General features: G+C 66.4%; 39 protein-coding genes and 1 tRNA gene (2 of these 40 running past the window's edge). 22 read left to right on the forward strand and 18 right to left on the reverse strand.

Annotation, left to right across the window (positions count from 1 at the left end; genetic code table 11):
* On the reverse strand, positions 1 to 808 hold the 5' portion of the coding sequence (gnd, locus tag F3J43_RS15740) for a phosphogluconate dehydrogenase (NAD(+)-dependent, decarboxylating) (RefSeq protein ID WP_166888234.1). 176 nt of this gene lie to the left of the window's left edge; the window shows 808 of its 984 coding nt (coding positions 1–808); it begins with the start codon at positions 806 to 808; the stop codon falls past the left edge of the window.
* A 202-nt stretch (positions 809 to 1010) separates the two neighbouring features.
* On the opposite strand from gnd, the gene F3J43_RS15745 reads away from it, so the two are divergent.
* The 7 genes from F3J43_RS15745 to glgX all read left to right on the forward strand — a co-directional run bounded on the left by F3J43_RS15745 (position 1011) and on the right by glgX (position 13068).
* The gene (locus F3J43_RS15745) at positions 1011 to 1172 is read left to right on the forward strand and encodes a DUF6026 family protein (protein ID WP_166888237.1); all 162 of its coding nucleotides are present in this window, start codon (positions 1011 to 1013) and stop codon (positions 1170 to 1172) included.
* Between the two features lie 1166 nt (positions 1173 to 2338).
* On the forward strand, positions 2339 to 3898 hold the full coding sequence (glgA, locus tag F3J43_RS15750; RefSeq protein WP_166888239.1) for a glycogen synthase GlgA: 1560 nt from the start codon (positions 2339 to 2341) through the stop codon (positions 3896 to 3898).
* A 14-nt stretch (positions 3899 to 3912) separates the two neighbouring features.
* On the forward strand, positions 3913 to 5655 hold the full coding sequence (treZ, locus tag F3J43_RS15755; protein WP_166888242.1) for a malto-oligosyltrehalose trehalohydrolase: 1743 nt from the start codon (positions 3913 to 3915) through the stop codon (positions 5653 to 5655).
* Complete coding sequence (malQ, locus tag F3J43_RS15760; RefSeq protein ID WP_166888245.1) at positions 5652 to 7721, forward strand: 4-alpha-glucanotransferase; 2070 nt, start codon at positions 5652 to 5654, stop codon at positions 7719 to 7721. Before treZ ends, malQ begins: the two co-directional genes overlap by 4 nt.
* Positions 7718 to 10492 carry a malto-oligosyltrehalose synthase gene (locus tag F3J43_RS15765; RefSeq protein WP_166888248.1) on the forward strand — a complete coding sequence of 925 codons (2775 nt, stop codon included), beginning with the start codon at positions 7718 to 7720 and terminating at the stop codon, positions 10490 to 10492. The genes malQ and F3J43_RS15765 overlap by 4 nt, the downstream gene beginning before the upstream one ends.
* Before the next feature lie 20 nt (positions 10493 to 10512).
* Positions 10513 to 10758, forward strand: coding sequence for a DUF2934 domain-containing protein (locus F3J43_RS15770; protein ID WP_205297899.1), 246 nt, complete (start codon positions 10513 to 10515; stop codon positions 10756 to 10758).
* A 156-nt stretch (positions 10759 to 10914) separates the two neighbouring features.
* Entirely contained in the window at positions 10915 to 13068 is a 2154-nt protein-coding gene (gene glgX, locus F3J43_RS15775) for a glycogen debranching protein GlgX (RefSeq protein WP_166888254.1), read from the forward strand.
* 31 nt (positions 13069 to 13099) lie between these two features.
* Here glgX and F3J43_RS15780 read toward each other — a convergent pair whose 3' ends face one another.
* The 5 genes from F3J43_RS15780 to F3J43_RS15800 form a co-directional block, all read right to left on the reverse strand.
* Positions 13100 to 13954, reverse strand: coding sequence for a class I SAM-dependent methyltransferase (locus F3J43_RS15780; protein WP_166888256.1), 855 nt, complete (start codon positions 13952 to 13954; stop codon positions 13100 to 13102).
* Positions 13955 to 14023: 69 nt separating this feature from the next.
* Complete coding sequence (locus tag F3J43_RS15785; RefSeq protein ID WP_166888258.1) at positions 14024 to 19309, reverse strand: type I polyketide synthase; 5286 nt, start codon at positions 19307 to 19309, stop codon at positions 14024 to 14026.
* A gap of 262 nt (positions 19310 to 19571) precedes the next feature.
* Positions 19572 to 21782: a 1,4-alpha-glucan branching protein GlgB gene (gene glgB, locus F3J43_RS15790; protein ID WP_166888261.1), complete on the reverse strand. Its 2211-nt coding sequence runs from the start codon at positions 21780 to 21782 to the stop codon at positions 19572 to 19574.
* Between the two features lie 57 nt (positions 21783 to 21839).
* Positions 21840 to 25151, reverse strand: coding sequence for a maltose alpha-D-glucosyltransferase (treS, locus tag F3J43_RS15795; protein WP_166888263.1), 3312 nt, complete (start codon positions 25149 to 25151; stop codon positions 21840 to 21842).
* 174 nt (positions 25152 to 25325) lie between these two features.
* A complete protein-coding gene (locus tag F3J43_RS15800) occupies positions 25326 to 27344 on the reverse strand; it encodes an alpha-1,4-glucan--maltose-1-phosphate maltosyltransferase (protein ID WP_166888266.1) in 2019 nt (672 codons plus the stop codon).
* A gap of 138 nt (positions 27345 to 27482) precedes the next feature.
* Between F3J43_RS15800 and F3J43_RS15805 the strand changes: the two genes are divergently transcribed.
* Entirely contained in the window at positions 27483 to 27635 is a 153-nt protein-coding gene (locus F3J43_RS15805) for a hypothetical protein (protein WP_166888268.1), read from the forward strand.
* A 259-nt stretch (positions 27636 to 27894) separates the two neighbouring features.
* On the forward strand, positions 27895 to 28311 hold the full coding sequence (locus F3J43_RS15810) for an acyl carrier protein (RefSeq protein ID WP_166888270.1): 417 nt from the start codon (positions 27895 to 27897) through the stop codon (positions 28309 to 28311).
* Here the strand turns inward: F3J43_RS15810 and F3J43_RS15815 are convergent.
* Positions 28283 to 29956: an AMP-binding protein gene (locus tag F3J43_RS15815; protein ID WP_166888272.1), complete on the reverse strand. Its 1674-nt coding sequence runs from the start codon at positions 29954 to 29956 to the stop codon at positions 28283 to 28285. The two genes, F3J43_RS15810 and F3J43_RS15815, sit on opposite strands and share 29 nt — an antisense overlap.
* Positions 29957 to 30262: 306 nt before the next feature.
* Between F3J43_RS15815 and F3J43_RS15820 the strand changes: the two genes are divergently transcribed.
* From F3J43_RS15820 to F3J43_RS15835, 4 genes are read left to right on the forward strand one after another with little or no spacing between them, the layout of a single operon-like run.
* Complete coding sequence (locus F3J43_RS15820; RefSeq protein WP_166888274.1) at positions 30263 to 31426, forward strand: isovaleryl-CoA dehydrogenase; 1164 nt, start codon at positions 30263 to 30265, stop codon at positions 31424 to 31426.
* Positions 31427 to 31445: 19 nt separating this feature from the next.
* The gene (locus F3J43_RS15825; protein WP_166888276.1) at positions 31446 to 33053 is read left to right on the forward strand and encodes a carboxyl transferase domain-containing protein; all 1608 of its coding nucleotides are present in this window, start codon (positions 31446 to 31448) and stop codon (positions 33051 to 33053) included.
* 3 nt (positions 33054 to 33056) lie between these two features.
* Positions 33057 to 33866, forward strand: coding sequence for a gamma-carboxygeranoyl-CoA hydratase (locus F3J43_RS15830; protein WP_166888278.1), 810 nt, complete (start codon positions 33057 to 33059; stop codon positions 33864 to 33866).
* Positions 33863 to 35818, forward strand: a complete 1956-nt coding sequence (locus F3J43_RS15835) for an acetyl/propionyl/methylcrotonyl-CoA carboxylase subunit alpha (RefSeq protein ID WP_166888281.1) — start codon at positions 33863 to 33865, stop codon at positions 35816 to 35818. Before F3J43_RS15830 ends, F3J43_RS15835 begins: the two co-directional genes overlap by 4 nt.
* Before the next feature lie 1513 nt (positions 35819 to 37331).
* Here F3J43_RS15835 and F3J43_RS15840 read toward each other — a convergent pair.
* Positions 37332 to 37985, reverse strand: coding sequence for a LexA family protein (locus F3J43_RS15840; protein ID WP_166888284.1), 654 nt, complete (start codon positions 37983 to 37985; stop codon positions 37332 to 37334).
* A 129-nt stretch (positions 37986 to 38114) separates the two neighbouring features.
* Here F3J43_RS15840 and F3J43_RS15845 point away from each other — a divergent pair, with 129 nt between their 5' ends.
* From F3J43_RS15845 to F3J43_RS15855, 3 genes are all read left to right on the forward strand, one after another.
* A complete protein-coding gene (locus tag F3J43_RS15845; RefSeq protein ID WP_166888286.1) occupies positions 38115 to 38432 on the forward strand; it encodes a DUF6124 family protein in 318 nt (105 codons plus the stop codon).
* Between the two features lie 430 nt (positions 38433 to 38862).
* Positions 38863 to 39375 (forward strand): DUF4880 domain-containing protein, encoded by a 513-nt coding sequence (locus tag F3J43_RS15850; RefSeq protein ID WP_166888288.1) that lies wholly within the window; start codon positions 38863 to 38865, stop codon positions 39373 to 39375.
* 140 nt (positions 39376 to 39515) lie between these two features.
* Positions 39516 to 40664 carry a M14 family metallopeptidase gene (locus F3J43_RS15855; RefSeq protein ID WP_166888292.1) on the forward strand — a complete coding sequence of 383 codons (1149 nt, stop codon included), beginning with the start codon at positions 39516 to 39518 and terminating at the stop codon, positions 40662 to 40664.
* A gap of 155 nt (positions 40665 to 40819) precedes the next feature.
* On the opposite strand, the gene F3J43_RS15860 is transcribed toward F3J43_RS15855, so the two are convergent.
* From F3J43_RS15860 to F3J43_RS15890, 7 genes are read right to left on the reverse strand one after another with little or no spacing between them, the layout of a single operon-like run.
* On the reverse strand, positions 40820 to 41788 hold the full coding sequence (locus tag F3J43_RS15860; protein WP_166888294.1) for a Csu type fimbrial protein: 969 nt from the start codon (positions 41786 to 41788) through the stop codon (positions 40820 to 40822).
* A complete protein-coding gene (locus F3J43_RS15865; protein WP_353618238.1) occupies positions 41785 to 44127 on the reverse strand; it encodes a fimbria/pilus outer membrane usher protein in 2343 nt (780 codons plus the stop codon). The genes F3J43_RS15860 and F3J43_RS15865 overlap by 4 nt, the downstream gene beginning before the upstream one ends.
* Before the next feature lie 59 nt (positions 44128 to 44186).
* Entirely contained in the window at positions 44187 to 44963 is a 777-nt protein-coding gene (locus tag F3J43_RS15870) for a fimbrial biogenesis chaperone (RefSeq protein WP_166888297.1), read from the reverse strand.
* Between the two features lie 58 nt (positions 44964 to 45021).
* Positions 45022 to 45504: a Csu type fimbrial protein gene (locus F3J43_RS15875; protein WP_205297901.1), complete on the reverse strand. Its 483-nt coding sequence runs from the start codon at positions 45502 to 45504 to the stop codon at positions 45022 to 45024.
* 24 nt (positions 45505 to 45528) lie between these two features.
* Positions 45529 to 46062: a Csu type fimbrial protein gene (locus F3J43_RS15880; RefSeq protein WP_166888303.1), complete on the reverse strand. Its 534-nt coding sequence runs from the start codon at positions 46060 to 46062 to the stop codon at positions 45529 to 45531.
* 17 nt (positions 46063 to 46079) lie between these two features.
* Positions 46080 to 46628, reverse strand: a complete 549-nt coding sequence (locus F3J43_RS15885) for a Csu type fimbrial protein (RefSeq protein ID WP_205297902.1) — start codon at positions 46626 to 46628, stop codon at positions 46080 to 46082.
* A 9-nt stretch (positions 46629 to 46637) separates the two neighbouring features.
* Positions 46638 to 47165 (reverse strand): Csu type fimbrial protein, encoded by a 528-nt coding sequence (locus F3J43_RS15890; protein ID WP_166888305.1) that lies wholly within the window; start codon positions 47163 to 47165, stop codon positions 46638 to 46640.
* 272 nt (positions 47166 to 47437) lie between these two features.
* Here F3J43_RS15890 and F3J43_RS15895 point away from each other — a divergent pair, with 272 nt between their 5' ends.
* Genes F3J43_RS15895 through F3J43_RS15905 form a run of 3 tightly spaced genes read left to right on the forward strand, consistent with a single transcriptional unit; the run spans position 47438 to position 52545 of the window.
* Positions 47438 to 49681 (forward strand): ATP-binding protein, encoded by a 2244-nt coding sequence (locus F3J43_RS15895; RefSeq protein WP_166888308.1) that lies wholly within the window; start codon positions 47438 to 47440, stop codon positions 49679 to 49681.
* 7 nt (positions 49682 to 49688) lie between these two features.
* Complete coding sequence (locus F3J43_RS15900) at positions 49689 to 50150, forward strand: response regulator (RefSeq protein WP_166888311.1); 462 nt, start codon at positions 49689 to 49691, stop codon at positions 50148 to 50150.
* 10 nt (positions 50151 to 50160) lie between these two features.
* The gene (locus tag F3J43_RS15905) at positions 50161 to 52545 is read left to right on the forward strand and encodes a PAS domain-containing hybrid sensor histidine kinase/response regulator (protein WP_166888314.1); all 2385 of its coding nucleotides are present in this window, start codon (positions 50161 to 50163) and stop codon (positions 52543 to 52545) included.
* Between the two features lie 60 nt (positions 52546 to 52605).
* Here the strand turns inward: F3J43_RS15905 and F3J43_RS15910 are convergent.
* Positions 52606 to 52680 (reverse strand) — tRNA-Gln (locus tag F3J43_RS15910).
* A 291-nt stretch (positions 52681 to 52971) separates the two neighbouring features.
* Between F3J43_RS15910 and F3J43_RS15915 the strand changes: the two genes are divergently transcribed.
* On the forward strand, positions 52972 to 53214 hold the full coding sequence (locus F3J43_RS15915) for a hypothetical protein (protein WP_166888317.1): 243 nt from the start codon (positions 52972 to 52974) through the stop codon (positions 53212 to 53214).
* A gap of 27 nt (positions 53215 to 53241) precedes the next feature.
* Here F3J43_RS15915 and F3J43_RS15920 read toward each other — a convergent pair whose 3' ends face one another.
* Positions 53242 to 55131 (reverse strand): propionyl-CoA synthetase, encoded by a 1890-nt coding sequence (locus F3J43_RS15920; RefSeq protein WP_166888321.1) that lies wholly within the window; start codon positions 55129 to 55131, stop codon positions 53242 to 53244.
* Positions 55132 to 55284: 153 nt separating this feature from the next.
* Between F3J43_RS15920 and F3J43_RS15925 the strand changes: the two genes are divergently transcribed.
* Positions 55285 to 56598, forward strand: a complete 1314-nt coding sequence (locus tag F3J43_RS15925; protein WP_166888324.1) for a leucine-rich repeat-containing protein kinase family protein — start codon at positions 55285 to 55287, stop codon at positions 56596 to 56598.
* A 45-nt stretch (positions 56599 to 56643) separates the two neighbouring features.
* On the forward strand, positions 56644 to 57510 hold the full coding sequence (locus F3J43_RS15930; RefSeq protein WP_166888326.1) for a LysR family transcriptional regulator: 867 nt from the start codon (positions 56644 to 56646) through the stop codon (positions 57508 to 57510).
* Here F3J43_RS15930 and F3J43_RS15935 read toward each other — a convergent pair.
* Positions 57484 to 57671, reverse strand: partial view of an HPP family protein gene (locus tag F3J43_RS15935; RefSeq protein ID WP_166888329.1) — the 3' portion only. The gene runs 970 nt beyond the window's last position; 188 of the gene's 1158 nt are visible here — the last part of the coding sequence; the start codon falls outside the window, past its right edge; the stop codon is at positions 57484 to 57486. The genes F3J43_RS15930 and F3J43_RS15935 overlap by 27 nt on opposite strands.

Consider the following 57671-nt stretch of genomic DNA (forward strand, 5'->3'; position numbering starts at 1 on the left):
CGCTGTCGGACACCGAGCCGCTGAAGTCGTTGAGTTGCGGGTCGGCGACCAAGGCGTCGGCGGTCAGGTCCAGCAACCACGAGGTGACCACGCTGCCACGGCGCCAGACCTCGGCGATCTCGGCGACATCGAGATCGAAGCGCTGGTCTTCCGGCAGTTCATCGCCGCCCTTGCTGCGCAACAGGTCGAAGCCTTCGGCATAGGCCTGCATCAGGCCGTACTCGATGCCGTTGTGGATCATCTTCACGTAGTGGCCGGCGCCGGGGGGACCGGCATGGATGTAGCCGTGCTCGGCACGCTGATGCTCGCCGCTGCGACCCTGGGTCCGCGGAATGTCGCCGACGCCGGGGGCCAAGGCCTTGAACAGCGGCTCCAGGCGCTCGAACACGGGCTTTTCGCCGCCGATCATCATGCAGTAGCCGCGCTCCAGGCCCCACACGCCACCGGAGGTACCGACGTCGAGGTAGTGCAGGCCACGCTTGCCCAGCTCGGCAGCGCGGCGCATGTCGTCCTTGTAGAAGGTATTGCCGCCATCGATGATCGCATCGCCCGGCTCGAGCATCTCGGCCAGTTGGGCGATGGTCTGCTCGGTGGGCTCGCCCGCCGGCAGCATTACCCAGACCGCGCGTGGCGCCTTGAGCTTCTGCACCAGCGCACCGAGGTCGTGGGCCCCCTGGGCGCCCTCGCCTTCGAGGGTCATGATCGCCTCGCGGCTGCGATCGTGGACCACGGTGCGATGGCCTGCGCGCATCAGGCGCCGTGCGATATTGCCGCCCATGCGGCCCAGCCCGATGATTCCCAGTTGCATGTGCCGACGCTCCCCTTGGATTTGGATGACAACAATTGAAGATTTCAGATTAGTCCAGCGTTGCGCCGGAGGGTTCACCGACGAACGGGGTGACAACGATAAACAAAAAAGTTCCCAAGGGCCTGCAAAGAATTCAGAATGCGCGCCGCGCGAAGCGACTACGCTTTTTTCTTGTCACCAGCCAGAACCGCGAGGTGTGCACATGGGTACCCTGATGCCTGCCACTCCCACCCAGACCCTCTATGTCACCGTGCGTCGTGACGAGTTGCGCCAACTGAAAGAAGAGCGTGACCAGTTGCGTCAGCAGGTGGCCCAGCTGAATAGCCTGTTGCAACAGGCTGGCACAGGTGCTGAACGCCGATAGTCTTGCAGGGGCTGTCAGATCGAGCGCCGCCCGCGCGGCGCATCGCAGGCTGACGCCTGCTCCCACAAGCGCCTAAGACCTGCACCAGAGCAAACGACGCATCGCAGGCTAGCGCCTGCTCCCACAAGCGTCTAAGACCTGCACCAGAGCAAACGACGCATCGCAGGCTGGCGCCTGCTCCCACAAGCGTCTAAGACCTGCACCAGGGCAAACGACGCATCGCAGGCTAGCGCCTGCTCCCACAAGCGTCTAAGACCTGCACCAGGGCAAACGACGCATCGCAGGCTGGCGCCTGCTCCCACAAGCGTCTAAGACCTGCACCAGAGCAAACGACGCATCGCAGGCTAGCGCCTGCTCCCACAAGCGTCTAAGACCTGCACCAGGGCAAACGACGCATCGCAGGCTGGCGCCTGCTCCCACAAGCGTCTAAGACCTGCACCAGGGCAAACGACGCATCGCAGGCTAGCGCCTGCTCCCACAAGCGTCTAAGAACCTGCACCAGGGCAAACGACGCATCGTAGGCTGGCGCCTGCTCCCACAAGCGTCTAAGACCTGCACCAGAGCAAACGACGCATCGCAGGCTGGCGCCTGCTCCCACAAGCGTCTAAGACCTGCACCAGGGCAAACGACGCATCGCAGGCTGGCGCCTGCTCCCACAAGCGTCTAAGACCTGCACCAGGGCAGGCGCCGATAATCCCAAAGGAGTAATTGGCCCGAAACAGATGTGGGAGCAGGCGCCAGCCTGCGATGCGCCGCGCGGGCGGCGCTCGATCTCATAAGCGCCACCCCTCTCCCGGCGAACACCCACAGCCCCCCCAGGACGAACGGCCAGCAAAAAGTGACCACCAGGTCACTAAATGCCGCGACGTCTCCTACACTCCAGATTCGGCCCGCAATTTGCTCGGAAAAAGCGGCGTAAAAAAGTCGAACTTTCCGAAACACGGGCGGGTCATGAACTAAGTAGGCCATTGCCAAGAGACACCCTCTCGCTCGGCCCGCCCACCCCAACCAGTCCAAACGCCTATAGGCCGGAGAGCCAGGCGTACAGTGCCTGCGCGCACACAAATGGGGCAAGGAACGCACTACGAAGATGCACAACCGGACACAGAGAGAACCAGAACGAGCCAACGCAAAGCACCCCGCCAACACAAGGGACGGAGAGACGTATGATCAGTGCCGCTGTCGAACCTCACGCAGAGTCATTCAACCCGGATAACCGCAAGCCGCTGCAGACGCCGCTCCCCCCGACAGCCAAGGCACCCGGTACCCAGCACCAGCACAATCCGAACAGGCGCAAGATCCTGTTCGTCACTGCGGAAATCGCCGACCTGGTCAAGACCGGCGGCCTGGGCGACGTCTCCGCGGCCCTGCCCCGTGCCCTGGGCCACCTGCATGACGTGCGGGTGCTGATCCCCGGCTACCGCCAGGTGATCGAAAGCGACAACCCGATCCATATCGTCGGCGAGCTTGGCGGCCATGCCGCGCTGCCACCCTGCCGGATCGGTCGCATGGACCTGGCCGACGGCCTGGTGATCTACGTGCTGATCTGCCCCGAGCTGTACCAGCGCGACGGTACCCCCTACGGCGCCAACAACGGCCGCGACTGGCCGGACAACCACATCCGCTTCGCCCGCCTGGGCCTGGCCGCGGCAGAAATCGCCGCCGGCGAAGGCATGGCCCACTGGCGCCCGGACCTGGTCCACGCCCATGACTGGCCGGCCGGCCTGGCCCCGGCCTACATGCACTGGCGCGGCCTGCGCACACCGACCCTGTTCACCATCCACAACCTCGCCTACCAGGGCGTCTGCAGCCGCGGCTGCAGTCCGGAACTGGCGATCCCCGACCATGCCATGCAACAGGAAGGCATGGAGTTCTACGGCAAGCTGTCGTTCCTCAAGGCCGGCCTGGCCTATGCCAGCCACATCACCACGGTCAGCGCCACCTACGCCCGCGAGATCACCACCCCCGAATTCGGCTGCGGCCTCGACGGTTTCCTCGCCAGCAAGGCCCAGCAAGGACTGCTCGGCGGCATCCCCAACGGCATCGACGAAAGCTGGGACGCGGCCACCGACCGCCACCTCATGCACAACTTCAGCCTCAACGACTGGGCAGGCAAGGCGCGCAACACCCAACAGGTGCGCGAGCTGTTCGGCCTGGACGCCAGCACAGGCCCGCTGTTCGCCGTGGTCTCGCGCCTGGTCTACCAGAAAGGCCTCGACCTCACCCTGGGCGTGGCGGACGACATCGTCGCGCAAGGTGGCCAGATCGCCATCATCGGCCGTGGCGAGCCTGAGGAGGAGCAGGCCATGCGCGAGCTGGCCCTGCGTCATCCGGGCCGCATCGGCGTGCGCATCGGCTTCGATGAAACCGACGCGCGGCGCATGTTCGCAGGCTCCGACTTCCTGCTCATGCCCTCGCGCTACGAGCCCTGCGGCCTGAGCCAGATGTACGCCCAGCGCTTCGGTTCGCTGCCGGTGGCGCGCAACACCGGAGGCCTGGCCGACACCATCGAGAATGGCGTCACCGGTTTCCTGTTCGACCACTCGACACTGCAGAGCTACCGCGAGGCGCTGCGCCGGGCCTTCTATGTCTATGGCAAGAAAGACCTGCTCAATGCCATGCGTTGCCTGTCGATGACCCAGCCCTTCAACTGGTGCCAGGCGGTGGAGCCTTACGCCCGGCTGTACGAGGACCTGGTCCATCAGGCGCGACTGACCCACTGCTGAGCGGGGAACCGAAGATGCACAGGCATGGCGCACAACCGCTGGACGCCACGTCGGCGCGCTTCGCCCTCTGGGCCCCGGATGCGCGCAGCGTGAGCGTGGAAGTCGAACAGCAACCGGCAGTCCGGCTACAGCCTCAGGAAGGCGGCTGGCATAGCGGTGTCGCCCCCTGCCAGACGGGTGAGCGCTACCACTTCTGCATCGATGACGCACTGCGCGTGGCCGATCCTGCTTCGCGCTACCAACCCGAAGGCGTGCAGGGCCCCAGTGAACTGGTGGATACCAGCGCCTACCCGTGGCGGCATGCCTGGCAGGGGCGGCCATGGCACGAAGCGGTGATCCAGGAGTTGCACGTGGGCCTGCTCGACGGTTACAGCGGCGTGTGCAAGGTGCTGCCGCGCCTGGCCGGGCTGGGCATCAGCGCCATCGAACTGATGCCATTGGGGCAGTTCTCCGGCGAGCGCAACTGGGGCTACGACGGTGTGCTGCCATTCGCCCCGCAGCACAGCTACGGCACGCCGCAGGCCTTGTGCGAACTGGTCGACGAGGCCCATGGGCAGGGCCTGATGGTGCTGGTGGACGTGGTCTACAACCACTTCGGTCCGGACGGCAACTCCCTGCCGCGTTATGCCAGCCCGTTCTTTCGCAACGATCGCCAGACCCCCTGGGGCGCCGCCATCGACTTTCGCCGCGCCGAGGTGCGCGAGTACTTCATCCAGAACGCCCTTATGTGGCTGTGCGACTACCGTTGCGACGGCCTGCGCCTGGACGCGGTGCACGCCATCGACCAGCCGGACTTTCTCGTCGAACTGGCCCGCCGGGTACGCGCTGCGGTCGAGCCGGGGCGGCAGGTCTGGCTGGTATTGGAGAACGAGCACAACCAGGCCACGCTGCTGGAGCAAGGCTTCGACGCACAGTGGAACGACGACGGCCACAATGCGCTGCACGTGCTGCTGACCGGTGAGACCGAAGGCTATTACACGGACTACCGCGAGCGCCCCATCGACAAGCTGGCACGCTGCCTGGCGCAAGGCTTCGTGTTCCAGGGCCAGGCCGACCGCCACGGCACGCCACGCGGCCAGCCCAGCGGCCACCTGCCACCCAGCGCCTTCGTGCTGTTCCTGCAGAACCACGACCAGATCGGCAACCGCGCCCTGGGCGAGCGCCTCTCCCGCCTGTGCCCGCCAGCGGCGCTGAAGGCCGCCACCGGCCTGTTGCTGCTGGCACCGATGATCCCGCTGTTGTTCATGGGTGACGATGATGGCTGCCGCAAGCCATTCCTGTTCTTCACCGACTTCCACGACAACCTGGCCGATGCGGTGCGCGAAGGACGCCGCGGCGAGTTCGCCCACTTCGACGCCTTCGCCGCCCCCGACAAGCGCGAGCAGATCCCCGACCCCAACGCCGCGGCCACCTTCGAGACCTCGAGGCCCCAACACAAGGACGTGCTGGCCGGCTGGCACGGCTTGTACCAGCACCTGCTCGACCTGCGCCAGCGCCAGGTGATCCCGCAACTGCCCGGCACCCGCGCCCTGGGCGCCGAGGCCATCGGCGACAAGGCCCTGACCGCGCGCTGGCGCCTGGGCGACGGCAGTGAGCTGCGCATCGACCTCAATCTCGGCGAGCACCCCCAGTCCGTCGCCCTGCCCGCTCTCACGCGCCGCCTGTACGACAGCAGCGACAGCGCCCACCCCGACTCGGTCCTGGCCGCCCACAGCTGCGTGGTCAGCCGGCTGCCCCCCGAACAGGAGCCGTCATGAGCGAACAGCCCTTGCACCGCTTGGCCGCCCGGATTGGCCTGGCCCGCGACTGGATCGACGCCAGCAACCGTCCCCAGCAGGTCAGCGACAGCGTGCTGCGCCAGGTGCTCGCCGGCCTTGGCCATCCCGCCGAGAACGACACCGCCATCGCCAGCAGCCTGCAGGCCGTCGAGCAGGCCGAGGACAGCGAGCACTTGCCTGCGCTGCTGACCGTCGACCTCGGCCAGCCACTGGACCTGCGTCGCTATTTCAACGCTGGCGCCCAAGCCCGCTGCATGCTGGAAGACGGCGCCGAGTGCCTGTTGACCCTGGATGAACACGCCAACCTGCCGGGCGAGCTGCCCCTGGGCTATCACCGCCTGGACATCGACGGGCGCCGGCTCAGCGTGGCCGTGGCTCCACCCCGCTGCCACGCGCTGCAGGACCTGGTCGAACAGCCGCCACCACGTTGCTGGGGCCTCTCGGTACAGCTGTACAGCCTGCGCCGCCCCGGCGACGGCGGCTACGGTGACTGCCTGGCCCTGGAGCAACTGGCGCGCAGCGCCGCCGAGCGCGGCGCCGATGCCCTGGCGATCAGCCCGATCCATGCCCTGTCGGCCTTCGGTCAGCAGCACTACAGCCCCTACTCGCCGTCCAGCCGACTGCGACTCAACGTGCTCTATGCCAGCCCTGAGGCCGTGCTTGGTGAGCGCGCGGTGCGCATGGCCATCGAGACCTGCGACCTGGCGCTGCCCCTGGAGCAACTGGAGCAGCAAGCGCTGGTGGACTGGCCAGGCGCCGCCGCCGCCCACCGGCGCCTGCTCGAAGCGCTGTACCACGACTTCCGCCACAGCCCACATCCCCTACGCGATGACTTCGACAGCTTTCGCGCGGCGGGTGGCGAGCCACTGGAGCACCACTGCCGCTTCGAGATGCTGCAAGCCGAAGCGCTGGGCAACGGCCTGGGTGCCGACTGGCGCCACTGGCCGCCCGCCTGGCGCGACCCGTGCCACCCCGAGGTGCAAGCCTTGGCCAACGCCTATCCAGACCGCGTGGAATTCCACGCCTTCTGCCAGTGGCTGTGCGAACGCAGCCTGCAGCGGGCCCAAGATGCCGCGCGCGGCAGCGGCATGGCGATCGGCCTGATCGCCGACCTGGCGGTCGGTGCCGACGGCGCCGGCAGCCAGGCCTGGAGCCGCCAGGACGAGTTGCTGGCCGGGCTCAAGGTCGGCGCGCCGCCCGACATCCTCAACCGCGCCGGGCAGGACTGGGGAATCTGCGCCTTCTCGCCAGAGGGCCTGCGGCGCAATGGCTACCGCGCCTTCATCGAGATGCTGCGGGCCAACCTGGCCCATGCCGGCGGCCTGCGCATCGACCATGTGATGGGCCTGCGCCGCCTGTGGCTGATCCCGCAGGGCTGCAAGCCCAGCGAAGGCGCCTACCTGGACTACCCGCTGGACGACCTGCTGCGCCTGCTGGCCCTGGAGTCAGCCCGGCACCAGGCGATCATTCTCGGCGAGGATCTCGGCACCGTGCCCGAGGGCCTGCGTGAACGCCTGGCCGCCAAGGCGGTGCTGGGCATGCGCGTGTTGCCGTTCGAGCAGCCATCACCCGGCCACTTCACGCCGATCCTGGACTGGCCGGACAACGCCCTGGCCACCACCGGCACCCACGACCTGGCACCGCTGGCCGGCTGGCTGATCGGCCGCGATATCGACTGGAGCCATCGCCTGCAACTGGTCGACACCGCCGCCGAGCTGCACTGGCGCCACACCCGGGCACTGGAGCGCGCGGGCCTGCGCCGCACCCTGGAGCTGAACTACGGCCCGCAGGCCGACGACCGCGCGCTGCTCGATGCGGCGATCCGCTATGTCGGGCATACCCGCGCGCCGCTGGTGCTGGTACCGCTGGAGGATCTGCTGGGCTGCGACGAACAAGCCAACCTGCCCGGCACCACCAGCGGCCATCCCAACTGGCGGCGGCGCTTCAAGGCCCAGGTCGGCGAGCTGCTCGACGACGAGGACGCGGCGCGGCGCCTGGAACTGCTGGCCCAGGCCCGCGAGCAGGCCTGGGAGCGTGACCGATGAAGCCGTTGACCGCGACCTTGCGCCTGCAACTGCACAGTGATTTCACCCTCGACCACGCGGCAGCGCTGGTACCTTACTTCGCCCGCCTGGGCATCAGCCATGTCTATGCCTCGCCGATCCTCACTGCCCGCGCCGGCTCGCGCCATGGCTACGACGTGGTCGACCCGACCCGGGTCAACCCCGAACTTGGCGGCGAAGCGGCCTTGGAACGGCTGGTGGCCGCTTTGCGCCAGCACGGCATGGGGCTGATCCTCGACACCGTGTCCAACCACATGGCCGTGGGCGGTGCCGACAACCCCTGGTGGCAGAGCCTGCTGGCCTGGGGACGACGCAGCCCCTACGCCGAGTTCTTCGATATCCAGTGGCACTCCAGCGACCCGCTGCTGGCCGGCCAGTTGCTGCTGCCATTCCTGGGCTGCGACTATGGCGTGGCCTTGCAGAACGGCGAGATCCCACTGACCTTCGACGCGGCGCAAGGCGTATTCGAAGTCGCCCACCACGAACACCGCTTCCCGATCTGCCCACTGGACTACGGGCGCATCCTCGGCCAGGCCGAGGACCCGCGCCTGCACACCCTGGCCCAGCAGTTCGGCGCACTGCACGAGGCTAGCGCGCCACTGGCCGAGGCCCTGGCGCTGCACCACGCGCTGGCGCGCCTGGTGGCGGCCGGAGCCAGCGTGGCGAGTGCCCTGGCCGCCTTCGACAGCCGTGCACCAGCGGGTTTCAAGAGCCTGCACCTGCTGCTCGAACGCCAGACCTATCGCCTGGCCAGCTGGCGCACCGCCGCCGATGACATCAATTGGCGGCGGTTCTTCGACATCAACGAGCTCGGCGGCCTGCGGGTGGAGCGCGCGGCGGTGTTCGAAGCGACCCACGCCAAGCTGTTCGAGCTCATCGAGCGCGGCCTGGTGGACGGCTTGCGCATCGACCATATCGACGGTCTGGCCGACCCGCGCCGCTACTGCCGCAACCTGCGCCGGCGGGTCGAGGGACTGCTGGCCAGGCGCCCCCTGTCCGCGGCGCTGGAGCATTTCCCCCTCTACGTCGAGAAGATCCTCGGCGCCGACGAACAGCTGCACCGCGACTGGCTCACCGACGGCACCACCGGCTACGAGTTCATGAACCAGGTGTCGCTGCTGCAGCATGACCCGGCGGGCGAAGCGCCCCTGACCGAGCTGTGGGGCAGCCTCAGCGAACGCCCGGACTTTGCCGAGGAAGTGCGCAGCGCCCGCCACCTGGTCCTCAACGCCAGCCTCGCCGGCGACTGCGAGTCGGTGGCCCAGGCCCTGCTGCAAGTGGCCCGCGACGACCTGATGACGCGCGACCTGACCCTGGGCGCGATTCGCCGGGCGTTGCAGGCGCTGGTCGAGCACTATCCGGTGTACCGCACCTATATCAATGCCTGTGGCCGCCCCGCCGAGGACGAAGCGTGGTTCCAGCAGGCGCTGGCCGGCGCCCGGCAATCGCTGGCCGAAGCCGACTGGCCACTGCTCGGGCAGCTCGAGCGCTGGCTCGGCGGCCAGCCCTGGCGCCGAATGCCACCGGGCCGGCCGCGCAAGCACCTGCGCCATGCCTGCGTGCGTTTCCAGCAACTGACCGCGCCCACGGCGGCCAAGGCAGTCGAGGACACCGCGTTCTACCGCTCTGGGCGCCTGCTGTCGCGCAACGACGTCGGCTTCGCGGCAGAGCGTTTCAGTGCCGATCCGGCGTGGTTCCACAATCAAGCGCAGCGCCGCCTGTGTGACTTCCCCGACAACCTGCTGGCCACCGCCACCCATGACCACAAGCGCGGTGAGGACTGCCGTGCGCGGCTGGCCGTGCTGAGCGAACGTGGCCCCTGGCTGGCCAGTCGCGTCGAGCACTGGCGCGAACTGGCAGCGCCACTGCGCGAAGGGCTGCATGACGGCGAGGCCCCAAGCCCCGGCGACGAGTTGCTGCTGTGGCAGACCTTGCTCGGCAGCTGGCCGCTGGACCTCGACCCGCATCAGCGCAACGCCCTGGCGGCCTTTGCCGGGCGTGTCCGCCAATGGCTACAGAAAGCCCTGCGCGAGGCCAAGCTGCGCAGCAGCTGGGCCGCACCGAACGAAGCCTACGAGGGCGCCTGCGCGCGCTATGTCGACGGGCTCTTGCTGGATGAGCAGAACCAGCAGTTGCGCCTGTCGCTGCACCAGGCGGCAAGTCAGCTGGCCTGCCCCGGTGCGCTCAACGGCCTGGTCCAGTGTCTGCTGCGCATGACCACGCCGGGGGTGCCGGACCTGTACCAGGGCACCGACTACTGGGACTTTTCCCTGGTCGACCCGGACAACCGCCGCCCGGTGGACTACCCGGCGCGACGGGCCAGCCTGGACGCGCGCGCGCCAGTGGCCGAGCTGCTCGGCCACTGGCGCGACGGGCGCGTCAAGCAGGCGCTGATAGCCCAGGTGCTGGACTGCCGCCAGGCCCACCCGGAGCTGTTCCGTCGAGGGGCCTACCTGCCGCTGGAGGTGCGCGGGCGCCATGCCGACAAGGTGCTGGCGTTCGCCCGCCTGGGCGACGGCGAGCGCGCGGTGGTCGTCGTGCCGCGCCTGGCCAGCGCCCTGCTGGGCAATGCCGTCACCCCCATGATCCCGGCCCAGAACTGGGACGATACCCGGCTGCTACTGCCATTTGCCTTGTCGCCTGCCAACTGCTCGGGACTTTTCGGTGGCGGTGCGGTCAGCCCTTCAAGGGAGCTGACGCTACGCACCGTGCTGACGGAGTTTCCGCTCAATGTGTTGATCGATCATGCCTAACCGCATTCAGGAGCGTCGTGATGAGTGTCGATGAAAAACGTATCCGCGAGTTCGCCTACCAGATCTGGGAATCGGAGGGTAAGCCTGCCGGCCAGGAGGAGCGCCATTGGGACATGGCGCGCAAGCTGGCCGAGGCCGAGTCCCTGGCGCCCAAGGCCACGCCGCGCAAGAAGCCGGCGGCCAGGTCGAAGGAGCCGGCGGCAGTGGTCGAGAAGCCGGCAGCGGTGAAAAAGCCCCGGGCGGTGAAGAAGCCAGCAGGAGGCTGAAGACTTCACCAGTCCGTCCCACCCCATCACGGGACAAGCTCGCTCCCACACCAGCGCCCCCGATACCCGATGCTCGATGTTCTCTGGGCGCTGCGTGGGAGCGGGCTTGCCCCGCGAGGGTTTGTTTCATGCTGGCAACGCCCCAGGAGAACAGCCATGAGCTCCCATGCCCCGAAGAAAACCCGCTCCGTCGCCCCTTCGCGCATCCGCGAAGGCCTGCCCTTCCCTCTCGGCGCCACCTGGGACGGTCTGGGGGTCAACTTCGCCCTGTTCTCGGCCAACGCCAGCAAGGTCGAGCTGTGCCTGTTCGACGCCAGCGGCGAGCACGAACTCGAGCGCATCGAACTGCCCGAGTACACCGACGAGATCTACCACGGCTACCTGCCCGACGCCCACCCGGGCCTGGTCTACGGCTATCGCGTCCACGGCCCCTACGAGCCAGCGAACGGCCACCGTTTCAACCCCAACAAGCTGCTGATCGACCCTTATGCCAAGCAACTGGTGGGCACCCTGAAATGGTCCGAGGCGCTGTTCGGCTACACCATCGGCCACCCCGACGCTGACCTGTCCTACGACGAACGCGACAGCGCGCCCTTCGTGCCCAAGTGCAAGGTCATCGACCCGGCCTTCACCTGGGGCCGCGACCAGCGCGTGCAGATCCCCTGGGAGCGCACCATCCTCTACGAGGCCCACGCCCGCGGCATCAGCATGCGTCACCCGGCGGTGCCCGAGCACCTGCGCGGCACCTTCGCCGGCCTGGCCAACGACGAGCTGCTCGGACACATCAAGGAGCTTGGCGTCTCCAGCATCGAGCTGCTGCCGGTCCACGCCTTCGTCAACGACCAGCACCTGCTGGACAAGGGCCTGAACAACTACTGGGGCTACAACAGCATCGCCTTCTTCGCCCCCCATCCGCGCTACCTTGCAAGCGGCAAGATCGCCGAGTTCAAGGAGATGGTCGCGCACCTGCACGACGCCGGGCTCGAGCTGATCCTCGATGTGGTCTACAACCACACCGCCGAGGGCAACGAGCGCGGCCCGACCCTGTCGATGCGCGGTATCGACAACGCCTCCTACTACCGCCTGATGCCCGACGACAAGCGTTTCTACATCAACGATTCCGGCACCGGCAACACCCTCGACCTGAGCCACCCGCGGGTGCTGCAACTGGTCACCGACTCCTTGCGCTACTGGGCCGGCGAGATGCACGTGGATGGTTTTCGCTTCGACCTGGCGACCATCCTCGGTCGTTACCACGACGGCTACAGCGAGCGCCACGGCTTTCTCGTCGCCTGTCGCCAGGACCCGATGCTCAGCCAGGTCAAGCTGATCGCCGAACCCTGGGACTGCGGCCCGGGCGGCTACCAGGTGGGCAACTTCGCCCCCGGCTGGGCCGAGTGGAACGACCGCTTCCGCGACACCGTGCGCAGCTTCTGGAAGGGCGACGAAGGCATGCTCGCCGACTTCGCCTCGCGCATGACCGCCTCGGGCGACCTGTTCAACAACCGTGGGCGGCGTCCTTATGCCTCGGTCAACTTCGTCACCGCCCACGACGGTTTCACCCTGCGCGACCTGGTGTCGTACAACGACAAGCACAACGAGGACAACGACGAGAACAACCAGGACGGCACCGACAACAACCTGTCGTGGAACTGCGGTGTCGAGGGTCCCACCGACGACCCGGACATCAACGCCCTGCGCATGCGCCAGATGCGCAACTACTTCGCCACCCTGCTGCTGGCCCAGGGTACGCCGATGATCGTCGCCGGCGACGAGTTCAGCCGTACCCAGCACGGCAACAACAACGCCTACTGCCAGGACAGCGAGATCGGCTGGGTGAACTGGGATCTGGACCAGGACGGCAAGGACCTGCTGGCCTTCGTCAAGCGCCTGACCCGCCTGCGCCTGGCCTACCCGATCCTGCGCCGCTCGCGGTTCCTGGTCGGCGACTACAACGAGGCGATCGGGGTCAAGGACGTCACCTGGCTGGCCCCCGACGGCACCGAGATGAGCGTCGAGCAGTGGCAGGACCCGCACGGACGCTGCCTGGGCATGCTCATGGACGGCCGCGCCCAGGTCAGCGGCATCGCCCGGCCCGGCGCCGAGGCGACGATGCTGCTGGTCGTCAACGCCTACCACGACGTGGTGCCGTTCAAGCTGCCGGCAGTGCCGCAAGGCGACTACTGGAGCTGCCTGGTGGACACCGACCGGCCGCAGTTGCGCAAGGCGCAGCACCTGGCGTTCGACACGCTGTTCGAGGTCAAGGGGCGGTCGCTGCTGCTGATGGTGCTGCAGCGCGAGGAGGAATGACCAGCCGCTTGCAGAGGCAACTGCCGTGCCCCTATAGCCAAGCGTCCATCAATTGCTCGAACACCGGCACCGTCAAGCCGTCAGTGCGCCTGCCATAGTAGTGCCGTTGCAACGCCTCAGGTCGCGCATGCTGTACCCGAGCGAATCCAGCTGCATGCAACCAGGTCCGCAACTGCTCCGGCGACAGACGACTGAGCCAGGGCTCGCCTCGGCCTTGAGCCAATGCCGCAAAATGATTGCCCGTCTGTGCATCCAGGCCCGAGAGCAAGCCGTCGGCAAGCACGAACGACAAGGCGATAGCGCTCCCCGGAGCGCAGCTCGACACTTCGCCGAGCACATCCTTGATGGCCGTGCCCGTCAGGTACTGGGTAACACCCAGCCATGAAAAGAACGCCGGCTGCGCACTATCGAAGTCACTGCTGCGCAGCCCCTGCATCAGCCTTTCCCGCTCGAAGTCTAGCGGGCAGAAACTCACATTCCCCGCAACGGCCACGCCGGCACGGCTCAGGTAGTCGCGTTTACGCGCCTGGGAAGCCGGGTGATCCACTTCGATAATGCTCAGTTGCGCCGCCCAGGGCGGCTGCCGATAAGCAAAAGTGTCCAGCCCGGCCCCCAGGACGATGTACTGCTTGACGCCCGACTCGACAGCGGCGCGCAGCCGGTCCTCCACGAAACGGCTGCGCAGGACAAAAAGAGAACGCACCAGACGCTGCATCGGGGTGTCGAACTGTGCCGCCTGTGCACGAATTTCGCTCACGCTGGTGCCTTCCACGAGCCCGACCACCACGGGGTCGTCGAGCAACTTGGGATGACCGTCCAGCACTTGGTGAGCGGCACGGGCGATCGATGCGAACAACGCGGTCCAACTGGCGGCCTGCCCTTGCATGACCCATTCCCTCTCTTCGCGGCCCCAGCCCCCGAAGGAAGACCTGGGGCGATTGTGCAACCCGGCTCATCAGGTCGGCTGCACGGGCTCGTCGACAGACAGCAACTGCCCTCGGACGTATTTTGCAATTGCCTCTATCGTCGGGTGGTTCCAGATGAGTGTCGGCGGAATATCGATCCGATAACGCTTCTTCAGGCGTATGCGCAACGCCACGCTGATCAGGGAGTCCAGCCCTTTCTCGACCAGTGAGCGCCTGGGGCCGATGTCTGCCTGGGCGCAACGTAGCTCGGCGGCAACCTGGGCCTGGATATCATCGATCAGCCAGGGCAGCAGTTGCGCCTGCGGGACCATGGCCCAGGGCGTTTGAGCCGCTGCCTCGCAGGCTCCAGGCTGCTCTGCGGCGAATACATGGCGCAGTACAGGCAACGGGGTGTCGACCGCCTCCTTGCGCGCAGCGCTGAAAACCGCCGCGTAGGGTACTTCTGCCTGCTGGGCCAGTTGCCAGGACATCAGTGCCGCTGGAACGCTGATCCCCTCGAGCCCATGCGCTCGCGCCTCCAGCAAAGTGGTATCGATACCGCGTGACATGCCCAGCCGATCCCAGGCCATCCAGCCAAGGCTGAGGGTGTTGTGGCCAAGGCTGCGACGATGGCGGGCGAAGGCGTCCATGAAGGCATTCGCCGACGCGTATCCGGCCTGGCCGGACAAGCGTGCGAATTGCCCACTGGAGGAATACAGGACGAAGAAGTCCAGCGGCGCATGGTCCAGCGCCCGGGCCAAGGCCAATGTGCCATCGACCTTGGCCTGCAGCACTGTGCGCAAGGTCTGGCGCTGCAGCGACTCGACCAGGCCACCGGCGAACTGGCCTGCGGCATGCACGACACCACGAATGGCGGGCAGAGACTGGAGGGCCTGCTCAAGGGCCCGGCGCATGCCCGGCTCGTCCACCACATCCAGCGCCAGAGGTACCACAGTGACGCCTTGCCGCTCGAGCGCGCGCACACGCTCGATCACCGAGCGCAGCTGCGGACAGGTCTGCGAGGCCCATTCACTGCGTGCCGGCAAGCCATTGCGACTGGCCAGCAACAGGCGCCGCGCCCCCTGGCTGACCAGGTACCGAGCGGTCTCCAGGCCCAGCGCGCCCAGGCCGCCGGTCACCAGGTAGGTGGCATCTGCCCTGCAGATCTGGCGGCTTTCGGTGCTGCTCGGAGCCGTCTCGAGGGCCTGCAGGCGCAAGGCGTGGATGCCCTCGGCAGCGACCGAGAGCACATCCTCCCGGCCCTGCCCAAGCGCCTTGGCGAGATGCCCGTAGGTGGCGGGCTCGTCCAACGCCTGCGGGTCCATGTCGATCAGCCCGGCCCATAGGTCTGGTTGTTCGCCAGCGATGATCCGCGCCATCCCCCACAGGCCGGACTGCCCCAGCGCCGACGAAGTACGCAGCTGCCTCACGCCAAACGTGATGCAGCCAAGACGTATCGCCGGCTCGCGCGTGCGCCGTGCCGCGACCTGCTGCGTGGCCGTCAGCAACCGCCAGGCATTGCGTTCCACATTCTGCTCGACAGTCTCTCCATCCCCTGGGGCTTCGCCAAGCATCAGCACGACACCGGGCCGGCCGTTGCTCTCCAGCTCGGCGAGGTCATCGAGGATGCGGCAACGCATTCCCGCCCCCACGAAACCGGCCATCAACCGCCCGGCCTGCGCCTCACCCGCCCCGAGCAGGAACACCTCAGTTGCCTGCGCCTGCGCATCCTCGCCTTGCGTCCAAGGCTCCCAGGCCTCGACGAAAACCGTCCGGCCCGGTACCGGGGCCAGCCCGTCCTTGCGGTCTATGGTCGCGAACACCAGGCCTTCAAGACGGCCAACGAGCAGCCCTGTTTCATTCAGGATCAATACATCCATCACCGGCACCTGCTCGGGCACAGCCACAGATGCCAGCACGGTGAAGCTGTCTGGCGCCGGCCCACTGACCCTCAGTTCGCCAAGTCTTGCGGGCATGCGCAATTCATCGTCATCCGGCAACAGCAGGGGCATCATCGTCAGCACTGCATCCAGCACCACGGCCCAACTGTTGCGTTGCTCCGCGCAGGTGTCGACACACCCGCTGGCAACGAGCGTACCCTGGCCACGGCGCAGGGCCTGGATGCGCCAGCGGAAACCGTAATCGGCAATACCACGCCGGCGATACACCGGCTCGACCATCGACCACTCCAGCGTCTGCTCACAGTTGGCGATCCATCGCGCCGGGTCGGGATACATCGCCTCCTCCGGCGCACGCCACTCCAGCGTCGCCGTGGTATGCGTGACCCAGGCCAGATCCGCTTCGTTGCTTTCATCGGGCAGCGCCTCCAGCAATCGACTGGCAAGCCGGATGTCCTTGCCCTGGCAAACGATCTGCAGCTCCCGCTCGCCCTCCACCGCGATAGGCGTACGCAAGATCACATCCCTCAACCCGGGCATGCCAGCAGCGCTCGCCCGCGCCTGCAGGAACGAGTGCAGCAACACCGCTGCCGGCATGATCTCGACCCCGGCGATCGGGTGTTGTCGCGGATACGGCCGAGACTCGAAATCAAGGTGCGTCTGCCACACTTCGCAGGGCGGTGAACTGCGAATCGTGCGGCACGAGCCCAGCAAGGTATGACGGGAGGCATCATGCCCCCTGCCGCTGGCGGTGCTACTCGGTTTTGCCGAGGTCCAGTAGCGCTGGTGGTGCCAACTGGTCGTCGGCAGGTCGAGCAATCCAGCTGCGCCATACCACGACTGCCAGTTCAGCCCGGCACCTTCGCTGTAGAGCCTGGCCAGGCTGTCGAGCAGCGACTGGCGCTGTGCCTGGCCTTCTCTCAAGGTCGGGCATACCACGACATCGTCACACTCGCAGGCCTCGGCCGTTTCCCGAATGGCGTGGGAAACGATCGGCTTGCTCGAGACCTCGACAAACAACCTGAAGCCCTCCTCCAGCGCCGCACTCACCGCCTGGTCGAACAGCACCGGACAACGCGAGTTGGCCGCCCAGAACGCATCGTCCCGCAGGGCCGGCGAGCGTGGGTCCGGCAGCACCGAGTTGAACATCGGGATACGCGGCGCACACGGCTGCAGCTCGCCAGCGGCGCGTCGAATGTCATCGAGCACCTCGTCGATCTGGGGGCTGTGGAACGCCACATCGGTCGCGACACGACGGACGACGACCTCATCACTGCCCCACGCGCCCGCGATACGCTCCAGCGCCGCACCCTCCCCGGACAACACGGTAGAACGGGGGCTGGCAGCAATGGCGGCTACCACCTCCTTCGCGCTACCAAGGCGCTGCGTCGCCTGTGCGAATGGAAGGTTGACCATCAACATGCCACCGCTGCCGGCCAGTCGCTGGTACAAGCCAGCCCGCCGGCAGGCAAACCGCGCGGCAGCGTTTTTCTCGAGCGCCCCCGCAACCACCGAGGCGGCGATTTCGCCAATGGAGTAGCCAATCACAGCCGCAGGCTCCAGGCCTTTGCTCTGCCACAGCGCGGCCAGGGCCACCTGAACCGCAAAGGTCGCAGCCTGGGCGTGCCGCACAGGTTCGAAGTCACCCTGCTCAAGCAGGTCGCGCGCCGTGCACCCCAGTTCGTCGCGAAACACATCGGCCAGCGCGTCCACCTGCGCGGCAAAGACCGGCTCGGTCTGCAGCAACTCCCGCCCCATGCCTGGCCATTGGGCGCCGTGCCCGGAAAATACAAACACGACGCCCTTGCCTGCCCCCCGGTTGCATGCGCCGCTGTGCAAGGACTCTGACGGACTCGCCGTCGCCGCACTGTGCAAGGCCTCGAGCAGCGCCTCGCGCGTCGAGGCCTGCACCACGCTGCGCACCTCCAGGTGATCACGGCGCAACGCCAACGTATGACCGATATCCGCCAGCGATACCTGTGGGTTGGCTTCCAGCCAGGCCGCCAGACGCGCGGCCGCGCCCTGGACGTTTTCACGGGACTGACCCGACAAGGGAAACAGCAGGCCCGCCCCTGCCGCGACCGGTTCGAGGGTTTCACGCTCGGCCGCAGGAGCCGCTTCGAGGATGGCATGGGCGATGGTCCCGCCCACACCAAAGCATGAGACCCCAGCACGCCGAGGCGTCGCGGTCATCGGCCAGGGCTGGGCAGCGCCCACGACCCGGATTCCCGCTGTCTGCCAGTCGATTTCAGCGGTCAGCGATGAGTACAGGCTTCTGGGAATCTGCCCATGCCGGATGGCCAGCACGGTCTTGATCAGGCCGACCATGCCTGCCCCGGCCTCCAGGTGGCCAACATTCGGCTTCACCGAGCCGACCAGGCACTCGCCCCCGGCTTGGCGCCCGGTCCCGAACACCTGCGAAATCGCCGTGAGCTCAGCCTTGTCCCCCAACCGTGTGCCCGTGCCATGGGCTTCCACATAGTGCACCGACAATGGATCGACGCCAGCCTGTCGGTAGACCTGCCTGAGCATGTGTGCCTGGGCCTCTCCATTCGGCGCCATCATGCCGGCGGTCCTGCCGTCCTGATGGACCCCGCAGCCTCGGATCAAGGCCTGGACCGGATCACCGTCGCGCAGTGCGTCGGCATACCGCTTGAGGATCAGCACGCCAGCACCCTCACCGCGACCATAGCCGTCCGCCGCCGCATCGAAGGACTTGCACCGACCATCCGCGGCGGTTGCGCCGGCGGCATCCAACGCCACCTGCATGCCCGGGAACGACATCACATTGACAGCGCCGATGATCGCAAGCCCGGTAGAGCCATCCCACAGGCTCTGGCAGCCCAGGTGCAGTGCGGTGAGGGCCCCCGCGCACGCGGTATCGACAACCAGGCTTGGGCCATGCAAGTCGAGTACGTAGGAAACACGGTTGGCTATGCCGAAGAGCATGCCGCCATTCAGGGCCCAGGGCTCGATATGAGCGATATCGGAAAACAGCCGATGGCCATAGTCAAACGAGTTTGCCGCCGCGAAAACACCTGTATCGCCCCCTTTCAGGCCAGAGGGCGGTATACCGGCACGCTCCAGCGCCTCCCACACCAGTTCCAGGACTATCCGCTGCTGAGGATCGAGGGATTCGGCCTCCCGCGCGGAAACGCCGAAGAAACCTGCATCGAACTTGTCGACATCGGCCATGTAGCAACCCAGCCGGGTGGCCTTGCGAAGTGCATTCGCCAGCGCCGGGCTGGCCTCCTCGTAAACCTGCCAGCGGTCGGCCGGCACTGCGCCGACCGCCGTTCGCCCCTCCTGCAGGAAGTCCCAGAACTGCGCGGGGGACGTCAGATCCGGCGCCAGCCGGCAGCTCATGCCGACAATCGCTATGGGGTCGTTGCCTGATGACCTGGGCAGGCGCTCGCTGTCTACGCTGGAATAGCTCATCCGCTTCACTCCCTTGAAGTAAACCCGCCAGCCCGCGACAGGCTGGCTTCGCGCGCCATCCCGATCCGGAGGCGCTTTCCAGTGAATGAGAACGGTAGACATAAAGTCGTGCAGGCGACCGGCAGAAACGACGGTTACCTATATTGATTTGAAGTAATCCTGTCCCTGGTGAAAGCGTTGCCATCTATCGCTGGGCGGTCCCGGGCAGACGCGCAGGGCACATTCATGCCCAGCGCACGCCACCCTGCGCACAAGCACCTGCTCAACCCGGCTGCATCACCAGCACCCCCAACGGCGGCAGGTTCAGCACCAGCGACAGCGGCTGCCCGTGGCTGGCGATCTCCTCGGCCTGCACCGCTCCGAGATTGCCCACGTTCGACCCGGCATACAGCTGCGCATCGCTGTTGAGCAACTCCCGCCACTGGCCGGCGAAAGGCACGCCGATCCGGTAGTCCTGGCGTGGCACCGGAGTGAAATTGGCCACCACCAGCAGCGGCTCGCCCTGGCTGCTCCAACGCAGCCAGGCATACACGCTGTTGTGCGCGTCGTCGCCGATCAGCCACTGGAAACCCTGGGGCTGGCAATCCTGCTCATGCAGCGCCGGCAGCGTGCGGTACAGGCGGTTAAGGTCGGCCACCAGCTTCTGCACCCCCTGGTGCTCGGGATATTGCAGCAGGTACCAGTCCAGTTGCTGGTCGTGGTTCCACTCGCGCCACTGGCCGAACTCGCAGCCCATGAACAGCAGCTTCTTGCCCGGGTGGGTCCACATGAAGGCCAGGTAGGCCCGCAGGTTGGCGAACTTCTGCCAGCGGTCGCCAGGCATCTTGTCGATCAGCGAATGCTTGCCGTGCACTACCTCGTCATGGGAGATCGGCAGGATGAAGTGCTCGGAATACGCATAGATCAGCCCGAAGCTCATCTCGTTGTGGTGATAGGTGCGGTGGATCGGGTCGTTCTGGATGTAGTGCAGGGTGTCGTGCATCCAGCCCATGTTCCATTTGTAGGCAAAGCCCAGCCCACCTTGCTGTACCGGCTGGCTGACCCCGGGCCAGGCCGTGGACTCCTCGGCGATGATCAGTGTGCCCGGCGCTTCCTGGGCGGCGACGCTGTTGAGCTGGCGGATGAAGTCGATGGCCTCGAGGTTCTCACGCCCTCCATGGCGGTTGGGCACCCACTCGCCGGCCTTGCGCGAGTAGTCGCGGTAGAGCATCGAGGCCACCGCATCGACACGCAGGCCGTCGATGTGGAAGTGCTTGAGCCAGTGCAGCGCCGAAGCCAGCATGAAGCCGCGCACCTCGTTGCGCCCGAGGTTGTAGATCAGCGTGTTCCAGTCCTGGTGGAAGCCTTCCAGCGGATTGTCGTACTCGTACAACGCCGTGCCGTCGAAACGCGCCAGGCCATGCTCGTCGGTGGGGAAATGCGCCGGTACCCAGTCGAGGATCACGCCAATGCCACCCTGGTGGCAGGCATCGACGAAGTGGGCGAAGTCCTCGGCGCTGCCATAGCGCGAGGTCGGCGCGAACAGCGACAGCGGCTGGTAGCCCCAGGAGCCGCCGAACGGGTGTTCCATGACCGGCATCAGCTCGATATGGCTGAAGCCCAGCTCCTGCACGTAGGGCACCAGGCGCTCGGCCAGTTCGCGCCAGTTGTAGAACCGCGCCACCTCGCCGGCATCGTCCAGCTCGCAGCGCCAGGAGCCGGCGTGCAGCTCGTAGACCGACAGCGGCGCGCTGTAGGCATGGCGCTGGGCGCGCTGGGCCATCCAGTCGTGGTCATGCCAGCTGTGAGCCAATGGCCCGGCCACTTTCGACGCGGTGCTCGGCGGCAGTTCGGTGGCGCGGGCCAGCGGGTCGGCCTTGAGCGGCAATACGCCGTCGTGGCCCAGCACTTCGAACTTGTAGGCCTCGCCCACGCCGAGCCGCGGCACGAACAGCTCCCAGACCCCGGCGCCATGGCGCAGGCGCATCGGGTGGCGTCGACCGTCCCAGTTGTTGAAGTCACCGACCACCGATACGCGCCGGGCATTGGGTGCCCACACCGAGAAGCACACGCCGCCGACCCCGTCGACCTCGATCGGTTGCGCACCGAAGCGCCCGGACAGGTCACGGTGGTTGCCCTCGGCGAACAGGTACATGTCCATCTCGCCCAACTGCGGGCCGAAGCTGTATGGGTCCTCGGTGACCTGCTGGCCGCCGGCCCAGTCGATCTGTAGCTGGTATGGCTGGGCCTCGGCCAGCTGCGCGGTGAACAGCCCGGGCAGGCTGGCCTGCTGCATCTGGGCGAGGATGCGTCCGTCGTGACGCGCCAGCACCCGCGCGTTCAGGGCGTTGGGCAGGAAGGCGCGGATAGTCTGGCCGCCCACACCATCAGGATGCGGGCCGAGCACGGCGAACGGATCAGCGTGCTCGGCGCGGGCCAGGGCATCCAGGTCCCGTTGCCGAAGGCCACCGGTGTCACGCGTGGTTGCATTCATCGCTCAGTTCCTTTGCAAGTGTTCAAGTGATTGCGTGGGCTGGCCCCGCGAGATGCATCATGACTCTCCCCAGGCACTGACCAGCCCATGCAATCCATGCAAGGGCACGGCCAGCCAGTCCGGGCGGTTCTCGGCTTCGTAGGTGATCTCGTAGACAGCCTTCTCCAGGCAGAACAGCTCAAGCGCCGCGCGCTCGCCCTCGGCGCACTGCCAGGCATGGGGCATGGCGGCGGTGGCCAGCCCGTAGGCTTCGACGAAGGCATGGCGCGACTGGTGCAGGTACCGCCGGGCGACCCGCTGGCGAGCCTGGCGCGCCGCGTCGGAGAGGTCCACCGACGAGGCGCTGCGCAGGATCATCGCAGCAGCATAGTCGAAGGAGCGCAGCACGCCGCTGACATCCTTGTACGGGCTGTGCCTGGCCCGGCGCTGGACCAGTGGCCGCGCCGGCTCGCCCTCGAAGTCGATCAGGTAGGCATCGCCCTGCACCACCAGCACCTGGCCCAGGTGCAGGTCGCCGTGCACTCGCATCAGCAGGCCGCCCTGGGCCTGGCGGGCCAGGTGGTCGATGTGTTGCTGCAGGCCTTCGCGTTGCTGGCGCAGATCGTCCACCAGGGCCTGGCTGTCGCTGTCCAGCGTGTCGCAGTGCTGGGCCAGCAGGTCAAGGGCATGAACCAGTTCGGCGCTGATCTGTACCCGCCAGCGCTCGCTGTCGGCGGCGTCGCTCGGCCGTGGCACGAAGGCTTCATTGTTGGTCGGCGCGGCCAGCAGCAGGTGCATCTCGCCCAGGCGCCGGCCCAGCAAGGCAGCGAAACCATTGAGCTCGGCCAGGGCGTCGGGGTGCGCCTCGGGCTCGATGGTGCCCGGCTCCATCTCATCGCGAATCGCCCGTTCCAGGGTGTTCTGGGTCCAGTCCCAGGCATCGCCCTGGTTGCTCAGGTAACCCTGGGCGATCATCAGCAGGTGAGGCTGGTCACTGTCGTCGACACGGCTGACCCAGGCCAGCAGCGGCGAAATATTGGCAAAGCCGGCAGCGCTCAGGTACGCGCTCATCTCCAGCTCCGGGTGGATGCCCGGGTTGACCCGGCGAAGCAGCTTGAGCACCACGCGCCCTCCCACCACCACCGAGCTGTTGGACTGCTCGGCGCTCAAGTAGCGCACCTCGCTGTGCTCATCCAGCGCCAGCGCGGCGAGCTGGTCGGTACATTCGAAACGCAGCTGGCCCTCGCCACACGGCAGGCTCAGGCCATCCTGACAGCCGCGCAGCAGGGCACGAATGAACGGTTCCAGCACGAAGGCATCGGTGATCAGCCCGACCTGGCGCCCCCGGCGTACCCTTGCCAGCGCCAGTTGCTGGGGCAATGCGGCGTTGATCTGCTCCTCGGGAAGCAGGCCGAACGGCAACTGGTAACGGGTGCTGCTGCCATTGCTGCGCACCTCGATTTCGCTGAGCAGCGCCGGCAAGGTCGCGGTACCAAAACGTACGCCATAGCACAGGCGTACCTGGTCGAGCGGCCCTTCCTTGCCGGCGAACCAGCGCCGCCTGGGCAGGTACTGGGGCAGGATCGCGCCCTGCAAGGTGTCGCGTGCCGGTGCCTCGAGCAACTCTTCCATGCGCTTGCGCAGCACCAGGGTGGTCAGCTCGGGCAAGCCCTCGGCGGGCTGGACATGCCAGCTGGGCATGCGGTCGTGGGAGGCCAGCAGGAACCAGTAGAAAGTGTACGGCGGCAAGGTCAGCAGGAACGGCAACTGACCGATCGGCGGGAAGGCACTGCCGCCGAGCATCTCCACCGGCACCCGCTCGGCATAGTGCGACAGCTCCAGCTCCGCCGCCTGGGCCGCGCGCGAGACGTTGGCCACGCACAGCACCACTTCGCTGTTGCCATCCGGATCGGTGTATTCGCGCAGATAGGCCAGGATGCGTCGGTTGCTCGGGGTCAGCATCTTCAGGGTGCCGCGGCCGAAGGCCTTCTGCTGCTTGCGCACCGCCAGCAGGCGGCGGTTCCAGTTGAGCAGCGAATGCGGATCGTGGGCCTGGGCCTCGACGTTGACGGTCTGGTAGCCGTACAACGGGTCCATGATCGGCGGCAGCACCAGGCGCTGCGGATCGGCGCGGGAAAAGCCGCCGTTGCGGTCCGGTGACCACTGCATCGGCGTGCGCACCCCGTCGCGGTCGCCCAGGTAGATGTTGTCGCCCATGCCCAGTTCGTCGCCGTAGTACAGGGTTGGCGTGCCGGGCATCGACAGCAGCAGGCTGGTGAGCAGCTCGATGCGTCGCCGATCGCGCTGCAGCAACGGCGCCAGGCGCCGGCGGATACCGAGGTTGATGCGGGCGCGGCGGTCCTCGGCGTAGTAGTTCCACAGGTAGTCGCGCTCGCGGTCGGTGACCATCTCCAACGTCAGCTCGTCGTGGTTGCGCAGGAAGATCGCCCACTGGCAGTTGGCCGGAATCTCCGGGGTCTGGCGCAGGATGTCGGTGATCGGGAAACGGTCCTCCATGGCCAGGGCCATGTACATGCGCGGCATCAGCGGGAAATGGAAGGCCATGTGGCACTCGTCGCCGTCGCCCTCGCCGAAGTACGGACGGGTGTCCTCCGGCCACTGGTTGGCCTCGGCCAGCAGCATGCGGTCAGGGTAATTGGCGTCGATCTCGGCGCGGATCGCCTTGAGCACGGTGTGGGTCTCGGGCAGGTTCTCGTTGTGGGTGCCGTCGCGCTCGATCAGGTAGGGGATGGCGTCCAGGCGCAGGCCGTCGACGCCGAGGTCGAGCCAGAAACGCATCACCCGGATCACCGCCTTGAGCACCTGCGGGTTGTCGAAGTTCAGGTCCGGCTGGTGCGAGTAGAAGCGGTGCCAGAAGTACTGGCCGGCGACCGGGTCCCAGGTCCAGTTGGACGTTTCGGTATCGAGGAAGATGATCCGCGTGCCGGTGTATTTCTGCTCGTCGTCGGACCACACGTAGAAGTCCCGGGCCTTGCTGCCGCGCTTGGCATGGCGGGCGCGCTGGAACCAGGGGTGCTGGTCGCTGGTGTGATTGATGACCAGCTCGGTGATCACCCGCAGGCCGCGCTTGTGCGCCTCGGCGATGAAACGCCTGGCATCGGCCATGCTGCCGTAGTCCGGATGCACGGCCTTGTACTCGGCGATGTCGTAGCCGTCGTCGCGCCGTGGCGAGGGGTAGAAAGGCAGCAGCCAGAGGGTGTTGACGCCCAGTTCGGCGATGTAGTCGAGCTTGCCGATCAGGCCCGCGAAATCGCCGATGCCGTCGTTGTTCGCATCGAAGAACGATTTCACGTGCAACTGGTAGATCACCGCGTCCTTGTACCACAGCGGGTCGTCGATGAAGGCTGCCGGGCGGGAACGCTTGGCCATGGGTGACTCCTTTCTGTCCTCGGTTACGCGCGATCCCCTGTAGGAGCGAGCGCAGCTCGCGATGGGCTGCAAGGCAGCCCCGGCAATAGTGGCTGCGAAGCTGAAAACCTGGGGCCGCTGCGCACCCCATCGCGAGCTACGCTCGCTCCTACCAGAGGTAATAACGTGCTGCCGTTAACGGGCCTTTTCGATGCGCCAGATGCCGAACGGCTGGTGCCAGGGCTCGATGCGCATCCATTGGGTCTTGCCATGCCAGGTCCAGCGGTGGCCGTTCATCAGGTCCTCGCCCTGGGTATCGGCGTTGTCGTCCAGCCCCAGCTCCCACAGCGGCAGCTCGAAATGCGCCTCCTGGGCGTTGTACGGATCGAGGCTGATGGCCACCAGGATGAAGTTGTCGCGCTCGGGCGTGCGCTTGGCGAAGTACAGGATCTGGTCGTTCCAGCAGTTGAAGAACGCCACCCCCAGGTGCGTCTGCAAGGCGCGGTTGTGCCGGCGAATGCGGTTGAGCTGGGCGATCTCGGCGACGATGTTGCCGGGCTGGGTGTAGTCCCTGGGGCGGATCTGGTACTTCTCCGAATCGAGGTACTCCTCCTTGCCCGGCAACGGCGTGCCCTCGCACAGCTCGAAGCCTGAGTACATGCCCCACACTCCCGAGCCCATGGTCGCCAGGGCGGCGCGGATAAGAAAGCCGGCCCGCCCGGAGGTCTGCAGGAAATACGGGTTGATGTCCGGCGTGTTGACGAAGAAGTTCGGTCGATAGCACTGGCTCCACGGCGGCTGCTCGAGCTGCTCGAAATACTCGCGCAGCTCCTGCTTGCTGTTACGCCAGGTGAAGTAGGTGTAGCTCTGCGCAAAGCCGACCTTGCCCAGGCGTGCCATCATCGCCGGGCGGGTGAAGGCCTCGGCGAGGAAGAGCACCTCGGGGTGGCGGCTGCGCACATTGGCGATCAGCCATTGCCAGAACGGCAGCGGCTTGGTGTGCGGGTTGTCGACGCGAAAGGTCTTCACGCCCTCGGCGACCCAGCCGAGCACCACGTCGCGCAGCGCCAGCCACAGGCTCGGCACCGCCTCGGGAGCGTAGAAATCGACGTTGACGATGTCCTGGTATTTCTTCGGCGGGTTCTCGGCGTAGCGGATGCTGCCGTCGGGTCGCCAGCTGAACCAGCCGGGATGTTGCTTGAGCCAGGGGTGATCCTGGGAACACTGGATGGCGAAGTCCAGGGCGATCTCCAGGCCCTGCTCGGCGGCGGCGCTGACCAGTCGACGGAAGTCGTCGCGCGTGCCCAGCTGCGGGTGAATGGCCTCGTGGCCGCCCTCGGCGCTACCGATGGCATAGGGGCTGCCAGGATCGCCCGGTTCAGCCTTGAGGGCGTTGTTGCGGCCCTTGCGGTGCTGCATGCCGATGGGGTGGATGGGTGGGAAATACAACACGTCGAAGCCCATGTCGCGGATCATCGGCAGGCGTTGCTGCACATCGTTGAACGTGCCATGGCGCTCGGGGTCGTCGGTGACCGAGCGCGGGAACAGCTCGTACCAGCTGGCGAACTGCGCGGCCTCGCGGTCGACGTCCAGGGCAAGCTCGGGGCTACGGGTCAGGTAGCTGCGGTGCTCGGCTTCGAGCATCAGTTGCGCGACGTCGTGATGCAGCAGCAAGGCGACCTGCTCGTCCGCCGGCAGGGCCGGGAGACGTTGCTGCAATTGCCCAAGCTGCTCGCGCAACAAGCCATCGCTGCGCTCGATGCCCTTGCCCAGCAGCAAGCGGCCCTCCTCCAGCTCCAGATGCACGTCCACGCCAGCGGCGTACTTCTTCTCCAGGTCGTGGCAGAAGGTGGCCCAAGGGTCGATCCAGGCCTCGATGCTGAACAGGTGCAGGCCCAGCTCACTGGGGGTGAAAGCCGCCTGCCACAGGTCGTTGCCCGGCGACTGCATGGCCACGCAGTGCCAGCGCCGGCTGTGGGCCTGGCGCCAATGCAGGGTCACGGCCAGGCGGTCGTGGCCATCGCAATACACCTTGGCGCCCACCTCGACCTTGTGCCCGCGCACCGCCTTGGCCGCGAAGGTGCCACCGTCGAGCACCGGGCTGATATCCTCAATCACGATGCGCGGCGCCAGCAAGGCCTGGGACAGGCTGATGGCCTGGTCCGGATGATCACCGGCCATGGGCACGCTTTCGAACGGCTCGTTACCTGACATCGCACTCACTCCGTGGGGATGGTGGCGGTAAGGGTTCAGAGCCATGGCGGCGGGCGGGGTTCAAAAAAAATGAGCGAACGGCGCAGGCCAGGGTCGAAGCCTGCAGCACCGCTTCATTCATCCCGCGAGGTCAGGCCCATGAACATTCCCATTCCACCGGAGACACCCGACCCGAACATCGACGATCCGGCCTTGCCGCCACCGCAGCCCGAAGAGGAGCCGGACGAGCGGCCGAGCGTACCGCCCACGGTGGGCGATCCGCCGAGCGAGGAACCACCGGTGAAAGCTTGAGAATAGCCAAGGCTCAGGATTCGACAGGCTCTGCCACAGGGCAAGCCCGCTCCCGCCCCATCCTGCACGACCCGCAGGCGCCAGCCTTGCTGGCGAAGCAGACAACTCGGTAACGGCCACCGGCTACGCCGCTGCGTCCCGGCAAACCAACGCCGACCAAGCACAAAACCAGGTCAGAGGCACCTGACAGTTCTACCAGTAGCCGCTCCCGACCAACCGGCGTACAGAGAACACTTCCACCTCTGATGACCCGTTCCGCATGCACGCGCACCTCGACATCGCCCTCCACCTGCAAGGGCTCCTCGCCAACTTCCTCGAACAGAGCCTGCACCGGATCCGCCCGGACATCGCCCTGGACGAGCTGGGTGCCGACAGCTTCGACGTGTTCGAGCTGCAAGCCCTTATCGAAGAGTCGTTCGAGATTCGCATCGACGAGCAGATCCACACCTACATGACCTTCGCCGAGCTGGTCGACCTGGTGCATCGCACGCTGTTGCCGAAATCATCCTTGCTCACCCCCCCTGACAGTCCTGCCAGTGGCAACGGCAACGTCCGCCCCGACCATGCCCACATCCGCCTCGATGAGCACCACGCCAATGGCCGGTTTCCACTCCCTGGCACAGTGCCTGGAACAGATCATCCAGCACTCATTCCCGGGCGATCTCCTCGATGCTGATCTCACGCATTCGGAACTTCTGCACCTTCCCCGTCACCGTCATCGGGAACTCCTCGACAAAGCGGAAATGCCGCGGCGTCTTGAAATGCGCCAGCCGTTCCTTGCACCACTGCTGCAACTCCTCGGCCGTGGCGCTGTGCCCTGGATGCAGACGGATCCACGCCACCACCTCCTCGCCATAGCGACTGCACGGAATCCCCACCACCTGCGCCTCGGCCACTGCCGGGTGGGTGTGGAAGAACTCCTCCAGCTCGCGCGGATAGATGTTCTCGCCACCGCGGATGATCATGTCCTTGTTGCGCCCGACGATACGCACGTAGCCGTCGTCGTCCATCACCGCCAGATCGCCGCTGTGCATCCAGCCAGCCGGGTCGATGGCGTCATGGGTAGCCTGCAGGTCATTCCAGTAACCGAGCATCACGCTGTAGCCACGGGTGCACAGTTCGCCCATCTCGCCGCGCGCGACGATGACGCCATGGGCATCCACCAGTTTGGTCTCCAACTGCGGCTGGGTACGCCCGACGCTGGTCACGCGCAGCTCCAGGCCATCGTCCGGGCCGGTCTGCAACGACACCGGACTGGTCTCGGTCATGCCGTAGGCGATCTGCACCTGGCCCATGTGCATCTGCTCGATGACCTTGCGCATCACCTCGATCGGGCAGGTAGCGCCGGCCATGATGCCACTGCGCAGGCTCGACAAGTCGAGCTGGGCACGCAGCGGATGATCGAGCATGGCGATGAACATGGTCGGCACGCCATACAGGATGCTGGCGCGCTCCTCGGCCACGGTGCGCAGGGTCAGCTCGGCGTCGAAGGCGTCGCTGGGGTAGATCATGGTACTGGCGTGGGTGATGCAGCCCAGGTTGGCCATGACCATGCCGAAGCAGTGGTACAGCGGTACCGGGATCACCATGCGGTCGTGCTCGCTCAGGCCCAGGCTGCGGCCGACCATGTAGCCGTTGTTGAGGATGTTGTAGTGGCTCAGGGTCGCGCCCTTCGGGGCGCCGGTGGTGCCGGAGGTGTACTGGATGTTCACCGGCTGGTCGAACTGCAGGCTGGCCTGGCGGGCCGTGTAGTCGGCCTCGCTCACCGCCCCTCCCCGTCCGGCCAGCGCCGCCCAGGGCAGGAAGCCGGGCGGCGGCGCGCTGGCCAGGCTGATCACGCCGCGCAGATCTGGCAGGCGCTCGCTGGCCAGCTCGCCCAGGCAATGGCTCGCCAGCTCCGGCACCAGCGCCTGCACCATGGCGTGGTAGTCGGAGGTCTTGAAGGCATCGGCGCACACCAGCCAACGGCAACCGGACTGACGCAGCACGTACTCCAGCTCGCCGACGCGGTAGGCCGGGTTGATGTTGACCAGGATCGCACCGACCTTGGCCGTGGCCAGTTGCAGGATGCACCACTGCGCGCAGTTGGGCGCCCAGATGCCGACCCGCTCGCCCACCGCCACGCCTAGCGCCAGCAGGGCTCGGGCATGGCGCTCGACCTCGGCGGCCAGCCCGCGCCAGGTGTAGCGCAGGCCCTGGTGACGCACCACCAGGGCCTCGCGCTCGGCATGCCGGGCGACGGTGGCGTCGAAGGCCTGGCCGATGGTCAAGGTCAGCAGAGGGTGGTCCTGGCGGCCGCGGGTATAGCTTGGTTGAGGCATGGTGGTCCCTTCTTGTGGTTGTTCTGGGCATGACTGAAGCAGGCGCGAAATACTCTGGCGCAGATTTACGTTTACGTAAAGGTGATTGACAGCCTGCGGAGCCAGGCTTACGTTAACGTCAACCACGCATCACAGCAGCTGGGCAGGAGCGAGGTTGTGGCAGCGGGCTGGCCCCGCGGTGAGGCCGGACCAGTCGATACAGCTGGCCGTTCTGACGGGCATCGCGAGGCCAGCCCGCTGCCACAACCCAGCTCCCGCAAAGCCGCCGTGATACCTCGAACATCAAGAACAACAAGGTGCCCGCGCATGCATTACCCCACCCTGAACTTCGCCCTGGGCGAGACCATCGACATGCTCCGCGACCAGGTGCGCACCTTCGCCGCCGCCGAGCTGGCGCCGCGCGCCGCGCAGATCGACCACGACAACCTGTTCCCCGCCGACATGTGGCGCAAGTTCGGCGACATGGGCCTGCTCGGCATCACCGTGCCGGAAGAATACGGCGGCGCCGGCCTGGGCTACCTGGCCCACGTGGTGTCGATGGAAGAGATCAGCCGCGCCTCGGCCTCGGTGGCCCTGTCCTACGGCGCCCACTCCAACCTGTGCGTCAACCAGATCAACCGCAACGGCAGCCATGAACAGAAGCTCAAGTACCTGCCCAAGCTGATCAGCGGCGAGCACATCGGCGCCCTGGCCATGAGCGAGCCCAACGCCGGCTCCGACGTGGTGTCGATGAAGCTGCGCGCCGAGAAGCGCGGCGACCGCTATGTGTTCAACGGCAGCAAGACCTGGATCACCAACGGCCCCGACGCCAACACCTATGTGATCTACGCCAAGACCGACCTGGACAAGGGCGCCCACGGCATCACCGCGTTCATCGTCGAGCGCGACTGGAAAGGCTTCAGCCGCAGCAACAAGTTCGACAAGCTGGGCATGCGTGGCTCCAACACCTGCGAACTGTTCTTCGACGGCGTCGAAGTGCCGCAAGAGAACATCCTCGGCCAGCTCAACGGCGGCGTGCGCGTGCTGATGAGCGGCCTGGACTACGAGCGCGTGGTGCTGTCGGGCGGCCCGACCGGCATCATGCAGAGCTGCATGGACCTGGTCGTGCCGTACATCCACGACCGCAAGCAGTTCGGCCAGAGCATCGGCGAGTTCCAGCTGATCCAGGGCAAGATCGCCGACATGTACACCCAGCTCAATGCCAGCCGCGCCTACCTGTATGCCGTGGCCCAGGCCTGCGACCGTGGCGAGACCACCCGCAAGGACGCCGCCGGGGTGATCCTCTACACCGCCGAACGCGCCACGCAGATGGCCCTGGAGGCGATCCAGATTCTCGGCGGCAACGGCTACATCAACGAATTCCCGGCCGGCCGCCTGCTGCGCGACGCCAAGCTGTACGAGATCGGCGCCGGTACCAGCGAGATTCGCCGGATGCTGATCGGCCGCGAACTGTTCAACGAAACCCGCTGAGCACAAGGAACTGGCGTCCATGGCTACCCTGCACACCCAGATCAACCCACGCTCGGCGGAGTTCGCCGCCAACCGCGCGGCCATGCTCGAACAGGTCACCCACCTGCGCGGCCTGCTCGCCCACATCGCCCAGGGCGGCGGCGCGAAGGCCCAGCAACGTCACACCTCGCGCGGCAAGCTGCTGCCCCGCGAGCGCATCGACCGCCTGCTCGACCCCGGCTCGCCGTTCCTCGAGATCGGCCAGCTGGCGGCCCATGAGGTGTACGGCGAGGACGTGCCGGCGGCTGGGGTGATCGCCGGCATCGGTCGCGTCGAAGGCGTGGAATGCCTGATCGTGGCCAACGACGCCACGGTCAAAGGCGGCTCCTACTATCCGCTGACGGTGAAGAAGCACCTGCGCGCGCAGACCATCGCCCTGCAGAACCGCCTGCCGTGCATCTACCTGGTGGACTCCGGCGGCGCCAACCTGCCGCGCCAGGACGAGGTGTTCCCCGACCGCGAGCACTTCGGGCGGATCTTCTTCAACCAGGCCAACATGAGCGCCCTGGGCATCCCGCAGATCGCCGTGGTGATGGGCTCGTGCACCGCCGGTGGCGCCTACGTGCCGGCCATGGCCGACGAAGCGATCATGGTCCGCCAGCAGGCGACCATCTTCCTCGCCGGGCCGCCCCTGGTAAAAGCCGCCACCGGCGAGGTGGTCAGCGCCGAGGACCTCGGCGGCGCCGACGTGCACTGCCGCACCAGCGGCGTGGCCGACCACTACGCCGACAACGACGAGCACGCCCTGGCCCTCGCCCGGCGCAGCGTGGCCAACCTCAACTGGCACAAGCAAGGCAAGCTGCAGTGCCAGGCGCCGATCGCCCCGCTGTACGGCGCCGATGAGCTGTACGGCGTGGTGCCGGCCGACGCCAAGCAGCCGTTCGACGTACGCGAGGTGATCGCGCGGCTGGTCGACGGCTCGGTGTTCGATGAGTTCAAGGCGCTGTTCGGCACCACCCTGGTGTGCGGCTTCGCCCACCTGCACGGCTACCCGGTGGCGATCCTGGCCAACAACGGCATCCTCTTCGCCGAGGCCGCGCAAAAAGGCGCGCACTTCATCGAGCTGGCCTGCCAGCGCGGTATCCCGCTGCTGTTCCTGCAGAACATCACCGGCTTCATGGTCGGCAAGAAGTACGAGGAAGGCGGCATCGCCAAGCACGGCGCCAAGTTGGTGACTGCGGTGGCCTGCGCCCAGGTGCCGAAGTTCACGGTGATCATCGGCGGCAGCTTCGGCGCCGGCAACTACGGCATGTGCGGCCGCGCCTACGATCCGCGCTTCCTGTGGATGTGGCCCAACGCACGGATCGGCGTGATGGGCGCCGAACAGGCTGCCGGGGTGCTGGCCCAGGTCAAGCGCGAGCAGAGCGAGCGCAGTGGCGAGGTGTTCAGCGCAGCGGACGAGCAACAGCTCAAGCAACCGATCCTTGACCAGTACGAACGCCAGGGCCATCCCTACTACTCCAGCGCCCGGCTGTGGGACGACGGCGTCATCGACCCGGCGCAGACCCGCGACGTGCTCGGCCTGGCGTTGTCCGCCGCGCTGAACGCCCCGATCGAACAGAGCCGCTTCGGCATTTTCCGGATGTGACCCATGAGCGACTTCGCGACTCTCGAACTGGAAAAAGACCCGCGCGGCTTCGCCACCCTGTGGCTCAGCCGCGAAGACAAGAACAACGCCTTCAACGCCCAGATGATCCGCGAGCTGATCCATGCCCTCGACCGCCTGGCCGAGGATGCCAGCCTGCGCTTCGTGCTGCTGCGTGGCCGTGGCCGGCATTTCAGCGCCGGCGCCGACCTGGCCTGGATGCAGCAGTCGGCCGCGCTGGATTTCAACACCAACCTCGACGACGCCCATGAGCTCGGCGAGCTGATGTACGCCCTGCACCGCCTCAAGATGCCGACCCTGGCCGTGGTGCAAGGCGCGGCCTTCGGCGGCGCGCTGGGACTGATCAGTTGCTGCGACATGGCCATCGGCGCCGAGGACGCCCAGCTGTGCCTGTCGGAGGTGCGCATCGGCCTGGCCCCGGCGGTGATCAGCCCGTTCGTGGTCAAGGCCATCGGCGAGCGCGCGGCCCGTCGCTACGCACTCACCGCCGAGCGCTTCAGCGGCGTGCGTGCCCGTGAGCTGGGCCTGCTGGCCGAGGTGTACCCGGCCGCCGAGCTGGACGCCCAGGTCGAGGCCTGGGTGGCCAACCTGCTGCTGAACAGCCCCCAGGCCCTGCGCGCCACCAAGGATTTGCTGCGTGAGGTGGACGACGGTGAACTGAGCCCGGCCCTGCGCCGCTACTGCGAGAACACCATCGCCCGCATCCGCGTCAGCGCCGAAGGCCAGGAGGGCCTGCGCGCCTTCTTGGAAAAACGCCGCCCCGCCTGGCAAGACAACAAGGAACCGCGCCCATGAGCCGTCCCACCCTCACCACCCTGCTGGTCGCCAACCGCGGCGAGATCGCCTGCCGGGTGATGCGCACCGCCAAGGCCATGGGCCTGACCACCGTGGCCGTGCACAGCGCCACCGACCGCGAAGCCCGCCACAGCCGCGAGGCCGATATCCGTGTCGACCTCGGCGGCACCAAGGCCGCCGACAGCTACCTGGTGATCGACAAGCTGATCGCCGCCGCCAAGGCCAGCGGTGCCCAGGCCATCCACCCGGGCTATGGCTTCCTGTCGGAGAACGCCGGCTTCGCCCGCGCCATCGAGCAGGCCGGACTGATCTTCCTCGGCCCGCCGGCCAGCGCCATCGATGCAATGGGCAGCAAGTCGGCGGCCAAGGCACTGATGGAAGCCGCCGGCGTGCCGCTGGTGCCGGGCTATCACGGCGCAGACCAGGACCTGGAGACCTTCCGCGCCGCCGCCGAGCGCATCGGCTACCCAGTGCTGCTCAAGGCCAGTGCAGGCGGCGGCGGCAAGGGCATGAAAGTGGTCGAGGAAGAAAGCCAGCTGGCCGACGCCCTGGCCTCGGCGCAGCGTGAAGCGCAGTCGTCGTTCGGCGATGCGCGAATGCTGGTGGAAAAATACGTGCTCAAGCCGCGCCACGTGGAAATCCAGGTGTTCGCCGACCAGCATGGTCACTGCCTGTACCTCAATGAGCGCGACTGTTCGATCCAGCGCCGCCACCAGAAGGTGGTGGAGGAAGCGCCGGCCCCCGGCCTGTCCCCCGAACTGCGCCAGGCCATGGGCGAGGCGGCGGTACGCGCGGCCCAGGCCATCGGCTATGTCGGCGCCGGTACCGTGGAATTCCTGCTCGATGCCCGTGGCGAGTTCTTCTTCATGGAGATGAACACCCGCCTGCAGGTGGAGCACCCGGTCACCGAGGCGATCACCGGACTCGACCTGGTGGCCTGGCAGATCCGCGTGGCCTGCGGCGAGGCGCTGCCGATCACCCAGGAGCAGGTGCCCTTGATCGGCCACGCCATCGAGGTGCGCTTGTATGCCGAAGACCCGGCCAATGAATTCCTGCCGGCCACCGGCACCCTGGCGTTGTACCGTGAGTCGGCGCCGGGCGAAGGCCGGCGGGTGGACAGTGGCGTCGCCGAGGGCGATGTGATCTCGCCGTTCTACGACCCGATGCTGGGCAAGCTGATCGCCTGGGGCCAGGATCGCGAACAGGCGCGGTTGCGGCTGCTGGCGATGCTCGATGAGTTCGCCATCGGCGGGTTGAAGACCAATATTGCCTTCCTGCGCCGGATCCTCGCCCACCCGGCGTTTGCCGCGGCGGAGCTGGACACCGGCTTCATCCCGCGGCATCAGGAGGAGCTGCTGCCGGTGAACGAGGCGTTGCCCGCCCAGTTCTGGGAAGCCGCCGCCGAAGGCTGGTTGCAGAGCGCAACCGGGCTGCAGCGCCGGGACGACCCCGCCTCGCCCTGGGCCGGTCGCGATGGCCTGCGCCTGGGCTTGCCGGCACGCAGCAGCCTGCATTTGCAGTGTGACGGCCATGAGCAGGCCGTGGCGCTGGAGCGCAGTGCGCCATCGACCTATCGGCTTGAGGGCGAGCAACTGTGCCACGACCTCGATGGCCTGCGTCGCCGGCACCTGGCGGTGCGCCGTGGCAGTGTGCTGTATCTGCAATGGCAGGGCGAGTTGCATGCCGTTGCCGTGCATGACCCGATTGCGGCGGCCGAGGCCAGCCATAGCCACCAGGGCGGCCTGGGCGCACCGATGAATGGCAGCATCGTGCGGGTGCTGGTGGCGGCTGGGCAGGTGGTCGAGGCTGGGACTGCGCTGGTGGTGCTGGAAGCGATGAAGATGGAACACAGCATCCGTGCGCCCCATGGCGGGACGGTGAAGGCGCTGTTCTGCCAGGAGGGGGATATGGTCGGCGAAGGGACAGTGCTGGTGGAGTTGGAGGGGGGGTAAGGGTTGCTGGGGGTGTCGGGGTTCGCCGATAGAAATGCAGCGCCAGTGAGATCGAGCGCCGCCCGCGCGGCGCATCGCGGGCTTTCGCCCACTCCCACATTTGTTTCGGGCCAGTCTCTCCTGTGGCATTGCCTGGTCCGCCTTGTTGGCATGGCGAGGTTTCAGCGTGGACGCTGCTGGCGCTTCGCCTGGCTTGAGGCATGCGCCAAGGCGTACAGCGGTACCTTCACAGGAGTGCATCGCCCGAAACAGATGTGGGAATGGGTAAACAACTTTGGGGATGGGTAAAGCAACTGTAGGAATGGGTAAAACAACTGTGGGAGCGGGCGAAGCCCGCGATGCGGTGAAAGCGCTGCTGGGGATAGAGGCAGGAGAATCGAGTGGTGTGGGGAGATGCATGAGGGCTGCCATGGGTTCGCCGGGAGAGTTGTAGCGCTCTTGAGATCGAGCGCCGCCCGCGCGGCGCATCGCGGGCTCTCGCCCACTCCCACATTTGTTTCGGGCCAGTCTCTCCTGTGGCATTGCCTGGTCCGCCTTGTTGGCATGGCGAGGTTTCAGCGTGGGCGCTGCTGGCGCTTCGCCTGGCTTGAGACATACACCAAGGCGTACAGCGCTACCCTCACAGGACTGCATCGCCCGAAACAGATGTGGGAATGGGTAAACAACTTTGGGGATGGGTAAAGCAACTGTAGGAATGGGTAAAACAACTGTGGGAGCGGGCGAAGCCCGCGATGCGGTGAAAGCGCTGCTGGGGATAGAGGCAGGAGAATCGAGTGGTGTGGGGAGATGCATGAGGGCTGCCATGGGTTCGCCGGGAGAGTTGTAGCGCTCTTGAGATCGAGCGCCGCCCGCGCGGCGCATCGCGGGCTCTCGCCCACTCCCACATTTGTTTCGGGCCAGTCTCTCCTGTGGCATTGCCTGGTCCGCCTTGTTGGCATGGCAAGGTTTCAGCGTGGGCGCTGCTGGCGCTTCGCCTGGCTTGAGACATGCACCAAGGCGTACAGCGGTACCTTCACAGGACTGCATCGCCCGAAACAGATGTGGGAATGGGTAAACAACTTTGGGGATGGGTAAAGCAACTGTGGGAGCGGGCGAAGCCCGCGATGCGGTGAAAGCGCTGCTGAGGGGATAGAGGCAGGAGAATCGAGTGGTGTGGGGAGATGCATGAGGGCTGCCATGGGTTCGCCGGGAGAGTTGTAGCGCTCTTGAGATCGAGCGCCGCCCGCGCGGCGCATCGTGGGCTCTCGCCCACTCCCACATTTGTTTCGGGCCAGTCTCTCCTGTGGCATTGCCTGGTCCGCCTTGTTGGCAGGACGCGGTTTCGGCGTGGGCGCTGCTGGCGCTTCGCCTGGCTTGAGACATGCACCAAGGCGTACAGCGGTACCCTCACAGGACTGCATCGCCCGAAACAGATGTGGGAGTGGGCGAGAGCCCGCGATGCGCCGCGCGGGCGGCGCTCGATCTCAAGAGCACCGCAAGACTCACGCCGAACACCTCGTCGCCCCAACGCGATCTAGAGCACCCCGTGCATCCGCACCACAACCCCGAGGAACTCGCACCCCTCCTCGCACAACACCGTCGGATACAAGGTATTGAGCGGCCTGAGCATCTGTTGCCCGCCCTCCTCGATCAACTCGCGCAGCACTGCCGGCTTGCCCGGCTGCCGTGCCACCACCAGACGCCCCGGCGTGGCTGCAATTCCCGCATCCACCAGTACCAGCACCCCCAGTGGCACGCTCCGGCCACTGGCGGCATTCATCGAGTCATTTTCCACCGGCAACCAGAAGGCATTGCCAGCAGGCATGTACCCCGTCAGCTCCTGGGTTTCACTGGCCTCGGGCAACGACCCTTGCAGATCTTCCCAGCGCAACACCGGAAACCGAAAACTGGCATGGCGCAAGTCATTGACCGAGCCCGGCCGATCCACCGCATAAACGCCCCGGCTCTCGCGCGTCATCCCTCGCTCGACCACCATCACCCGCGCCTCGAGGTACACCAGGCCAAGCTTTTCCAGCTTTTCGTTGACGGTCGCCAGGGTCGGCCTGCGCGTGCCGCGCAGCCAATGGCCGACGCCGCCTTGGGTCATGCCCAGGCGTTCAGCCAATTGGTGTTGCTTGAGGTTGTGCTCGCGCTGGTAGCGCGACAGAAATTCGATCCAGTTTTCCATGGCTGAGAACGATACGGACTGGATGAACGCCTTCAATACACATCCAGAATTATCTTAGCACGCAAAAATAATACAAATTGACCTACCATCACGACTCATTGTCCTGGAACGGATTTCATAGGTGCAGTCATGAGTGATTTGAAAAAAGAAGACACAGATCTTGACGAAGAGGCCGCCCGCCGCGCCCTCGACTATTACCTCAACCCCACTCCCACCAAGCCCGAGCTGGAGCGCTCGCCCTGGACCCTGCGCGAAGGCGTCAGCAACGCCGACGCCAGCGAGCACGCCATGGCCCTGCTGCGCTGCGCAGCCGCCACGGCGCAGGAAACCGCCGCCCATCAACAGGGCACGACAAGGGAAGTGGTGTTCGCGCTGATGCACATGATCAACATGGCCCGGGCCCTGCTGGAACAGTGCCACGCCGCGCAAAAGGCATCGGAAAGATAAGGAGCCCGTGATCGCCGACGAACGGCAATGGCCCCGATTGCCGGGGACGAGGAAGCGCACCGGCGTATTTTTTTCACCGGATGACAGAAAAATCATTTGACTGGCAAATGATAACCATTACTATTGGGCTCAGCAGGTCGCGAGACCCGCTGGATAACCTGCAACGTCCTCAGGTCGGACGCTCAGATTATCTCCTCATCAGGCTAATCACGGTTTTTGACCCGGCTTTTTGCCGGGTCATTTTTTTTGGCTCTTCAGGCTAATGAAGATCGTTTAATGGCGGCGATGATAGCAAAAGTGTGTCAATGCGTGAACGCTCATTGCAAAACTTTGCGGAATCAGCACTTGAGAATCAATCTCGTTAATACTAAGCTGATGCCGCATCACGGAAGATACCCCCACACCCTCCCCCATGAGCAAGGAGCTGTCCATGACCCGTCTGCTGCCCCTTGAGCACGATCCCCATACTGCCGAACGGCAGGCCGACGACGCTTTGCTGCATGCGCTCAAGCGCCTGCCGCGCCGGGTACAGCAGGTGTTCCTGCTCAACCGCCTCGATCAACTGGGCTTCGCCGAGATCGCCACGCGCCTGGACCTGCCACTGATCAGCATCGAACGCCACATGGACCAGGCCTTGCAGACCAGCCGCCAGCCAGGCGATGCCCTGGCCAGTGTCGCCGGACAATGGTACGTGCGCCTGCAAAGTCCGCAGGTGACCGCCAGCGAGCGCATCGACTTTCGCCGTTGGCTGGATGCCGCCCCCGAGCACCTGCACGCGTTCCATGCCACCGAGCTGCGCTGGCGCAGCCTGCTGCCCCCGGCGCGACAACTGGGGCAGGACGGCTGGTACCGTCAAGGCCGGGCGGCACTGTCACTGGGCGGCTGTTCGATTGCCGTCGGCCTGGGCGTGGCCGCGCTGGTTGCACTGGGCCTGCTGACCTGACATCGGCCAATGGGATCGGCCCTGCTGAACGCTGAAACCCAGGGGCTGCTGCAGAGAAATGCAGTAATCCCAATCAGCATGCGCACGCGCCGCCAAGCGGTGTAGAGTACCGTCACAACAACGCCAACAGGAGGCTGGCAATGACCGTGACGCTCTCCCCGCTGCACATCGACTGCGACTTCGACTCCGGCAACATTCTGGTCAAGGACGCCAGCGACCCCGCACAAGTCCACCTGGATATCCGCAAGGACAGCCACAGCGACCACTTCCAGTGGTTCCACTTCAAGGCCAGTGGCCTTACCCCGGGTCAGGTCCATCGCTTCAGCCTGGACAACGCCCACCAGTCCTCCTACAAGAACGCCTGGACCGGCTACCACGCCGTGGCCTCCTACGACCAGCAGACCTGGTTCCGCGTGCCCAGCCACTACGACGGCCGGGCCCTGAGCTTCGAACTCGAGGCCGAGCAGCCGCAGGCCTGGTTCGCCTACTTCGAACCCTACCCCCGTGCCCGCCACAACCAGCTGATCGAACGCGCCCGGCAGATCCCCGGCGTCGAACTGCTGGCCAGCGGCCGCAGCGTGCAGGGTCGCGATATCCCACTGTTGCGCGCCGGCAATGGTGACGCGAACAAGCGCAAGTTGTGGATCATCGCCCAGCAACACCCGGGCGAGCACATGGCCGAATGGTTCATCGAAGGCGTGATCGACGCCCTCGAAGCCAACGGCCCGGTCATCCGGCAGCTGCTGGCCAAGGCCGACTTGTACCTGATCCCCAACATGAACCCGGACGGCGCCTTCCTCGGCCACCTGCGCACCAACTTCAAGGGCAAGGACCTCAATCGCGCCTGGCAGGATGCCAGCGTCGAACTGAGCCCCGAGGTGTTCTTTGCCCAGAGCCAGATGAAGCTGCATGGCGTGGATGCCTTCGTCGATGCCCATGGCGACGAGGAGATCCCTCATGTGTTCACCGCCGCCTGCGAGGGCAACCCTGGCTACACGCCGCGCATCGCCAAGCTGGAAGAGCAGTTTCGCAGCACGCTGTGCAGCCTGACGCCGGATTTCCAGACTACCTACGGCTACACCCGCGACGAGCCAGGCCAAGCCAACATGACCCTGGCCTGCAACGCCGTGGGCCAGGCCCATGACTGCCTGTCGCTGACCCTGGAGATGCCGTTCAAGGACCATGACGATGCGCCGAATCCGCGCACCGGCTGGTCGGGCGAACGCTCGAAAGCGCTGGCCGCAGCGGTGCTGGAGACGCTGCTGAAGATGGTCGACGATCTGCGCTGAGGGCTGTATTCCCAGCAGGAGCGGCCTTGTGTCGCGAAAGGCTCGCGCAACGGCCCCGACCCTATCGGCCATTACGCCAAGATCCTGGGGCTGCGCTGCAGCCCTTTCGCGACCCAAGGTCGCCCCACAAGCGTTGCGCAAAAGCAGCGATCTACTCAGAACTGTACATCGAGGATCACGCTGTCGGTGTAGCTCGCCGCCGGTGGCGTGGCCTGGTCGGTGTAGACCTTGGCGTTGTAGTTGAACAGCTGGCTGCCCGTTCCGGTGCCGTTGCCCGGGTTCACGTCGGCATCGCTGCTGGCGCGCCGCGCCGTCCCCACCGAGCCCCAGCGCACCGCGCCGGCACTCTTGAAGATGTCATAGGCGAGGAAATTGCCGGCACTGGACTTCATCCGCCGCCGCCCGCCCGACACGTTCTGCCCGTCATCCAGCCCCACCGTGTAGGCACTACCCTTGGTGCACGACAGGCTTACGCTCTGGTTCACAGTGCCGAATCCCGCCACCACCGGCGCACTGGCGAAGCTGATGTTGGGCGTGGTGATCTGGCAGTCGTTGGTCACCGTCAAGGTGACCTGCAGCGTCTGGTTGCCATTGCCGATATCCCGCCCCAGGCAGATGGCGCCGATACCGATCCCCGAGCAGTAGTTCCAGTTCCAGGCGATATTCAGTGTCTCCTGATACAGCCCCGCGGCGACATTGGCGCCGACGGTGGTCTTCAGGTACAGCGGCACGCTCTTGGGCGTGGGCCCGTTGAGCAGGCCCAGGGCATCGATGATGCCGTTGCGCGCAAAGTCGAACTGCACTCCGCGGCTGATCGGGTAACTGGTAGTGTTGTCGGCGTAGATCGTATAGGGGATCACGTCGCCGGTGGGCCCCACCAGACCGCTGCTGCTGGAGGTGATGGTGGCGTAGAAGTGATCGGTACTGACCAGCAGCGACAGCAACGAGCCGGTGCACTGCAGCCCCGCGTTGGTGGTCGAGGCACTTTGTACCGTAGTACGCACCACGGTCGAGTTGAGCGAGCCGAAGGCCGCCGGCGCGGTGGCCACCGACGAACACAAGCCCCAGGCCGCCCCGGGCAACGCCAGCGCGGCCAACAACAACAGTTGGCACAGGCGGCTCATCGGCACACCAGTGGGCCGATCAGCGGAATCGGCCCTTGCCCTTCGGGCAAGTCGAAGGCTACCTGGCACTGCCCGCCGTCGGCCTTGTCCACCGCGAGGCGATTGTGCGGCGCCAGGTTCTCCAGGTACACCAGCCCGTCCCAGCCCACCACCGCCTCGCCAGCGCTTTCCTGATGCCGCACGCGGCTGCCCAGCTTGAGCACCTGGTTGTCGCCATCGACCAGCACCAGGCTCGCCGCCAGCACCCGCTTGAGCGGGAACTCCAGCAGGTAGCCACTGCCCCGACGCACCGCCACCCGCTGCTCGACCTGCGAGGCGAGGACATCGGCCGGCAGACCCATCGGGTCGATCTCGTACTTGCCGCGGTAGTAGCCGCTGCTGTACGGCACCAGCAGGTGACCACCGCGGTCGGTGCTGCCGACCAGCTGGTTCTCGTAGCGCACCGGCACGTCGGCGTAGCCGCTGGTGCTGACCACCACGAAGGCATCGTCGATGCGGTTGGCGGCGAACAGTCCAGCATCCATCAACACCAGCGAGCCGCTGGCGTCGGCCCAGCGGGTCATCTCGCCGCTGCTGCCATACACGCCCGCCTGCAGTTGCACCGACTGCAGGCGCCAGGTCACGTCGGCCTGGCGATAGTCCTGGGTATTGCCACCCGTGGCGTAGCCGAGGTTGTAGCCCACCCCGCCGCCCACCGGCACCGCCTGGCTGTAGTTGACGCGCTGCAGGTCCTGACCATCCTTGCTGCGCTCGGCGCTGAAGGCCAGGGTGCCGCGCAGGTCGAACGGGATCACCAGCTGCGCCTGCACCGCCCACTGGCTGTCGCCGACCTCGCGGTTGGCCGACAGGTACAGGCTGCTGCTGCCCCACAGCGGCTTGCTCCAGCTCAGGTTGACCAGTCGCGTGCGCGAACCGTCGCCGGCGCGCACGTCGAAGTAGCCAGCGCCGAGGCTGCCGTAGCGATCGAGATTGAGACTGACGGTGGCCTGTTCGCTGCGTGTGCTAAGCCGCGTGTAGGGGTTGTCGACCAGCGACAGGTCGGCGTAGTCGCCATGACGCTGGATGCGCTGGTAGTTGAAGCCGACGCGGCGGCTGTTGTACTGGTAGCCCAGCGCCACCTGCTGGCCGCTGTCGCCGTCGAAACGACTCTGCGCCAGCGCCGCGTTGAGCACGCCGAAGGTGCCCAGGCGCAGGTTGCCGCCCAGGCCGCCGAGCATCATCGACGCCGCGGTCTCGGCATGGGTTTCGAGGGTGAAGAAATCGGACACGCCGTGACGCAGGCTGGCACTGGCCACTCCAGGCCCGTAGTCGAAGTCGCGCACGCCATAATCGCGGCGCAGATTGCCAGCGGCCAGCGAGTAGTCCGACAGGCCCTTGGCCAGCAGGCTGCTGGTGACGTAGAACGGCAAGGTGGTCGAGACCTGCCGGCCCAGGGCGTCGGTGGTCACCACCACGGCCTCGCCGGCACCGTTGATGAACGGCACATTGGTCAGCGTGTAGGGGCCCGGCTGCAGCTCGGTGGTGCTGCTCTTGTAGCCATTGATGAACAGGTCCAGCGAAGTCGGTACCGCCGCTTCGCCGGCAAAGGCCGGTAGCGGGTAGGTGACCAGGTCCGGCCGCACGCCGAAGTCACGCGACAGTTGCAGGCCGCCGACCCGCACCGAGGTGGTCCAGGGCAGCGCCCCGGTGACCAGGTCGCCGACCTCGTAAGTCTGCAGGCGCTGCTCGTCGGTGTAACGGAACGTGGTGTCGTAGCGCAGATAACCCTGCCGCGGCTGGCTCCGGACGCCGCTGAACGACTGGCGCCACTGCCCGGTGGTGGAGAAAGTGCCCCAGTCGTCGAACAGACGCAGCTCGTTCCAGGCGGCCAGGTAGGTGCCACCCTCGTCGGTGTCGTTGAGGTAGGCGTCGTAGTTGAACAGCGCGCCGAGGCTGCTGTGGGCCTCGCTGGGCGGATACAGGCCACGTTCGCCGACCTGCTGATCCGGCAGCCAGGCCGGCGGCACCTGCAGCAGCAGGCGCTGGTTCTGGCTGTCATAGTCGCTGTGCAGGTCCGCAATGTCGTCCAGCGCCACCTCGCCCCGGGGCTCGCCCGGCAGCTTCACGCCTGCGGCGCGCAGCACATCGCTGTCCAGGTACAGCCGCCCGGCCCGTTGCTGCACCGGCACCAGCTCAGCCTTGCCCACCTGGTTCACCAACAGGTCCAGGTACAGCGTGGCATCGGCCACCGCGGCGCTCTCGGTGGGCGGTGGCGGCAGATCGTCGGCCACGCCCAGGCCTGACCCGAACACCGCCAGGCCCAGCCACAACCGGTGCGTCGCCACCCGCACCCAGCTCACACACGACTTCCAACCATTGCCGGGTCCTCCCTGGCCCCTGCCGTTCGTTCAAACGTCTGTCACTGACCCTGCCGGATGGCCTGCGCCACATCCTGGCCATTGATCCTGCCCTTGAGCACGCTGGCCGCTCCCGGTGTGGCCGGTGCCGGCCAGCGCATGCTGGCGCCGGGCAGCACATAGCCCAGCAAGCCTTCCACCAGCGGCGTGTCGCGCCCGCCCTGCTGCAGCACCACATCGGTCAACCGCGCATGCACAGGCCCGGTGTTGCGCAACTCGACATAGGGCTTGCCCTGTACCGTCACCGCGCGCCAGCTCAACTGTGGCTTGCCGACCCCCTCGGCACTGCGCTTGCCCTCCGGGTCGGGCTTGCCCCACAGCCCTTCGCCGTAGACGAACAGCGGTACCGAGTAGCGCATCTGCAGGCGGATCGCCGCCTTCGGCCCCTCGCTGGCGGGGTCGACGGGCACGGGCGAGGGAATCTCGTCGATGATGATGCGGTAGGCCTGCTCCTGGCCGACCGGCGAGGTGCCGGTACGGGTCAGGCGGATCAGCTGCTTCTGGCCAGGCGGGATATTGGCCACCGGCGGGCTGCCGATGATCTCGCGCTGGTTCTGGAACTGCTCCTGATACTCGCCCTGGCGCCAGGCGAACACCCGCACCTGCAGGCTGGCCGGCGCCGTGCCGCGGTTTTCCAGCCACAGCGCGCCCGCCTTCTGGTCGGCCTCCAGCACCGGATCGATCGGCCAGATCAGCACCGAGGTCGCCGCCATCGCCGGCGCGCAGGCCAACGACAGCAGCCCGATCACGCCCCGCGCCAGTTTCGCGACTGCCCCCATGCCTCTCTCCTTGGTCGTTCTCATGTCGATTGCGCTGCCTGCTTCAGCGGGTCGTTCTTCACCAACTCACTGTCACTTGCACCACATCGGTGTAGGTCCCCGCCGGCAGGGTGCCGGTCAAGGTGGTACGGCCGTAGACCGGCAACTTGATCGCCGTCGGGTCGCTGTAGCTCACCGCCACGCTGCTGCCGATGCCCAGGCTCTGGCTGAAGGCCGCGTCGCGGTACAGCTGGTAGGCGAGCAACTGGGTACCGCCGCTGCGCTTGAGGTTGCGGCTGCCGCTGGCACTGTTCTGGCCGCCATCCAGGCTCATGTTCAGGGCCACGCCCGGAGTGCACTGGAAGGTCACCGTGGTGCCGCCGAGCGAAGTACTCAGGGTGGCCGTGGACAACGCCGAGCTGGTGCCGAAGTCCAGCACCCCGTAAGCCGTCACGCCCCCCACCACCAGGCAGCCGGCAACGATCTGCGCAGTCACCTGGAAGGTGCTGCTGGTGACGGCCGGCGCCCCCGGCGCCACGACCAGGCACAGGCCGGCAGACAATAGCCGCGCCGCGCCGCGCACTGCTCAGAAGCTCAGCTCGACGGCTACCGTGTCGGTGTACACCCCGGCCGGCAGGCCCGCCTTGCCGCGTGCCTGGCCGTAGAGGTTGACGGTCTGCGCCACGCCGGTACTGGTCGGCAAGGTGATGGTGCCGTCGATGGCCAACAGTTGGGTGAAACCGCTGTCGGTGTAGAAGTCGTAGGGCACGAAGTTGCCGTTGCCATCGGCCAGGGCACGGGTACCGCCCGGGGACTGGTTGTCATGGCTCCCGGCCCGCACCTTGATCGCCGGCACCGTGCCCGCCGAGCAGAGGATGCTCATGGCACCGCCGCCGCTGCCCAGCACCTGACCACCGGCCGTGGTGAACAGCGCCCCTTGGGTACCGAAGTTGAGCGTGCCGAAGTTCAGCCCCGAGGTACCGCCATTGCCATTGACCTGGCAGGCGGAGGTCAGGGTCAGGGTCGAGCTGATCGTCCCGGTCACGGTGACCGCCTGGGCCTGGGCCGCGAGGGCGAGGCCAAGGCCGGTGAGGATGCAGCGGGTGAAATGCTTGGGCATTGGAGTCTCCTTGCGTGTTACCAGTCCAGGGTCACCCTGAGGGTGTCGCGATACAGCCCGGCCGGCAGGGCGCGCGGTTGCGCGACCACCAGCCCATAAATGGGCACGGGAACTTGCTGGGTACTGCTGATGGTGAACGTGCGGGCCTGGCCGATGCCGTAGCGGCTGTTGCCACCGGGGTCGACCGCCAGTTGGTAAGGGATCAGCTCACGGCCGTTGCTCAGCCGGCGCACACCATCACCGCCATTGAGCCCGCCATTGATGCGCACGTTGAAGGCGCGCACCTGCGGGGTGCAACTGATCTGCAGGCTGCCCTCGCCGCCCGCCTCGTCGACCCGACTGGTCAGCGGCCGGTCCCAGGTCGGTCCGCGGCTGCCGAAGTCCATCACCCCAGGATTGCCCACCGTCGCCGGCTGCTGGTCGCTGCTGATCTGGCAGGCAGCGCTGATCACCAGCCGCGCCTGGATGAAGCCGGTGCTGTTGCCATGGGCCGCACTGCCGGGCAACAGCAGCGGGCCAAGGAAAAGCAGCAGGATCGAGGTACGTTGCAGCGCGTCCTTGTGCATGGCCTGCTCCTACCAGGTGACCGTGACTTTGAGCAGATCGGCGTACAACCCGGCACGGGGTACCCAGGCCAGGCGGTCGATCCGTGCATAGAGGGGCAACGCCACCGAGCCGCTGTCTGGCACCCGAGCCGCCTGCGGCACATCCACCGCCAGTGGCTCGCGCCAGGCGGCGTCGCGGTACAGGCGATAGGGAATCGGCCGGGCGTCGGGCGCGTCGCTGGCCAGGTAGCGTACTTCGCCGACGCCACCATGCTGGCCGCCATCGACGCGCACCTGATAGGGGGTATCGGGATTGCACTCCAGGCGTGGTGGGCGCTGGCTGAACAGCACGCCGCTCAAGGGCGCATCGCGCCCGTCCAGACGGGCGGCGCTGCCCAGGTCGATCCGCCCCAGGGCCTGTGGGCCGGCAGCGCGCTGCTGGGTGATCAGCATGCAGCCGCGCTGCACGCGGACCTGCACTTCGACGAGGAAGTCCGCCGCCGCGGCGCTGCTGCTCAAGCACAGGCCCAACAGCGCGGCCATCACGCGTTCCGTCACCAGTCAGTCCTTGTCTGTGGAAGTTGAGCTTGAGCGTAGCAGCGGGATGGGATCCAGGATGGCAGCCGCCCACTCTCTTTGGCATTAATGCCAAGGACGGAGCATCAGGACAGCGGCGTCCCGCCAGAGCGCCATTTGCGCCCCCGCTCGCCAACAGTCCCCTTCCGTTCGCCATAGACCGGCAAATTCGCCAAGGTTCTGATACCGTGCAGAACAATCATCCTGTAACAAGCGCACCCCTCGTGCGTGGAAGGACCCGACAGGAGTCACCCGTGACAATAGCTTCGACCTCGCTCGACCAGGCTGTCGAGCATTGCGCCCAGGAACCGATCCAGGTACCTGGCAGCATCCAGCCCCAGGGGTTTCTGGTGGTGCTGGACGACGATCTGAACATCCTCCAGGCCAGCGCCAACATCGAGCAGTGGCTTGGCGTGCCAGTCACGCACCTGCTGGGCCAGGCCTTCCCCGACCGGCTCGACGAGCGGGATCACCTGGCCGACCTGCTCGACACGCTGCCCACCGAAGAAATCTTCCCCTTCCATATCGGTGACGTTCGCCTGCGCCAGGGCTCACCCGGCCAGGCGCCGCTGCGGGTGCTTGCCCACCGCCACGACCAGGTACTGATCCTCGAACTCGAGCCCTGCCGCAACAACCGCACCAGGCAGGACGACTACTACCCGCTGGTGCGCGCCTTCGTCAGCACCTTGCACCAGGCCACCAGCATCGATGAACTGCTGCAGCGCTCGGTGCAGCAGATCAAGCGCATCACCGGCTTCGGCCGGGTCAAGGCCTACCGCTTCGATGCCGAGGGTACCGGCACGGTACTGGCCGAGGACGCCGACCCTGGCTACCCGCAATACCTGGGATTGTGCTTCCCGGCCTCGGACATTCCCCGCCAGGCCCGCGCGCTGTACCGCATCAACCGTATCCGCGTGATCGAGAACGCCAACTACCAGCCCTCGCCACTGGTCCCTGCCGCCAATCCGCGCACCGGCGCCGCGCTGGACATGAGCTTTGCCTCGTTGCGCAGCGTGTCGCCGGTGCACCTGCAGTACATGCGCAACATGGGCACCCTGGCGTCGATGTCGCTGTCGATCGTGGTCGACGACCAGCTCTGGGGGCTGGTGTCCTGCCATCACGAGCAGCCGCGTGCAGTGGATTTTCGCACCCGTACCGCCTGCGAGTTGTTGGCCAACGTGCTGTCACTGCAGATCGAGGCCCACGAGTCGCACAATCACACCCGCGCCTTGCTCACCCTGCGTCAGCGCATCGTCCAGTTGCTTGCCTCGATGGCCGACCACGACAGCGTCAGCCAGGGACTGCTGGCGCAGCCCGAGGTGATGCTGCGCTTCGCCGACGCCACCGGCGCGGCGATCATCAGCGCCGAGCGCTGCGACCTGATCGGCCACACGCCGCCCCCGGCCCTGGTCAACGCCCTGGTGCACTGGCTGGCACAGCGTGGCGAAGACCTGGTATTTCACACCGACAACGTGCGCCGCGACATCGAACTGCTGCCGGAGTTGGCCACGCATGCCGCGGGCGTGCTCGCCGTGGCGATCTCACAGATCCATTCGCACTACCTGGTGTGGTTCCGCCCCGAACAGGCGCAGGTAGTCAACTGGGCCGGACGCCCGGACAAACAGGTCGGCCCCCAGGGCAATCTCAACCCACGGCACAGTTTCGAGCGCTGGCAAGAAGAGGTGCGCGGCTTCAGCGCCCCTTGGCCAGCGCTGGTCGTCGAGGGCGCTCTGGAGCTGCGTGGCGCCGTGCTCGGCATCGTCCTGCGCAAGGCCGAGGAACTGGCCCAACTGGCGAACGAACTGAAGCGTTCGAACAAGGAACTCGAGGCCTTCTCCTACAGCGTCTCCCACGACCTGCGCGCGCCGCTGCGACACATCGCCGGCTACAGCGAACTGCTCGGCGAAATCGACGGCGAACACCTGAGCGAACGCGGCAAGCGTTTCCTCGGCCATATCGAGGAAGCCGCACAGTTCGCCGGCACCCTGGTGGACAACCTGCTGAACTTCTCGCAGATGGGGCGTTCAGCGCTGCGCCTGTCCGAGGTCGACCCCAATGCCCTGGTCGAGGCCATTCGCACGGAGCTGGCCCCCGACCTGGCTGAGCGCGAGGTTGTCTGGGAAGTCGCCGAACTGCCGCGGGTGATCGCCGATCCGGCGTTTCTCAACATGGTCCTGCGCAACCTGATCGGCAACGCCATCAAGTACAGCCGTGTACGTCACCCGGCGCGCATCCAGATAGGCGCCGTGCCGCACCCCCATGAAGTCGAACTGTTCGTGCGCGATAACGGCGTGGGCTTCGACATGGCTTACGCCGACAAGCTGTTCGGCGTATTCCAGCGCCTGCACCGGTTGGAGGAGTTCGAAGGTACCGGCATCGGCCTGGCCAGCGTGCGCCGGATCATCGAGCGGCACGACGGCCGGGTCTGGGCCGAAGGCCGTCTCGACCAGGGCGCCAGTTTCCATTTCACCCTCCCCCGTCACCCGCAGCTTGCCTGAGGTCACCATGCTCAAACCCATCCTGCTGGTCGAGGACAACCCCCGGGATCTGGAGTTGACTCTCCTGGCGCTGGAGCGCAGCCAGCTGGCCAACGAGGTGATCGTCCTGCGCGACGGCGTCGAGGCCCTGGACTACCTGTTGCGTCGCAATGCCTACGCCCAGCGCGACAGTAGCAACCCCGCCGTACTGCTGCTGGACCTCAAGCTGCCCAGGGTCAATGGCCTGGAGGTACTCAAGCAAGTGCGCGACACCCCGGCGCTGTGCAGTATCCCGACCGTGATGCTGACATCCTCACGGGAGGAGCCCGACTTGTTGCGGGCCTACGAACTGGGGGTCAACGCCTATGTGGTCAAACCGGTAGAGTTCAAGGATTTCGTCACTGCCATTGCCGAGTTGGGGGTGTTCTGGGCGGTGCTCAACGAGCCTCCGCCCGGTTCGCTTCGCCTGAACCGTCGCGACAACCACTGAGGGCGACGCAATGCCGCACGCAGCGCTGAACCTGCTGTTGGTCGAAGACAGCAGCATGGACGCCGAACTGGTCCTGCTGCGCCTGGAGCGCAGCGCAATCACCGTTCGCTCGCGCCAGGTGTTCGACCATGTCGGTGCCGAGCTTGCATTGCGCGAAGGCCGCTTCGACCTGATCCTGTGCGACTGCGTGCTGCCAGGCTCGTCGGGTGCCCAGGTACTGGCCATCGCCCAGCGCCTGGCGCCAGACCTGCCATTCATCTTTCTCTCCGGCATTTATGGCGAAGAACATGCGGTGGAAATGATCCGCCTGGGCGCCACCGACTATGTGCTGAAGAAGAACCTGTCGCTGCTGCCCAAGGCAGTACGCCGTGCCCTGGCCGAGGTGCAGGAACGCCAGCGCCGGCGCCAGGCCGAGGCAGCCCTGGCCGAGGTCGAGGCTCGCGCGCGCATCGCCATCGATGCCGCCGGCATGGGGACCTGGGACTTCCGCCCGCAAGACGGCCTGATGTCGTGGGACGCGCGCTGCAAGCAATTGTTCGGCCTGCCTGCCGACACCGACATGAACCTTGCCGTGTTCTATGCCGGAATCTACCCCGAGGACCTGCCCCAGGTCCGCGACGCCGTCGAGCAGGCCATGCGCCCGGACAGCAACGGTCATTATCGCGTCGAGTTCCGCATCGCCCAGACAGGCGACCGTGCACCGCGCTGGTTGCTTTCCAGCGGCCAGACCACGTTCGCCGACGGCCGCTGCGTGCGCTTCACCGGCGTGCTCCAGGATATCGACCAGCAACGCCAGGCGACCCGGGCGCTGGAGCAGCTCAACCTGTTGCTGGGCAAGCGGGTCGAGCGCCGCACCCGCGAACGCGACCGCGCCTGGGAACTGTCCCAGGACCTGCTGGCCGTGCTCAACAAGGACCTTACTCCAGTGGCGCTGAACCCGGCCTGGGAAGCCAGCCTGGGCTTCACCCGTGAGCGCCTGGGGCAGATCTCGCTGCTGCAGTTGCTCCCCGAAGCCGACCAGGAGGCTTTCCTCGCCGAGCTCGCCGCACTGTCCATGGGCCGTGCCAGCGCACGCTTCGTCGGCCGCATCCTGCATGCCGGCGGCCAGCCGCGCTGGCTGTCCTGGGTGGTGGTGCCCGACGATCAACTGCTCCACGTGGTCGCACGCGACATTACCAGCGAACGCGAAGCAGCGCTGGAGCTGGCGCAGGCCAACACCCATCTGCGCGAACAGATCGCCGAGCGCGAACGCGTCGAGGCGGCGCTGCAGCAGATGCAGCGCCTTGAAGCCGTCGGCCAGCTCACCGCAGGCGTGGCCCACGACTTCAACAACCTGCTGACCGTTATTCTCACCGGTGCCAGTTTTCTTCAGCGCGACCTGGACACAGGCCTGCTGGAGAAGGCAGGCAGTCGCCTGCAGCACATCCGCGAAGCAGGCGAGCGCGGCGCCAAGCTGACCGCCCAACTGCTGGCCTTCTCCCGCAGACAACGCCTGGAGCCAGTGACGCTGGACCTCAACCGCACGCTGCTAGGGCTCGAGGAACTGCTACGCCGGACCCTGGGGGGCAATGTCTCGGTTCGTCTGGACCTGGAGCACCGGCTGTGGCACGCGCTGGCCGATCCGACCCAGACCGAGATGATCATCCTCAACCTGGCGATCAACGCCCGCGATGCCATGCCTGACGGCGGCCAACTGGTCCTCGCCACGCGCAATACCCACGTCAGCGTCCGGCCCCAGCATCCGCAAGACCCGGAGCCCGGCGCCTACGTGCTGCTGAGCATTCGCGACAGCGGCTGCGGCATGAGCGCGCAGGTGCTGGCCAAAGCCTTCGAGCCGTTCTTCACCACCAAGGACATCGGCAAAGGGTCGGGTCTGGGACTGGCCCAGGTGTTCGGCTTCGCCAAGCAGTCTGGCGGCGGGGTGCGCATCGACACCACGCCAGGGCATGGGACCCAGGTCAGCGTCTACTTGCCAATGGCCCGCCAGCAGGCCCTGGAGGCAACCGGGCCCGCCGCGCCGCTCGTCCAGCCGGCGCCGTCGGCGACAGGGCGTACCGTGCTGCTGGTCGACGACGACCATAGGGTGCGGGAAATGATCGGCGACCTGCTGCGCCGCTGCGGCTACACCGTGCGCCAGGCGCACAACAGCGAACAGGCCCTGGCGCTGCTCGACGAAAGCATCGAGCTGCTGCTCACCGACTTCGCCATGCCTGAGTTCAACGGTGCGCAGTTGGCTCAGGCCGCACGCCAGCGCTACCCGCAACTACCCGTGGTGATACTCACCGGATACGCGCAAGTGCAAAGGCTGGAGCTGCCCGGCAGCGTGGTGCTGCAAAAACCGGTCAGCGAACAGGCACTGTCCCAGGCTTTGGCCGAACTGTTGAAAAAAATCTGAAAGGCAGAAACGAAAAAATCGCCGGACGGCGATTTTGGAGAGTATTTCCAGCTTGGGAAATGGCAGGGGCGGCTGGATTCGAACCAACGCATGGCAGGATCAAAACCTGCTGCCTTACCGCTTGGCGACGCCCCTGTATCGGCTTCAGCGAGTGCTTGGCACTGCCTGACTGATGCTTCCCGACAAGCGCTGTGTTGTGCTGTGCGGGAATGGCCGGCACTTTAACAACAAGTTTTTCAGATGGGAAGCTTTTTTTAAAAAAAATCATAGAAAAACAGCAGGTTAGTCGAAACAGCCCGATTTCCCGGGCATTTCTGCAGCCTCGTTGCCGGCCCGCTCGTCGCTTTCCCGACGGCATGCCTCAACCTATTTCCGTCCGCCCCTTCCAATCAGGTAGAGCCTGTCTTGCATCACAAGGAGGACGCCATGCCTGTTTCCCATGACCTCTACCAGGACCTGCACTACCCACGCGAAATCGTCCAGCAGCGACGCCAGCAGGACCCGCAGCTCGATCGCCTGCTCGATGAATACATCGACATCGACAACCAGGTACTGGCTGGCGAGTCGATCTCGGCCGGCAACTTCGTCGACGAGGACCTGCGCCACCTCAAAGAGCGCCGCCTGGCGATCAAGTACCTGATCGAACGCCAGCTCGAGCACAAGGGCTGACGGCACCGCTCTGGAATACCAGCAGGCTCAGACCGCCCGGGGCAGGTCCGCCAGGACGCTCTCGATCTCCCCCAGCACCGCCGGATCATCCAGGGTCGAGGGCGGCGCATAGTCCTGCCCATCGGCGATCTTGCGCAGCACCGCCCGCAGGATCTTGCCCGAGCGGGTCTTGGGCAGGCGCCTGACCAGCCGCACCCGGTTGAAGCAGGCCAGCGCGCCGATCTGCTCGCGCACGCTGGCCACCAGCTCGGCCTGCAGTTGCATCTGGCCAACACTCTGGCCGTCCTTGAGCACCACCAGCGCCAGCGGCACCTGGCCCTTGATCTCGTCGTGCACACCGACCACCGCGCACTCGGCCACCGCCGGATGACGCGCCACCAGGTCCTCCATCTCGCCGGTGGACAGGCGATGGCCGGACACGTTTATGACGTCATCGGTGCGCCCCATGATGTAGACGAAGCCCTCTTCGTCCAGGTAGCCGCCGTCACCGGTGTGGTAATACCCCGGGTGACTGTGCAGGTACGCCTGCAGATAACGCTCGTGATCCCCCCACAGCGTCTGGCTGCAACCGGGCGGCAACGGCAGGGCGATGACGATGGCGCCCTGCTGGTTCGGCCCCAGCGGCCGGCCATCATCGTCCAGCACCTGCACGTGATAGCCGGGTACCGCGCGGTTGCTCGACCCCGGACGCGCCGCGCTGCCTTCCAGGCCCACGCAAGGCGCGGTCACTGGCCAGCCGGTCTCGGTCTGCCACCAATGGTCATGCACCGGCTTGCCGCTGACCCGTTCCAGCCACTCATGGGTGCTGGAGTCGAGCTTCTCGCCGGCCAGGAACAACTGGCGCAGCGAGCCCAGGTCATGCCGGCGGATCAGCTCGCCGTGCGGATCCTCCTTGCGGATCGCGCGCATGGCGGTGGGCGCGCAGAACAAGCCATTGACCTTGTACTGCTCGACCACCCGCCAGTAGGCCGAGGCGTCCGGGGTACGGATCGGCTTGCCTTCGTAGAGCACCGTGGTGCAGCCACTCATCAGCGGCCCATAGACGATCAGCGAATGACCGACCACCCAGCCGACATCGGAGATGCCCCACCAGACATCGCCCGCCTGCATGCCATAGACATGGCGCATGGCGTAGCACAAGGCGACGGCGTTGCCGCCATTCTCGCGGACGATGCCCTTGGGTTTGCCGGTGGTACCGGAGGTATACATGATGTACAGCGGATCACCGGCATCCACGACCACTGGCGCTACCGCCTCGGCGCCGAGCAGCGCCTGCTGCCAGTCCAGGTCGCGTCCCGGCTGCAGCTCGGCCTGCGCCTGGGGGCGCTGCAGCACCAGCACATGGCGCGGCTGATGCTGGGCCAGTTGCAAGGCGCGGTCGACCAAGGGCTTGTACGCGATCACCCGGTCGAATTCCAGGCCACAGGACGCAGTGAGCAACAGCGTCGGCCGGGCGTCATCGATACGCAACGCCAGCTCATTGGCGGCAAAACCACCGAACACCACCGAATGCACCGCGCCGATGCGCGCGCAGGCCAGCATGGCCATGGCGGCCTGGGGCACCATCGGCATGTAGATGATCACCCCGTCGCCCTTGTCCACTCCCAGTGAACGCAACACGCCGGCCAGGCGCGCCACTTCGTCGCGCAACTGGCAGTAGGTGAAGGTCTGCTGCACGCCGGTCACCGGCGAATCGTAGATCAGCGCCAACTGCTCGCCGCGCCCCTGCTCGATCTGGTGGTCGAGGGCCAGGTGACAACTGTTCAGCCGGCCGTCGGCGAACCAGCGATGGGTGCCATCGGGGTTCTGCTGCAGGGTAAGGGAAGGCTTGCGCTGCCAGGCCAACTGTTCGGCCTGGGCCTGCCAGAAAGCCGCGGGATCGGCGATGGAATGGACATAGCTGTGCTGGTAGGTCATTGGTTCGCAACCCGGTACTTGTTGTTATTGAAGGGCGAATCTTGAGTATGGACCGGGGCTGCATGCTCGCCATCGGACTTAAGTCGCAACCCATGTGCAGATTTGCAGCACGCAAGCGCCTAGAATGGTCGCCTTCGATTGCAGAGCGCTTTCATGCACACTCTTGACGACCTACGCGCCGGCCGCCTCGCTGGCATCACCCGCCTGGACCTGAGTCAGGGCCTGACGGCGTTCCCCGACGAGATCTACACCCTGGCCGACAGCCTCGAGGTGCTCAACCTCACCGACAACGCCCTGAGCGAACTGCCCGACGACTTGCATCGTCTGACCCGCTTGAAGGTGCTGTTCTGCTCGAACAACCGCTTCGGCCAGTTGCCACTAGGCATCGGGAGCTGCCCTGCATTGGAAACGGTGGCCTTCCGGGGCAACCAGATCACCCAGGTCGATGCCCGGGCCTTTCCGGCCACCTTGCGTTCGCTGGTCCTCACCGACAACCGGCTCGAGCAACTGCCCGAAGGCCTGGGTGACTGCGCCCAGTTGCAGAAGCTGATGCTCGCGGGCAACCGCCTGAGCGCCCTGCCTGCCGACCTGGCCAGCTGCCAACGCCTGGAGCTGCTGCGCATCGCCTGCAACCGCCTCACGGCGCTGCCCGACTGGCTGCTGACCCTGCCACGCCTGGCCTGGCTGGCATATGCCGACAACCCGCTGCGCAAAGGTTATGCCGCCCCGTCTGTGGACAACCACTGCCCGGTCCTGCACTGGGCGGATGTCTGTCTTGACGAGCAGTTGGGCAGCGGTGCTTCTGGGGTGATCTACCGCGCGCACCTGCAAGGTCGGCAGACACCGCTGGCAGTGAAGATCTACAAAGGCGCCATCACCAGCGATGGCTCGCCACTGGCGGAGATGGACGCCTGCATTGCCGCTGGCGCGCATCCGCAGTTGGTCCGCGTGGCCGGGCGCATCGACGATCACCCGCAACACTTGCCGGCCCTGGTCATGGAGATGATCGACTCACACTGGCTGAACCTGGCGGGTCCACCCAGCCTGGACGGTTGCACCCGCGACAGCTATCCGGCCAGCCGGCGCCTGACGCTGCCAGCCCTGCGCCGACTGGCCGCAGGTATCGCCTCGGTCTGCGCTCACCTGCATGCTCGCGGCCTGAGCCATGGCGACCTGTACGCCCACAACATCCTGTTCGACGAAGACGGCCAATGCCTGCTGGGGGACTTCGGCGCGGCGTCGTTCCACCCGCACGATGACGGTCTGGCCGCCAAGGCGCTGGAACGTCTGGAAGTACGGGCCTTCGGCATTCTCGTGGAGGAATTGCTGGGCTGCTGCGACCAGGATGACCAGGGCCTGCGCGAGCTGAGCCGGGCCTGCCAGCAAGCTGATGTGCTGGCGCGTCCGGGCTTTGCCGAGGTGGTTGCCCACGGATCGCTGCAGGAGCCAAGTCGCCCCACACCGTAACAAAGCCTCTAGAATGAGCCACCCTTTCGCCACAGAAGCCGCCCCATGGATATCGATCAGGCCCGCACCTTCCTGGAAATCGTACGCTGCGGCAGCCTGGTCGCTGCCGCCGAGCGCCTGTTCGTGTCGCAGACGGCGATCACCGCCCGGGTCCAGCGCCTGGAGCAGCAGCTGGGCTGCCAGTTGTTCGTGCGCAGCCGCAACGGTGCCAGCCTGACCAGCGACGGCGAAGCCTTCGTCACCTACGCCAACCAGATGGTCCAGACCTGGGAGGCCGCGCGCCGCGACCTGCCGCTGCCTCAGGGTTGCCAGCAGGTGCTGCATGTCGGTGGCGAGGTGAGCCTGGGCAACCCGATGATGCTCGACTGGGTCAGCGCCCTGCACCGTGAGCTGCCCAGCCATGCCATTCGCAGCGAGGTCAGCGATGGCGAGTCGCTGCTGCGCAAGGTCGAGATGGGGCTGCTCGACGCCGCCCTGGTGTACCAGCCGACCTACGGCCCAGGCTTGCAGGTCGAGCAGTTGATGGAGGAAAAGCTGATCCGTGTACGCCGGGTCGACGCACCCGATCCGTACATCTACATCGACTGGGGCGAAGCCTTCCGCCGCCAGCACGACGCCGCCCTGCCCGACCTGTCGCGCCCGGCGCTGAGCTTCAACCTGGGCCCGCTGGCCTTGCAGTTCATCCTCGACCAGGGCGGCAGCGGCTACTTCCGCACCCGCGTGGTGCAGGCCTACCTGCAGAGCGGCGTGTTCGAACGGGTGCCGCAGGCGCCGGAGTTCACCTACCCGACCTTCCTGGTCTATCCCCGCAAGCGCGACAGCGAGGCGCTGCAGCAGGCGTTCAGCGTGCTGCGTCGGCTGGTCGCCGCTGGCGAGAGCGACTGGTCACAACGCTGGGACCCGGTGATCTGATCCCTGCGCGGCGGCATTGAGCAGGTGCCGCTTGAGGCCGGCGATCAGGTCGGTCTGGGTGATCACCCCCACCAACGTGTCGCCGTCAAGCACCGGCAGGCAATGCAGCCCCTGCTCGCTGAGCAGCGGCAGCAGGCGCTCCAGCGGATGCTGGCTACCGA

The sequence above is a fragment of the Pantoea sp. Cy-639 genome (assembly GCF_011752525.1).
In the GTDB taxonomy this organism is placed as follows: Bacteria; Pseudomonadota; Gammaproteobacteria; order Pseudomonadales; family Pseudomonadaceae; genus Aquipseudomonas.

Coding starts and splice junctions, on each gene's coding strand:
- F3J43_RS15930 (WP_166888326.1), top strand. CDS start 56,644: ATGGATATCGATCAGGCCCGCACCTTCCTGGAAATCGTACGCTGCGGC.
- F3J43_RS15925 (WP_166888324.1), top strand. CDS start 55,285: ATGCACACTCTTGACGACCTACGCGCCGGCCGCCTCGCTGGCATCACC.
- F3J43_RS15880 (WP_166888303.1), bottom strand. CDS start 46,062: ATGCCCAAGCATTTCACCCGCTGCATCCTCACCGGCCTTGGCCTCGCC.
- F3J43_RS15815 (WP_166888272.1), bottom strand. CDS start 29,956: ATGCCTCAACCAAGCTATACCCGCGGCCGCCAGGACCACCCTCTGCTG.
- F3J43_RS15835 (WP_166888281.1), top strand. CDS start 33,863: ATGAGCCGTCCCACCCTCACCACCCTGCTGGTCGCCAACCGCGGCGAG.
- F3J43_RS15915 (WP_166888317.1), top strand. CDS start 52,972: ATGCCTGTTTCCCATGACCTCTACCAGGACCTGCACTACCCACGCGAA.
- F3J43_RS15920 (WP_166888321.1), bottom strand. CDS start 55,131: ATGACCTACCAGCACAGCTATGTCCATTCCATCGCCGATCCCGCGGCT.
- F3J43_RS15870 (WP_166888297.1), bottom strand. CDS start 44,963: ATGGGGGCAGTCGCGAAACTGGCGCGGGGCGTGATCGGGCTGCTGTCG.
- treZ (WP_166888242.1), top strand. CDS start 3,913: ATGCACAGGCATGGCGCACAACCGCTGGACGCCACGTCGGCGCGCTTC.
- F3J43_RS15800 (WP_166888266.1), bottom strand. CDS start 27,344: ATGTCAGGTAACGAGCCGTTCGAAAGCGTGCCCATGGCCGGTGATCAT.
- F3J43_RS15780 (WP_166888256.1), bottom strand. CDS start 13,954: ATGCAAGGGCAGGCCGCCAGTTGGACCGCGTTGTTCGCATCGATCGCC.
- malQ (WP_166888245.1), top strand. CDS start 5,652: ATGAGCGAACAGCCCTTGCACCGCTTGGCCGCCCGGATTGGCCTGGCC.
- F3J43_RS15825 (WP_166888276.1), top strand. CDS start 31,446: ATGGCTACCCTGCACACCCAGATCAACCCACGCTCGGCGGAGTTCGCC.
- F3J43_RS15770 (WP_205297899.1), top strand. CDS start 10,513: ATGAGTGTCGATGAAAAACGTATCCGCGAGTTCGCCTACCAGATCTGG.
- F3J43_RS15785 (WP_166888258.1), bottom strand. CDS start 19,309: ATGAGCTATTCCAGCGTAGACAGCGAGCGCCTGCCCAGGTCATCAGGC.
- F3J43_RS15885 (WP_205297902.1), bottom strand. CDS start 46,628: ATGCACAAGGACGCGCTGCAACGTACCTCGATCCTGCTGCTTTTCCTT.
- F3J43_RS15850 (WP_166888288.1), top strand. CDS start 38,863: ATGACCCGTCTGCTGCCCCTTGAGCACGATCCCCATACTGCCGAACGG.
- glgB (WP_166888261.1), bottom strand. CDS start 21,782: ATGAATGCAACCACGCGTGACACCGGTGGCCTTCGGCAACGGGACCTG.
- treS (WP_166888263.1), bottom strand. CDS start 25,151: ATGGCCAAGCGTTCCCGCCCGGCAGCCTTCATCGACGACCCGCTGTGG.
- F3J43_RS15820 (WP_166888274.1), top strand. CDS start 30,263: ATGCATTACCCCACCCTGAACTTCGCCCTGGGCGAGACCATCGACATG.
- glgX (WP_166888254.1), top strand. CDS start 10,915: ATGAGCTCCCATGCCCCGAAGAAAACCCGCTCCGTCGCCCCTTCGCGC.
- F3J43_RS15855 (WP_166888292.1), top strand. CDS start 39,516: ATGACCGTGACGCTCTCCCCGCTGCACATCGACTGCGACTTCGACTCC.
- F3J43_RS15900 (WP_166888311.1), top strand. CDS start 49,689: ATGCTCAAACCCATCCTGCTGGTCGAGGACAACCCCCGGGATCTGGAG.
- F3J43_RS15805 (WP_166888268.1), top strand. CDS start 27,483: ATGAACATTCCCATTCCACCGGAGACACCCGACCCGAACATCGACGAT.
- glgA (WP_166888239.1), top strand. CDS start 2,339: ATGATCAGTGCCGCTGTCGAACCTCACGCAGAGTCATTCAACCCGGAT.
- F3J43_RS15810 (WP_166888270.1), top strand. CDS start 27,895: ATGCACGCGCACCTCGACATCGCCCTCCACCTGCAAGGGCTCCTCGCC.
- F3J43_RS15840 (WP_166888284.1), bottom strand. CDS start 37,985: ATGGAAAACTGGATCGAATTTCTGTCGCGCTACCAGCGCGAGCACAAC.
- F3J43_RS15830 (WP_166888278.1), top strand. CDS start 33,057: ATGAGCGACTTCGCGACTCTCGAACTGGAAAAAGACCCGCGCGGCTTC.
- F3J43_RS15765 (WP_166888248.1), top strand. CDS start 7,718: ATGAAGCCGTTGACCGCGACCTTGCGCCTGCAACTGCACAGTGATTTC.
- F3J43_RS15905 (WP_166888314.1), top strand. CDS start 50,161: ATGCCGCACGCAGCGCTGAACCTGCTGTTGGTCGAAGACAGCAGCATG.
- F3J43_RS15745 (WP_166888237.1), top strand. CDS start 1,011: ATGGGTACCCTGATGCCTGCCACTCCCACCCAGACCCTCTATGTCACC.
- F3J43_RS15845 (WP_166888286.1), top strand. CDS start 38,115: ATGAGTGATTTGAAAAAAGAAGACACAGATCTTGACGAAGAGGCCGCC.
- F3J43_RS15860 (WP_166888294.1), bottom strand. CDS start 41,788: ATGAGCCGCCTGTGCCAACTGTTGTTGTTGGCCGCGCTGGCGTTGCCC.